Raw genomic sequence first — 57,671 nt, forward strand, 5'->3', positions numbered from 1 at the left:
TTAACACATAGAGCCTATATGATAGACATGGTTGGACCATCGTATCGAATATTAGATACAAAAGAATGGCTAGAAAATAGTTCAGTTTAAGTGGCTCAGTTTTTAATTAATAAATGGCTCAAATTTTACTTGCGAAATACACTGGGACACTTTTACTGTCCCCAACGTCCCACCCACACGTACAACTGGGACACTTTTACTGTCCCCAATGTCCCTACCCAATCTCCCTACCGCGAAAAGACATTTAAAATCTATAATGAGAGAATATAGGAAACTTTTGTCTCATAGAATACTAAGAAAATTGGAATATGAATTTCATGAGTTTGTAGGGAGGAAGTTGTTGGACAAAAGTGACAGGGTAGTTACATTTGGACGAGGGATAAGTACCTAATCATGACGCCTACTTCCAGAGAAATATTGAAATAGGAGAATCCAAACCATGAGTGACATTTTAGTGAGCATCAATTGTATAACGTACAATCATGAAAAGTATATTGCAGAGGCGATTGAAAGTTTTCTTATGCAGAACACGGATTTTAAGTTCGAGATTCTTATTCATGATGATGCTTCAACAGATCGGTCAGCTGAGATAATACGAGAATATGAGCAAAAATATCCAGATCTCATTAAGCCAATCTATCAAACTGAAAATCAGTATTCGAAAAAAGTTCAAGTGGACAGGTTAAATACTGAAAGAGCACAAGGGAAATATATTGCGGTTTGTGAAGGCGATGATTTTTGGACAGATCCATATAAGCTGCAGAAACAAGTGGATTATATGGAAGCACATCCAGAAGTGAGTTTATGTGTCCATGCAGGGGATGTCGTATTAGCGAAGGATCGAAAGGTTCTTCGAAAAAATCGACCAAGTAAATTTAGCAGGTTCTTAACTGTGGAAGAGATTATCAAATTAGGTGGAGATTTTTGTGTCACGAGTGCGATGTTTTACAGAACTGAACTTGACCGCACAAGACCTGATTTTTTCAATGTGATGCCGGATATTTCCGACTATCATTTAGGAATCAATTTAGCTTTACAAGGTGCCGTATATTATATGGATGAATGTATGTCGGCATACAGAGTAGGGGTAGTGGGCTCTTGGACAGTTAGTAATTATAGCAATCTAAAGAAAAAGAAAGAGCATAATCAAAGACTCTATCAGATGCTCGATGAGATTAATGAATACACCAACTATCAATATAATGAGACGATTCAACATACAAAAAATGAATTAGAGTTATTGCTTCTCTTGGAAGAGAGAAAGTTCAAAGAAGCAAAATCTGATGTTTATAAAGAGATTTATGCAAGCTTTGGTGTTAAAAGAAAAGTAATCATTACCCTAGATAAATATGCACCAGCACTTTCTAATTACTTAAGAGCAGTTAAAAGGGGATATTAAATGGGTTATGGATATGAAATAACAAAAGTGAAAGTTATTTCATCACTCCTTTGGAAGATTGCTGAAAGAATGGGTACTCAGAGCATTCAGTTGCTCGTCATTATATTACTAGCTAGACTACTACTTCCAGAGGATTTTGGATTGATTGTCATTGTGACAATTTTCATAACGATTGGTGGATATATCGTTGATAGTGGATTTACTGAGGCACTTATTCAGAAAAAAGACGTGGATGAGCTAGATTTCTCTTCCGTTTTCTATTTAAACCTTATCACCGCAAGTCTACTCTATATTATATTTTTCTTCATCGCACCTGTCTTAGCTCATTTTTTCTCAGCAGACGAATTAACAATAATTATAAGAATTCTATCAATTTGTCTATTTTTTAATGCGATTAATTCCGTACAAAATGCGATCATTTCACGACAAATGCAACATAAAAAACTATTCACTAGTGGATTCTCGGCCATTCTCATATCTGGAATCGTTGGCATTACAATGGCATTGATGAATTTTGGTATTTTGGCATTGGTTGCTCAGCAGTTAACTCATCGCACTTTATTGACATTTATACTTTGGTTCACAGTCAAATGGCGACCTCTGCTCTACTTTTCCTTTTCGAAAATACGGACTCTCTTTTCTTATGGATGGAAACTTCTCTTATCTACTCTTCTCTATTCATCCTATCTTCAACTACATAATTTTATCATTGGGAAAGTTTTTAGTCCAGCAGTATTAGGGTTTTACAGTAGGGGGATGCAATTCCCAAGCATCATTGTGGACAATATTAACGGCTCGATCCAAACCGTCCTATTTCCAGCTATGGCATCACAACAAGAAAATATAGAGAAAATGAAAGCCATGCTTCATAGATTAATTGTTTTAAGTTCATTTATCACTTTTCCGATGATGGTAGGGTTAGCAGCGATTACCGAGCCATTAGTCTTAGTTTTATTAACTGATAAGTGGTTGCCGACTGTACCTTTACTTCAAATTTTTTGTGCTTACTATGCTTTATGGGCCATTGATATTTCCAATTTACAAGTTATTAAGGCGTTAGGAAGAAGCGACTTATATTTAATACTTGAAATCGTAAAGTTAGTGAATGGCTTGATTATTCTTGTAATTGGAATTCAGTTTGGTATTTCCGCTCTGGCAATTGGAGTGTTTGTGAATGGACTTATAGGGACGATTGTAGGGGGCGTAATTGTTTCACGATTGCTTAATGATCATGTGTGGAATCAATGGAAGGGAGTTATCCCGACATTACTAATTTCGTTATCGATGGGGGCTATCGTTTATAGTATTAAATTTATCGGACTTTCTAGCTTCCTAACGCTAATGATTCAAGTCGTCACAGGAGTCATTATTTATGTTGGTTTAGCAATAGTTTTCAAGAATAAAAGTTTCACAGATTTGCTGTCGTTATTTAAAACTCGTAAAGAGAAACATCTTAAGTTAGAAGGCGTTTCAAATCATTAACATATGAGAACCTTTTTACTTCTTAAGACACGCCAAGTGAAATTGAAAATAAGGAGAATCCAAATTAAATTGAAAGGCATTATTTTAGCAGGAGGATCAGGAACTAGGCTCTATCCATTGACGAAGTCAGTATCGAAGCAGATGTTGCCAGTTTATGATAAACCAATGATTTACTATCCACTGTCTGTATTAATGTTAGCGGGTATTCGGGAAATTCTTATTATTTCTACTCCGAGAGATTTTCCAAGTTTTCAACAATTATTGGGGGATGGAAAAGACATAGGAATAGTAATCGAATACCGAGTGCAAAATGAGCCGAATGGTCTAGCTGAGGCATTTATTATCGGTGAAGACTTTATAGGGGATTCTCCAGTGGTGTTAATATTAGGGGACAATATTTTTTATGGATCGAACTTTGGAAATCTTTTAGTCTCTGTTTCGAATATGAAAAATGGTTGTCTAGTATTCGGTTGTTATGTGAAAGATCCACGAGCCTATGGGGTTATTGAAGTGGATGATGATTTAAATCCCGTTTCTATTGAAGAAAAACCTGAACATCCAAAATCATCTTTTGCTATTCCTGGACTTTATTTTTTTGACAATAAAGTCGTGGACATTGCGAAAACTGTGAAGCCATCCAAACGTGGAGAATTGGAGATTACCTCTATTCTTAATGCTTATTTAAAAATGGGTGAATTAAAGGTAGAACTTCTAGGAAGAGGACTCGCATGGTTTGATACAGGAACCCATGAATCCTTGCTTGAAGCATCACAATTTGTAGAAACGATTCAAAAAAGGCAAGGCTTGTATATTGCTTGTATCGAGGAGATTGCCTTCATTAGAGGATATATTACGAAAGCTAAATTAAGAGAAGTGGCGAAGCCTTTGATGAAAACAGAATATGGAAATTATTTGTTAGAAGTATCACGGAGTAAAAACGAAAAATTAGTGATGAAGGAGTTTTCGTAGATGATTCCATTTAACTCTCCAAATGTGACGGGGAAAGAGCTCGAATATATTCAAGATGTCATTAAATGTAGAAAGCTAGCAGGGGATGGTAAATATACAAAGTTATGTAATAAATGGATTGAAGAAACAACAACAACAAAGAAAGCTTTACTAACTCCGAGCTGTACTCATGCACTGGAGATGGCTGCGCTACTTATTGATATTAAACCAGGTGATGAAGTTATCATGCCTTCCTATACATTTACTTCAACGGCAAACGCCTTTGTACTACGAGGTGCAACGATCGTCTTTGTAGACATTCGACCAGATACGATGAATATAGATGAAACAAAAATCGAAGAAGCAATAACTGATCGAACAAAAGCCATTGCACCAGTGCATTACGCAGGTGTTGCATGTGAAATGGACACCATTATGGATATTGCTAAGAGGTATGAGTTGTATGTTGTAGAGGATGCTGCCCAGGCGTTAATGGGGACTTATAAAGGGCGTATGTTAGGGACTATCGGACATTTTGGAACGCTTAGTTTCCATGAAACGAAAAACTTTATTTCCGGTGAAGGTGGAGCTCTACTTATTAATGATGAACGGTTTATCGAGCGAGCTGAAATAATTCGCGAAAAAGGTACGAATAGAACGCAGTTTATTAATGGAAAAGTAGATAAATATAATTGGCAAGATGTAGGGTCATCTTACTTGCCAAGTGAGCTGATTGCAGCATATTTATATGCCCAGTTCGAACATCTTAAGGAAACTTTGAACGATCGAATCAGCTTGTGGAATGATTACTATGAAAATCTTCAACAATTGGTAGAAAAAGGATTGATCGAATTACCGATTGTGCCTGAAGAATGCGTGCATAATGGCCATCTGTTTTACATTAAAGCGAAAAATGTAGAAGAACGTACAGCTTTGATGAAGTATTTAAAAGAGCAAGAAATCCAATTAACAGCCCATTATGTTCCATTACATTCATCGCCGGCTGGTATGAAATTTGGTAGATTTCACGGAGAAGATCAGTATACGACGATTGAAAGTGATCGATTAGTTCGATTGCCTTTATTTTCTGATTTAACTTCCGTTGAGCCTATTTACCAGGCGGTCAATCAGTTTTATCTCACCATGAAGTTGAAAGTGTAAGGTTGGTGAAGAACGATGGGAATGTCTTCTTTAAAGAACCGATCTAATGATGAGAACGATATTCCATTCCAACCTATCAAAGAAAAAAACAGAAAGATGTACGAACTAAATAAAAGATTGACAGATTTAATTTTAACAATTGTTGGGTTATTGCTTTTATCCCCAGTATTAGCTATTGTAGCGGTTTCAATAAAGATAGAAGATAAAGATGCACCTGTATTATTTAGACAAGTCAGAGTCGGTCGTGATGGAAAAGAATTTACAATGTATAAATTTCGGTCAATGGTTTTCAATGCTGAAGAATTAAAGAGTGGGTTAATTGATCGAAATGAAGTCGAAGGACCGATTTTTAAAATTAAAGATGACCCGCGGATTACAAAAGTTGGGAAAATTATACGGCGAACGAGTATTGATGAGTTGCCTCAATTATTTAACGTTTTAAAAGGGGAGATGAGCTTGGTAGGCCCAAGACCCCCCCTGCTACAAGAGGTTTTAAGTTATTCAAATTATGAACTTCAAAGGCTTAGCATCACACCTGGGTTAACTTGTTATTGGCAAGTGCGCGGTCGAAGTTCCCTTGGGTTTAAAGAAATGGTCGAGCTTGACTTGAAATATATTCAAGAAAGAAATGTTTTCGTCGATATGAAATTAATTTTTCGAACATTTTTTGTTCTATTTGGCTCTAAAAATGCATTCTAGTAAATAGTATAGAAATGTAAAAAAAGTATGGTGATCTCCTATGTATGAAAACTATAAATGGGAATATACAATGTTCTATTTGCTTTGGCCAATCATCATTTTTCCAAAACAACTTCAGATTGTTTTCATAGGGATCATTTTATGCTTTTTACTTCGTCAGGGAAAAATCATTTTTGATGGATTGAGCTATTTTTTTATATTTTATTTGGTCATTTATATAATCTCGATATTTTATAATTTATTTCTTCATTCCTACGAGTTTGATAGGATTCTTGCTACTTTTAATACGCTCAGTATTTGGATCATCGCAATGTTTTACTATTTACTTTATAAAAGTTACCAGCTTGACTTACAAGAGTTGGTGAAAATTGGGTTTGTCAATTATTGCATTTTAATTGGCCATTGGATGATAAGCCATATTTTTCATTACCTATTAGGTGTTAGTGAATTTAGTATATTTGGTCATTATCTATCAAACATCGAATGGTTTAGCGGGGTTCCGGTCTTGCGCTTTGTAGGCTTCATGGATTATGCGAATCTTGTAATAATGTTTTTCATGTTCTTTTACCCGCTATTTTGCATGTACGCTCTTCGGTTAAATCGTAGGTGGTTTGGTTGGTTTCTCATAGTTCTAGGAATCTTCCCGGTGTATAGCACCTATTCCCGGAGTGGGTATTTTATTATCTTACTTGGTATCTCACTTTTTATATTTCATCAATTTATCAAAAACAGTTCGATTGTAACGAGAGGATTTCTTTATTGTATTGTCGCCACGCTTTTGGTGATAAGTATTTTTTATACCAATTTAGTAGATAACCTTGAGTTGATATTTTCCGATGTTTATAACGCACGTGAAGGAAGTAATGATACTCGTTCCTATTTAATGGAAGAAAGTATGAAGGTAACGTTTGAGAAATCGCCAGTCATCGGGATGGGGATTAAAACGGATTCGAAATTAGGTTATCCATTAGGGTCCCATTCAACTTTTCTTGGATTTTTCTATAAGACAGGCATGGTCGGGTTTATCGTATGCACGGTGATGTTTCTCTTTATAAGCTTCAAGTTGCTGTTATTGAAAATGAAGGGTATTAGCAATTTGATGAAGTATTTTATCGCTGTATTGCCGGTAATGTTTCTTTTTGAAGATTTGGATGGCTCAAATTGGTTGATTGTTTTTTATTTTATTTTGTTAGCAGTTTTGTTCGGCAGGGATGCTAATGCACATAGTGATCGGCTTGCAAAGGATGGATGATGAAATGAAAACATTTATCGAAAAGGATTTATTTCTTGGAAGTATGAATGAGATGGTCGATCTTGTCATTTCTAATTCAATGAAGCGGATGAAGGTCGCTTATTACGCCATCAATTCGGATTGCATGTTGAATTATTGGCGAGACGCTGACTATCGGGAAGTCATTCATCAGGAGCATAGTTTTGCGTATGTGGACGGTATGGGGGTTATCTTTGCGCAGAAAATGCTGAAGCTGCCGACTGCGAAAGAGCGAATAGCAACCACGGATTTTTTTCCGGCACTGTGTGGGCAGTTAAATGGGTTGGAAAGTCCAATGCGTATATTTTTGCTCGGTGGAAGTGAAGGAACTGCTGAGAAGGTGAAAGAAAACTTTCAGATGACCTATCCAAATGTGCAAATTGTGGGGACACACCATGGGTATTTTGATAAAGAGAACAGTTCGGAAATAATCACTCACGTAAACTCGTTACAGGTTGATATTTTATTTGTTGGGTTCGGGAATCCGTTGCAGGAAAAGTGGGTTCATCGAAATTTTTCAGAGCTAGATGTAAGTACGATCATGACATGCGGCGGGTTATTTGATTATTATGCGAACAATGTGAAAAGGGCACCGGTATTTATGCAAAAGGTTGGGTTAGAGTGGCTTTTCCGATTGTTACAGGAGCCGAAGCGGTTATATAAACGGTATATTTTTGGCAATATCCAATATATTTGGAAAGTAATGTGTTTGAAGTTTCGTAAACCGTCGCTTTCAAAATAGAAAGGGGTAACAATGAAAATACAAGATGTGCATATCGTCATATTATCGAGTATTAAATGGGATTTTCTATGGCAAAGACACCAAATTATAGCGGAATATTTTTCTCAATTTACGCATGTGACCTATGTCGAAACGACGGGGCTTCGAAATCCTGCCCCATTCAAAGCGGTAGAAAGACTTTACCGTGGAATGAGTTTAAATCGGAAACGGAAAAAAAGAGAATCTGGTTCAAATGTAAATATACTACCTCCAATCGTCGCACCACCTACACTAAAATTGTTTAGAACAATTAATCAACATATTTTTACACCATCACTCGCTTCAAAAATATTAAACTACTCCAACAAACCTATTTTATTTATTACTTATTTACCTACTAGTACTTCGCTTTATTTAATGGACGAATTAAATCCAATTACAACGATTTATGACTGTGTGCTGAATTTTGAAAACTTCCCTGGCATTCCTAAGGATATTGTTCAAACAGAAAATGAATTAATTCATAAAGCGGATGCATTGATAGTAGATTCAAAGCATCTTTTTGAGAAGCATACAGGGAAGAAAGCGGTCATTCGGCGAATTCCTTCAGCGGTTGATTTTGAAAGCTTCTCTCGTGCTGCTGGTTTGGCTCATGGGGAGAGTTCGAAGTCAGGAGGAGGAAAGGTGAAGGCGACTTATTTCGGTGGGATAGACCAGTATCGAATGGACTGGGGAGTTATTGAGGAGTTGCTTAAAGCGGGAATAACGGTTGAATTAATCGGCCCTGCACCAGATGGAATTCCGATTAAACATGGTCAATTAATTCATCAAAAACCATTGCCTCACGAGCAATTGCCTTATGCTTTGCAGGATAGTGATGTTCTCATTTTACCTTATAAATTGACTGAGTTTACAAAGGGGACCTACCCAGCGAAATTATTTGAATGCTTTGCAACAGGAAAACCGATTGTCGCGACTCCATTACCAGACTTAATTCCATATGGGGATTTGATTGAAATCGCGGACAGCCCTTCATTATTTACAGAAAAAGTGCTTGCAGCTGTAAGTCGTGATGATGTTTTAAAAAGGACAAGCAGAATTGATTTGGCACGGGAAAATTCATGGGAAGTACGCTGTCAATCCTATGAGCAAGTGTTAGAAGAAGTATTGTTTGAAGTTTCGTTAAATGAATTAGTGAAGATTGGGAGTAGAGGTCGCGATTGAGCCTGGGTTGCTTGCGGTGGTGGGTGAGGGTATGCGTTCGTGACAGTGATGTGTGTAGAGGGGGATGACGATATGTCAAAAGGACAAGTTGCTATTGTGGGGTTTGGCTATATTGGATCAGTCATCGGGACAGTTCTAGCGGATAGAGGCTTTCAAGTCATCGGTGTTGAGAAAAATCCTCATATTTTGGACTGTATCCGAAATAAAAAAAGTCCTTTTAATGAGCCGAGCTTAGAAGAATTAATTCAGAGAACTGTTACTGCAGAGCGACTTTTTGTTTCGGCTGATCCTGCTAGTATTCGAGATTGTGAGACTGTCATTGTTACGGTTGGCACACCACTATCGGATGATTATCGAGCAGATACGACTCAAATTGAAGAAGCAATTAAAGCCATCCGACCATTTCTACAAAAAAATGTCCTTGTCATGATAAAAAGTACCGTCCCGCCATTTACTACAAGTGAACTTGTCGCTCCACTGTTAAGGGAGATTGAAGGGGTGAAAATCGCCTTTTGCCCCGAACGATTGGCTGAGGGAAATGCGATTCGGGAATTTCAATCTATACCTATTGTTGTAGGTGGAGTAGATGAAAGAAGTGGGAAAGCTGCGGCTCTGTTTTGGAAACAGGCATTGGATACAGACGTCATTGAAGTTTCTAGTGCCACAACAGCTGAGATGGTTAAGCTTTCGGACAATCTTTGGATAGATTTAAATATTGCCCTTGCAGGAGAGTTAGCGAAATTAGCGGATCGTTTGGGGATCGATGTGTTGGAAGTTATCGGAGCGGCGAACACGTTGGTGAAAGGTGCTAAAGGGCAGCATGTGAATATATTAACACCTTCTGTCGGAGTAGGGGGCTATTGCTTAACAAAAGATCCGTGGTTTGTGCAGCAGTTAGGTTCTGAATACGGATTAGAACTGTTGTTGCCGAGGACAGGTCGCATTGTGAATGACGGTATGCCACTTTATTCCGCTTCTTTGATTCATAGTCATTTAAGTGAGCGATTTTCTGACCCGAGTCGAGTGAAGATCGCAGTAATGGGCATTTCATTTAAAAACAATACAAGTGATTGCCGATTCACCCCAACAAAACCAGTTATTGATGAACTTTTGAGTTTGGGATACAATTTGGAAATTTGTGATCCATGGACTTCGGAAGAGGATGAAAAATTAGTAGTTGCGGATTTACCGGTTAATAAGAATATTGAAGAGACGATTCGTGAAGCAGATTGTATAGCCTTTCTCGCTGGTCATCAGGAGTTTTATTCATTATCCATTGAACGAATTGCTGAATTGGGGAATGAGCACGCATTGATTTTTGATGGGAGAATGTTCTTTAAGCGAGAGGATATCGAGAAAATGCGCCGGTTAGGTTTAACTTATAAAGGTGTGGGTCGCTAAAAAAGGAAGGTGGAAATGAAGATGAAAAATTCCATTGTCATGGTGACAGGTGGGGCAGGTTTTGTAGGTAGTCATTTAGTTGAGGCATTACTGGCGAATGGAAATGAAGTCCATGTTTTAGATGTGGTACCACTTGAGCAAGCGAAAAATTTACAAGAAGTGCGGGACCATGAGAAATTGCATTATTTTGTAGGGGATTTGCGTAAACAGGAAGATATCGAGCAGTTTTGGCAAAAGGATGCGTCTGTCATTTTCCATCTTGCATCAGTTGTGGGGATTAAACATTACATAAGAGATCCGCTAAGCCTTGTAGATATTGTGGTCATCGGGACAAGACATATTCTTACAGAGGCCGCAAAATATAATACGAAAGTGGTTTTCTCTAGTACAAGTGAAGTGTATGGGAAAAACCCGGAAGTGCCTTGGTCTGAAGAAAGTGATCGTGTTCTCGGGCCTACCTATGTTGATCGGTGGAGTTACGCAACTAGTAAAGCTGTGTGTGAGCATATGCTTTACGGCATGAAGAAACAAAGTGGCTTGCCATTTGTTATTGTTCGTTTCTTCAATGTCTATGGCCCTCGCCAAAATCCTGACTTTGTCGTTTCACAAAGCATATATAAAGCAATGCGCGGCGAACAACCATTGTTGTACGACGATGGAAATATGACGAGATGTTTTACTTATGTGGAGGATATTGTTCGGGGCTTAATGATGGTGGCAGAAAACCCAGCTGCTAATGGTGAGGCCTTTAACTTAGGAAATTCAGTAGAAGTAAACATGCGCTATGTAATCGAGACTGTTCTTGAGATAACAGAAAGTAATGCGGGTTATCAGGAATACTTAACGGAGAAAGAATACGGAAAACAATATGAAGATATTATTCGCCGAATTCCACAAATCGACAAAGCCGCTGAACTACTAGGTTGGAAAGCTGAAATTCAACTAGAAGAAGGTATCCTCAAAACAGTTGAATGGGCAAAACAAAATCAATGGTGGCTAGGGGAAGGTGGGACATTGGGGACAGTAAAAGTGTCCCAACAGTAATCTGGGACATTGGAAGTGGGACGATGGGGACAGTAAAAGTGTCCCAACAATAATCTGGGACAGAAAGCCTGTCCCCAGTGTCCCAACAATAACCTGGGACAGTAAAAGTGTCCCAACTAAAATGGGGCAGAAAACATGTCCCAATCAAATCTAGTAGGGGGAAATGATTTGAAAATATATGAACTACTGGGGACAGTCTTTCTGTCCCAACAAAAGTGGGACAGAAAGACTGTCCCTGTTGTCCCGCCCCTGATCAAATCTAGTAAGGGAGAATGGCTATGGAAATATATGAACTACTAAATATTATTAAAAAAAGAATAGTTCTTATCATTTGTATTTTTATTTTCATTGTTAGTGGAACAACAGTTGCTAATTTTTTTCTTCTCCCTGAAATATATGAAGCAAAGTCTCAAATTTTAGTAAATCAAGCCCCTAGAGAAATAGACTTCGTCACTACATACGTTGAGACCGATATTCAATTAATCGAAACATACAATGAAATTATCAAAAGTCCAGCAATTTTAGATAAGGTTGTGGAAAAGTTAAAATTGGACGAAGAATCTGAAGAATTAGCTGAGAAAATTACCGTCTCTAATAATGATCGATCAAAGGTTGTGACAATCAAAGTAGAAGACCCTTCCCCTCAACGTGCAGTCAATCTCGTGAATACGATAGCGGAAGTTTTTAAACATGAAACACCTACGCTCATGAAATTAGATAATGTCAATATTTTAGCGAAGGCTAAATTTACGGAATCGATGAAACCTGTGAAGCCGAAAAAAATGCTCAACATTGCGATCTCAATAGTAGTCAGTATTTTCATAGGTGCAGGATTAGCTCTACTAATCGAACATTTTGATTCCAGAGTGAAAAATGAAGATCAGGTTGAAAAAATTGTAAATGCTCCAGTCATTGGTTATGTCAGTCCTTTTTCAACGAGAAACCGAAAGAAATCATATGGAAGGAGGAAACGGGTTGCAAAGAAAAAAGGTGAATGAAAAAGTAAATACAAAACCAAGAAATCTCATTAATTTGACCGAATCAAAATCCTATATTTCAGAACAATTTCGAACAATTCGCGCCAATATTAACTTCATCCTTAAAGACAAAGAACTTAAAACAATCGTCATCACTTCCTCCATTCCCGGTGAAGGAAAATCGACTAATGCAGCCAATATTGCGGTTGCCTTTGCGCAAGAAGGGAAAAAAGTACTTTTAATTGATGCAGATATGCGTAGACCGACAATCCATTACACCTTTTACTTACAAAATGAAACAGGGCTATCGAATGTCTTAACTAGAACAGCCCAACTCCAAGATACCATACAAGAGACACCTATCAATGGTCTAAATATTATTACGAGTGGCCCCATCCCACCTAACCCAGCTGAACTTTTAGCATCCAGTTACCTAGAACAATTGCTTGACGTAGTCCGTTCGGATTATCAAATCATCATATTTGACTCACCACCAATCCTATCAGCTTCCGATGCCCAAATCCTGTCTAATAAATGCGACGGTACCGTTTTAGTCGCAAACATAAATACTCTCAATAAAAACGATTTAAAGAAGACAACTCACAGTCTTCAATCCTCCAAAGCAAATTTACTTGGCGTCATATTAAACAATTATAAAATCGGGAAACCGAGTAATTATTATTATGATTAGGGTGGAGTTAGCGAGAAAAAGACTTGCTCAAACTATGCATTGAATAAAGAATGTATTACTGAAATGAAATCCTTTACCTTTGATGAAAAGGTTTGGGATTTTTTTATTTGTGATGGAAATGGCGTCATGGAATTTAAGTTTTGTTCCGAATGTTTTTTAGTTTTTTATTTCTTTATTTCTTTATTTCTTTATTTCTTGTAACATTTGCCTAGTCCATTGAATAATTATTTTTTAACAGTATTTTCGCGGATTGATTAAATTAAGTGAAACTGGTGAAAAATAGAAGTAAGATATTCCGTGGAAAAGGGTTGGTTGGATTGAATGATGATGGGCTTTTGATGGAGAAGCAAACAAATGCCGCTGCAACCGTGTCATTTTCGAATGCCATTTTGGGTTTATTTCTAAGTTTTATCCCTTTTGTTGGTTGGATATTTGCTCCGATTTGGATGATCGCGATTTTATTTGGCATGGTAGGCCTAATGAAAGGGCATAACCGCCGCCTTGCGGTTTATGGGATTTTGATCGGCTTATTTACTTTTGCTTATAAAATTGTGTTGTTTCAATTCGTATAGGTTCCTTTCACTTAGCTCCGTAAAATTCTGTCGAGTTTTAATGGGAGCTTTTTTTGTGCCCTGATTTCTACCTTCCACAGTGCCTTCAAATATCCGAGTTAGCCTTTTTATTTCCAATGCCCCATTTACCACCTACTCGTATTCCCTAAATAACTTATATTCACATCGATTGGCACCAATACAGTGCTATTTTACTATGATAAATATAATGGGTAAGTAATTTTTTAATGGAAATTTATTTTCTATGTCGATAGTTGGTTGATGTTATTCGTTTAACAGACCATTCAAGCTTCAACAATTCAGAAAGGTGAGTAAATTGAAAGAGAGATTGGTAGTAATTTTTGGCTAAATGACACTCCCGTTGAACATTTTACTGAAATACCAAATTGGTTAAAAAATATGGGAATATAGTACTCACTTCATTGGGTAGGGGAGCCATCACATTATTATTAGAGCAGGTTAACCCAACAAATAAATCTGTTCTTTTGCCTGAATATATTTGTGATTCTGTTATTGCCCCTTTTCGTGAAAATGGATATACATGTCATTTTTATGAAATGAACTTCCAAGTACTACTCGATGGTTTAAGTAATCTAAATTTTCTATCAACACCAGTAAAAGAACTCAAGGATGTCGTGTGGTTCTATGTGACCGAATGAGCGAGAAATCGGATTGAAAGGAAACATAGAGCCGTTCTATGTGACCAAACGCACAAGAAACCGAGGTGAAAGGTAACATAGAAGTGTTCTAAGTGACCGAATGAGCAAGAAATCGGGTTGAAAGGAAACATAGAGCCGTTCTATGTGACCAAACGCACAAGAAGCCGAGGTGAAAGGTAACATAGAAGTGTTCTAAGTGACCGAACGTTCGAGAAATTGGGTTAAAAGGTAACATAGAAACACTCTACGTTACCCATCGCGATTCAAATCACACCACGAACCACACCACAAACCAAACCCCACGCACACTCCCAACTTCTCACTTTTCCCCTCATGTAATCTCGGAGAATGAATCAGGAAGTAGGTATGGAGCTTGAAAGTATCGATTCATCAACCAAACTATTTACCTTGGATCGGCTATTTTAATAAATTAGATCAATCAAATTGTTTTGTTTTTCTAGATAAAGCGGATGTTTTAAAAGGTAGTGTATTAAACAGAAATTATATTTTATACCCCAACGGAAAAACGCTTTTAACCGTCCCGTTAAAAAAAAGGAGAGAAAGCGATTCATCAAGTTCAAATCCATAGAGATTATTCGATCAACAAGGAATCCATTAGTGAAGGATTTGTGATTCCGGCCAGACACTCAAATTCACTGTTGCCAAGCATGAAAATTAATATCTGGCACCAGCCAAATCCCCAAACAACCAAACTAAGTATAAGGATGAAATTGATTCTTCCATTGAAAATATTTTACAGGAGGGAAATGCCGCCAAAAAAGCTGAGTATCCCGACAATTTTTCAAATAATCCCGCCAAAAAAGCTGAGATTCCCGACAATATCAAACAGTTACCAGTTAACTAAAATATATAGCAATAAATTTTTATTTTATAAGAAAATTTTTAACAAAAATGTATCTGTGTGAAAGATTGGAGTAAATAATCCCGCCAATATTAACATATCACTTTCGTCTAAGCGATGGACTTTATTGAAAGTTTTTTTATATTCCACAAAACAAACCATAATCTCACACCAAACAACCCAAAAACCGAACAATTATGTTAAGATTGTACAAGATGTTATTAGAAAGAGTGATTAATTAAATGAAAGTAATTTTTATTGGAGATATTGTTGGATCGATTGGTCGAGATGCGGTTGAGAAATATTTGCCACGATTGAAGAAAAAATATCAACCTGATGTTGTAATTGCAAATGGTGAGAATGCTGCAGCAGGTCGTGGGATTACATATAACATTTATCAACAATTACTACAGGCGGGCGTTGATGTGATTACGATGGGGAATCACACTTGGGATAATAAAGACATTTTTGAATTTATCGATGATGCGGATTATCTAATTCGTCCTGCGAACTTTTCTAAGGAAGCGCCGGGTAAAGGGATGGTTCAAATTGAAAAGAATGGCGTGACATTGTCTGTTATTAATCTTCATGGTCGAGTATTTTTACCGCCACACGACGATCCATTTGCAGTAGTTGATGAACTCGTTGAGAAAGCACGCAAAAAATCTCCATTAGTGTTCGTTGACTTCCACGCAGAAGTAACGAGCGAAAAAATTGCGCTTGGTTGGCACCTTGATGGCCGCGTATCAGCGGTGGTTGGTACACATACGCATGTGCAAACAGCGGATGCACGCATTTATCCAGGAGGAACAGCGTATATCACAGATGTTGGTATGACAGGTCCTTACGATGAAATTTTAGGTATGACTAAAGAAAGCGTCATCTACAAATTCCAAACAAACATGCCATCTCGCTTCGAAGTTCCAAAAAAAGGCCGCGAAGTATTAAGCGGATTCTTTGTTAATATAGATGATAAAACCGGCAAAGCAATTTCATGCGAAAGAATCTATATTAATGCGGATTATCCATTTGAGGGGTAATTTCGGTGGGGATTCATCCTTGTGAATAAGGGGATTAAAGGACGAAATAAGAGAGAAATCTAGGTTAAATGTCCAATAATAGCGTGATAATGGACAAAACCCGAGGGAAATCCAAGGTAATGTCCAATAATAGGGTAATAATGGACAAAACCCGAGGGAAATCCAAGGTAAATGTCCAATAACAGGGGAATAATGGACAAAACACAAGTAAGTTCTAATTAAAATGTCCAATATTAGTCTTTATTGTTCAAAAGAGGTCATTATTTAGAAAACCTACGTAAGAAAAGATATTTCCAATGAAACACAATGAAAAAAAGAGTTATCTAGAATGCGAAAATCTCTAGATAACCCTTTTTATTTCAAACTAAAAACTTCTATTAATGCTAGCTTTAACACAAACTGTCACAACTGATTCTCCATAAAACACATTAAAATCTCCCAAAAAATTTAGAAAAAATAAATTTCCAAAAGCAACAATTTCATTTTGTTTTTATTCTATTTGACTAAGAGGCAGCATAAATTATGATACGGACACAAACTTATAGTCCTTTGAATGAACGAAACCACATATACCGTTTCATTCAACAAACACATTATAAAGCTCTATGGGGAGGAATAGTTGTGGATTCATTAAAAGTATCGTCTCGCTCTAATCCAAATTCTGTTGCAGGTGCGCTAGTTGCTGTCATTCGTGAGCAAGGTTACGCAGAGATGCAAGCAGTTGGTGCAGGTGCATTAAACCAAGCAGTGAAAGCAGTAGCAATTGCTCGCGGCTTCGTTGCACCAAGTGGAACAGATTTAATTTGTGCTCCAGCATTTGCAGATATTACGATTGCTGGCGAAGACCGAACAGCATTGAAACTTGTTGTTGAAAAACGTACAAGATAAATCGTTCAAAGTGACAATAAAAAGGTGGCCCAAAAGTAGAAAGACGGCTTTTGTGGTCGTCTTTTTATTTTGTAAATAGGGTGGTGGCAATTGTATTAAGGGCTATCTGCAAAATTGCCATGATTAATAACAGTTCCTAAGAATGTTTCCAGCAAGTAGAAATATACATATAAAAGGTGATTCAAATAAAATTAATAAGTAATCTAATATTTTTATTACTCGGCAGTCTTTCATTTGTGATCGGTGTTTTAGGAATTGTTCTTCCTCTTCTTCCAGGTGTGCCATTTTTAATTTTGTCTGCATTGTGTTTTGCGAAAAGCTCAAAACGGTTAGATCGAAAGTTTAGAAGAACGCAATTGTATAAAAAGTATGTAAGAGCATTTCTTTACAATAAAGGACTTACGCGAAAAGAAAAAATCCGCATAAATTTAGTAGCGGATTTCTTCATTATTATGACTATTATTTATGTGGACATCCTTTGGGTAAAGCTTGTTTTGATCCTTCTTGCACTGTACAAGCACTATTATTTCATCGTGAGGATCAAAACAATTTAGGTACTTCGGATCAATCCAAAATTTATCTTTCTTTCACTGGGAACCAGCCCGGCACATTTAAGATTCTATGCCACAAGCCATTTGGTACCACTAATTCTTCTTGTTGGTCAGGGTAGATGACTGTGGAGATTTCATTTTCTCTACCTTCTTCTACCTTTTGAACCCAATCAGGATCCACAATAATTTCTCTTCCTAATGCGATCAGTCCAACCCCTGTGTCCAATGCTTTTTTAGCATCTTCAGCAGTAATGATTGATCCGACACCAATTAACGGAACTCGATTATTAATTGTTTCTAATAAATACTCAATACGCGATTTACTTAAATCTTCTACACCGACTCTTGGTGTTGAGTGGAATTCACCTAATGAAACATGGAGATAATCGAGACCTTTATCTGCTAAAACATCAACAAAAGCTAGTGTATCTGCCATTGTAATCCCAGGTGTTTCAGGCTCCTCTGGTGAGAATCTATAGCCTACGATAAATGGAAATTTCGCATAAGTTGCGACAACGCTTTTTACTTTATCAATTACTGCGAGTGGGAAAGTCATACGCTTTTCAAGGCTTCCACCATAACGATCCTCACGTCTATTTGAGTGAGGTGAGAAAAATTGTTGAATTAGATAGCCGTTTGCACCATGAATCTCAACGCCATCAAAACCTGCTTCAATTGCACGTCTTGTCGTTTCACCAAATGCCTCAATAATTTCCTCAATTTCTGATTCTGTTAGAGCTTTCGGTGTTTTCATACCCGGTCTTTCAGCAGGTACTGCGCTTGCACTGTAAATTTCACCATTTGGAACTATGTCAGGAGGAGATAATCGACCACCATGATAAATTTGCAGAACTGCTTTTGCACCTTGTTCTTTAATGGAAGTAGCTACCCGACTTAAACTCGGAATTAATTCATCTCGGTCAGCTGCGAATTGCCCCGGAAACCCTTTCCCATTAGCTATCACATATGTACACGCTGTAATAAACATGCTTACACCATGTGAACGTCGTGCATAATATTTCAATTCATCCTCTGACACGGTACCATCTGGATTTGAGGAATAGTGTGTCATAGGTGCTACTACTATGCGATTCTTAAGCTCAACCTTATTTGGTAGTGTAATAGTGGAAAATAAATCTTTATATCGTTCGTTCATCGTATTCGCTCCAAACTTTTTTATTCTTCCTTTAATAAAATACCGTTATGTGAATGGGTTTTCAAATAGGTTGCTTGGTGGGGGATTAAAGTGGCTTGATATGTATGTGATCGTACAAATAAATTTCATGTTGAAAGGTAACATAGAGCCAGTCTAAGTGACCAAACACAAAGAAATTTAGGATGAAAGGTAACATAGAACCAGTCTAAGTGACCAAACACAAAGAAATTTAGGATGAAAGGTAACATAGAGCCGATCTAAGTGACCAAACACAAAGAAATTTAGGATGAAAGGTAACATAGAACGACTTTAACTGCCCACACTCGAAGTATTTCGTAACTAAATGTAACATAGCGTTTTAATCCTATACTTAAATCCCATCACCCCAACAAAAAAAGGCTAGCTCATCCTAAGCTAGCCCCAATTTCATTATCTAATTCTTCTTACATCTCCGTAGTTGAGATCAATTTATTCACTTTCCATGAGCCGTTTTCATTAATTACTTCTGAGACAGTTTCGAATGTCTTAAAGGACTCGGAATCTGGATAGTAAATAATAACTTCATCTATCGTTTTGACGTTATATGTTCCATTGCCGTTATCTACAACGTCCACCACTTGAGTTGAAATAAATTCTTCAGTTATGCCTTCATTTACTAAGTATGCAATATAATCTTTTGCTTCTTTGTAGCGAGGCCCGCTTGCAGATAAATACGGACTCATGTAAGAAATGTCACCATAATTGATGGCATCGATACTTGCATAAGAATAAATTTCCATGAACTCTTGTAATTCTGCACGTAATGCATTCGTTGCCATAGCTGTAACTGCATCTGCACTTGGTTCGTAAACTTTGCCTGAACCTTCTAATGTTGCAGTAGATTCTACAGCTTCATGGTTGGACATTTCAATGTAACTTACTTTCCATTCTTTTGCAGTCTCGTCGAATGCTAGTCCGACATAAGAATGTAACTCGTAATCTTCTAATGCAGGTAAATCTTCACCTGCTTCAAAGAATGCGTAAGAATAATCAAACATTGTATGGATCATGAGAAGCCCATCGTAGAACCACGTAGCTTCCTCGTTAATGTCAACTTTATTAAGCTTACCAGTGTAGAATAAATTTTCTTGAACTAATGGATCAATTTCATAGTAAAGGAAATCTTCCTTTAAAACATCAGTTGCACTTGTAAACACATCCGTTGATAATTGTGCTTTCGCATTTTGCATTTCTTCACCGAATGTTAAAAGAGTATCTTTAATCTCTTCAATTGCCGCCTCAGTAACAAATGCTGCATCTACTTCAATGTAACTAGATTCAAGCGGATATTCCTCAGATTCTACTTCTCCCCAAGGATAGTTGACTACTACTTTCACTTTTTGTGATCCATCTAAGAAAATAGGACCGAAATAGTCTGAGTCGCCATATTCATCAATCTCAACTTTGTGATCATTCACAAGTAAATAACTATCTTCCATTACATAGCTATCATAATTCATAACGTAGACACTTGCTTCACCAATCGGTAACTCGTCCATCCAAACTTCTCCGGAATAAAGGTTTGATAATTCAAGTTCAATATCCGTAGTAGATTTACCAAAATTATTGTCCAAGCTGACATTCACTGTATAAATACCAGGAAGTAGGGGACCGTATTTAATGCCTTCACTGTCTTTTTTATCTTTCACTTCAGTTTTATTAAATTTCATAGCAAGTCCATCAGTTGGGCCATAATAATAAGCATACTGGTCGACTGCTTCCACTTTGTGCATTTGGAAAATGCCGATGAATTTACCTTCTTTTTCAACTGAAATAAAATCTTCTAATTCATTTTTCTTTAAAGTTTTAGCTAGTTTTAAAAATGCTTCAACTTCACTTTTTGTTGCGGCAGAGCCGTTTTCATGCATTAATAGTTTTTCTAATTGCCCAGCGTCTTCGTTTTCAATGGCTTTGTAGAAACGGTTTTCCGTAGAATCTTTTGAAAAATACATATTTGCCCAAATCGAAAAGCCAATCAGTAGGACAGCCAATGCCCCAACAGCACCAATAATGAGTTTTTGCTGCTTTGACATTGGCTTTTTAGCTTTATGAGGCTTCGCTGGTGCGTTTGTTCGCGTTTGTGATTGAGATGTAGTCGCCTGCGTTTGTTCAGGTTGTTGTATTTCGATAAGCTTTGTACCACAATTAGTACACATTTTATCGCTCATTTTTGCTTCATGACCACACTCTTGACAGAATCTTTTCATCTTGAAACCTCTTTATTTGTTAATTTGATAATTGATTAATTGATTACTATAAACCGAAGTTCATATATTGCCCAATCGTATTCGATAGGAAAATATTGTTGAGAATATAATAAAACACTGAGAATAAAACAATATAAAGTATATATGCATAGAATGGGTCAATTGTTTTAGAACGAGTTCCTAATAATCGTGTGATCATGTATAAAGGAACTGCTATAAGTGCTATAAACAATGAGATCATAAAGAAAATCATTGCAAAATTATAAACATTAATCACTAAGAAAATAGCTGCTAGAGCTAATAAAAGTAGTGATGGAATAATCAGTGCTCCATAGTTGCTAATAAGTTCTTTAAATGATACATCTGGTCCAAACAATTTATTAATAATTAGTAGTGCAACAATTACAAGTGCAACTAAAATAATAATCGCAATGAATCCAGAAAAGAAAATCTGGAAGAACTGAGAACCTGCATTGTATGCACCCATAGAAAATGCGCTAACAAATTGGTTTGCTACAAAGAATAGAGATAAACCAAAAATAATTGCGTAAAGTACGATAGATATAATTCCGTTTACAAATTGGCTTTCTCCTCGTCCAAAAATAGTCGATGGACTTTTTAGGTACTCTCCAAAATAGCTAAAGAACATTTTTGATTGATCTTTTACACGCTCAACATGAACATTCGGTTGTGCTGGAGCTTGCTGATATGGTTGTTGATACTGTCCGTTTTGTTGATATGGTTGTTGTTGGAAATTTTGGCCTTGTTGTTGGAACGGTGGTTGTTGAAATGGCGGTTGACCTGGTTGTTGAAAGTTTGGTGTAGGTTGACCTTGGTTACCTGGATGTGCTGGCTGAGCTGGTTGTACAGGTTTTACAGGCTGTCCCGGATGACCTTGGTGACCCGTATTCTGATTTGGTGTTGGTGTGCCTACATTATTTGTAGCAGCAACATCAGTCAATGTCCCACCACATTTTGCGCAGAAGTTTCCAGTTTCCTGGACATTTCCACATGCGAAACAATTCTTCATAATGGTTTTCCTCTCTCGCTTTCATTTTAATTTATACAATATATGTAACTAAAGATAGAGATATATGACTTAAAGTTCAAAATTACTTTTTTCCTAGAACTTTTACAAAATCTCCTTTCTATATCATATATTGCAATTCCATAACAAACAATGTTTTTTCTTTAAAATTTCAATATATTATTTCAATATAATTATCGAAATTTATGAAAATGAATTATTATGGCTTCAATGGGAATTGCTCATACTATTTACAATTTGGTGAACACCATTTTCAGTCAAAGGTCTGATTTTGTTTTTCTATAGTAGATTTTAGATACCTTAACAAAGTTTCACATGTTATATTAATGAAGGAAATAAATAAAGATGGATTTTAAGGAGTTGTTATCATGTTACATCAGCTTTCATGGAAAGTCGGTGGGCAACAAGGGGAAGGTATTGAGAGTACAGGTGAAATTTTCTCAATGGCTATGAATCGTTTAGGATATCACCTATACGGTTACCGTCATTTCTCTTCTCGTATCAAAGGTGGCCATACGAACAATAAAATTACAGTACGTCCTACACCAGTCCGTGCAATCGCGGATGATTTAGATATATTAGTTGCTTTCGACCAAGAAACAATCGACGTGAACTATAAAGAATTAACAGAAAACAGCATTATTTTAGGAGACTCAAAATTTGATCCTGTAAAACCAGAAGATTCAAAAGCTCCTTTATTTAGCGTACCTTTCACTGAAATCGCTTCAGAACTAGGTACTTCATTGATGAAAAACATGGTTGCCATTGGTGCAACTAGTGCATTAATGAATTTGGACAATAAAGTATTCCAAAGCGTAGTTGACGAAATCTTCGGCCGTAAAGGGGAAGAAGTAGTTAAGAAAAACATGGAAGCGATCGAACGCGGTCATGCAGCAATGAGTGAATTGCTTGGTGAGCGTGTAGGTGAGTGGGAGTTAGAACCTGCAGATGGTAAACGCCGTATGTTCATTATTGGAAACGATGCAGTAGCATTAGGTGCCCTTGCTGCGGGAAGTCGCTTCATGGCTGCTTACCCAATCACACCTGCTTCTGAAATTATGGAATATATGATTAAAAAACTTCCTCAATTTGGTGGAGCAGTTATTCAAACTGAAGATGAAATTGCAGCTGCGACAATGGCGATCGGTGCAAATTACGGTGGCGTTCGAGCATTCACTGCGTCAGCGGGACCTGGTTTATCATTAATGATGGAATCAATCGGTCTTTCTGGTATGACAGAACAACCGTTAGTTATTTTTGACACACAACGTGGAGGTCCATCAACAGGTCTTCCAACGAAACAAGAACAATCTGACCTGATGGCGATGTTCTACGGTACTCACGGAGAAATTCCGAAAGTCGTCATTGCACCATCAACGATTGAAGAAGCGTTCTTTGATACAATTCAAGCATTCAATATTGCAGAAGAATTACAATTACCAGTAATCGTGTTAACGGATTTACAATTAGCGCTTGGTAAACAAACGTCTGATCCATTTGATTATTCAAAAATCGAAATCCGCCGCGGTAAAATTGTGGATAGTGAACTTCCAGAGCCAGAAAATAAAGATTACTTCAAACGCTATGAAAACACGGATGACGGCATTTCGCCACGTGTATTACCTGGAACACCAAACGGAATTCACCATGTAACAGGTGTTGAGCACGACGAAACAGGTAAACCAAACGAAGCACCAGGAAACCGTAATGTTCAAATGGACAAGCGCTTCCGTAAATTAGATTACTTAAACTTTGATACACCAGTTTACGTAAACGCACCTCATGAAGAAGCGGACATTTTAGTAGTTGGATTTAACTCAACTCGCGGTGCAATCGAAGAAGTGCAAGAACGTTTGAGTGCTGACGGTGTGAAAGTAAACCACGCACATATTCGTCTGTTATTCCCATTCCCTGCGGCTGAAGTAGCTCCTTTAGTAGCTGGAGCGAAAAAAGTTGTTGTTGTAGAAAACAATAAAACTGGCCAACTTGCAAACATTTTGAAAATGAATGTTGGCGGTCACGATAAAGTTAAGAGCATTACGAAGTATGACGGTACTCCGTTCTTACCACGTGAGCTTGAAAATAAAGTAAAGGAGCTGCTTGACTAATGGCTACATTTAAAGATTTTCGTAACTCAGTGAAACCTAACTGGTGTCCAGGCTGTGGCGACTTCTCAGTGCAAGCAGCCATCCAACGCGCTGCAGCAAATGTCGGCATCGAACCTCACGAATTAGCAGTTGTTGCTGGTATCGGTTGTTCAGGTCGTATCGCTGGTTACATTAACTCATACGGATTCCACGGAATTCACGGTCGCGCACTTCCTTTAGCTCAAGGTTTAAAAATGGCAAACCGCGATTTACACGTAATCGCTTCTGGTGGTGACGGTGACGGTTTCGCAATCGGTATGGGTCACACTGTACACGCAATCCGTCGTAACATCGATATCACTTATGTTGTAATGGATAACCAAATCTATGGTTTAACAAAAGGTCAAACTTCACCTCGTTCTGCACAAGGTTTCATTACTAAGTCGACGCCAGGTGGAGCAATCGAGCCTTCATTAAAACCTTTAGAAGTTGCTTTATCTTCAGGAGCAACATTCGTAGCACAAGGTTTCTCAACAGACATTAAAGAATTAACAGCGTTAATCGAAGAAGGAATCAAACACAAAGGCTTCTCCTTCATCAACGTATTCAGCCCATGTGTCACTTACAATAAAGTAAACACATATGACTGGTTCAAAGAACACTTAACAAAATTAAGTGACGTTGAAGGCTACGACTCTTCTGACCGCGATCTAGCAATGCGCACAGTCATGGAAAAAGAAGGTCTAGTAACAGGTATCATCTACCAAGACAAAGAAACACCATCTTACCAAGAAAAACTTGACCGCTATTCTGAAACACCTCTGTCTGACGCAGACCTTGCGTTAAGTGAAACTGATTTTGATAAGTTGGTTAAGGAGTTTATGTAATTTAGTGGCTTTGGGTCGCTCACTGAGTTACGGTGAGCGAGTTTTGCGGCTTGAAGGTGGCGCCCCCTCGGGTTGAGGGGGCTTTTATGTTTGATTTCTTTTTCTGCCGCGGGTGGAGTTTGGGATGATATTTGTCTGTTTACGCGCTGATGAAGTAACTGCTTGTCTTTTATAATTTGTTTTGTGGTTCTCAGTGACCAAATCGAGGGGGAAATTGGATGAAAGGTAACATTGAAAAGTTCTAAGTGACCAAACACCATGAAAATGAGTATGAAAGGTAACATAGAAAAGTTCTAAGTGACCAAACACCATGAAAATGGGTATGAAAGTTAACATAGAAGAGCTCTAAGTGACCAAACACCATGAAAATGGGTATGAAAGGTAACATAGAAGAGCTCTAAGTGACCAAACAACCTGAAAATGGGTATGAAAGGTAACACAGAAGAGCTCTAAGTGACCAAACACCATGAAAATGGGTATGAAAGGTAACATAGAAGAGCTCTAAGTGACCAAACACCCGAAAATGGGTATGAAAGGTAACATAGAAGAGCTCTAAGTGACCAAACACCCTGAAAATAGGTATGAAAGGTAACATAGAAGAGTTCTAAGTGACCAAACACCATGAAAAAACCAATGAAAGGTATCATAGTGATGGTCGAAGCATTATCTCTTAGAGAAAACAACAACTTCATTATTCATAGTAAGTCCAACGTTGTATTCCATATGCTTTAAAGTTGTTTTCAAGTATATTTCTAATACTCTTCCTAGACTCCACCACCCTACACCAATCATAGATCGCACTTGTTGTAATCCTCCGCTCCGGAAACAACATCCTAAACTCCCTCACACTCCGCAACACCGCTGATGTAACTGATTCACTATGACCGCACCCCAAGCAAACCAATCTCCGCCCCTCAACCGTAACCAAAAAAGATCCGCACCCTGCACAAGTAATCCCCTTTTTCAACTGTTCATAATCGTATTCTGGGATTTGTGAGTATGGTGACTTCGGCAAATGAAGGGTAAGTAAATTTTGAGCTAATAACTTGTCTTTTTTTGTAATCCTACTCTGTGTAGAATCAAATTGTTGTAAGAAGCGGTTTATTTGTGATGAGAAAATTATGGATTTATCCATTGGGGATTGATATAAAGTAAATTCCGGGTTAATAAATACAACGAAAGATTTAATGGGGTATTTAAATCCATTTTTATGGAGCATTTGGCTCAACAATGATTCTGAACGCATTAATTGGGGGATGGGGTTCACAATGTCCACTTCTTTTGATTTCATTGGGAAGATCTTTTTATTCGTCGAATCATAATAAAAATCACCCTCAAAATTTTTAATCTCAAAAACGAAAACAGTATCTGATTTCAGGATCAATGAATCTAGTTGAAATGTTTTCTGATTCACGGTAAACAATAAATCATTAATAATGAGGCAATCGCATTGAAGATTCACCAAGTAACTATCAAACATCAATTCTCCCTCATAACCTTTCTTCAGATTATAGTAATGAAGGCGATCCTTTTCGGCTAAGGTCATTCGCTGATCTAGCACTCTTAATAATTGAAGTTCCTCTGATTCCTTTCGATTTTTTATGATCAAAATCTCCCACATCCTTAACAAAATTAATATTACCTCTTATTTTATTAAAGATTTTATTAGAATCAATGAGTTGTCTAAAACTAATAAATTCAAGCATAATTCTCTACCGAAAATCTAATTTTCACCACAAATGGATTCTAAGGAACACCCTCGCTAATCCAGATTTCATCTAATATAAACCACTAAAACATCCAAAATGAAAATACTCCAAATCTCTGAAATCCACCCATTTCACCTATCAAAAACTCAAATTTCAACCCAGCCGCCTCAATGTGAATAAAATTTACAATAACTTAACCGCATCTTTACAAATACTCAAATATTTTCCTGTATGCTCAATTCATAGCAATATGTGTTTATAGAGAGGACGTTTGACAGTGAAAATATCGCGCTATATAAAAGTTAAAGATCGATTAATTATGTTGATGATTGTGTGTATTATTTCGAATGTAATTTTAGCGATTTTCAGCATTGATTATTTAAGAAAAATGGAAAATAATTCGGTACTCATGTACGAACAACGTTTACTTGCGATGAATGCATTTACAGATTTTGACCTGGCCATTGATCAAGAGGATTTTGATAAAGCTAATGAGATACATAGCACTTTAAACGCTTTTCAATTTGATGCGAAAATGGAGCTGTACATAAAAAATTTAAAGACGGAATTGGAAAATCAGAATATCGATGAAATTTTGGCCATCTCAGAAGAAACGCAGCTTTATATTGTGGATCGTGCAAAAGCACAAATCGAGGCATATAAAAAAGACATTTCCTTTGGTTACTTCCTTTTAATTGCGGTTTCCATCGTCATGATTGCTATCGTTGTTTATTTCAGTGTGGGAGGTTCTCGAGCGGTAACGAAACCTACTAGAGAATTAAAAAAATTATTAAAGCGCGCTGGGCAAGGGGACTTTACGAAAACCGCGAATTATGATTCAAAAGATGAACTTGGTGAAGTAATGAGAAGTTACAATGAAATGGCATCCGAAGTAAATGAGTTATTAAAAACTGTACAAAAAAGTGCGAAGTCAGTTGATGAATCGAATTTACGTTTGCAACAGGCATCGGAACAAACAACAGCGGCAGCCATTCATATTTCAAACGACGCTAACGATTTAACAAAATCAACCGAAAGATCAACTGAACAATTAATACTAAATACAGCTGCTATTCAAGAAATCTTTACTGGAATTGAATATATTGCTACCAAAATACTATTTATTGAATCTATTATGAAAGATACAGAAGTTGAAGCTAATAATGGCGTTGAATTCATCTCTCATAATAAGGAAAAAATGCAAGAAATCGAAGTGGCTGTGAAGAAAACAAATGAAAGAATGCTTATCTTAGCGAGTCACACAAAAGAAATTGGACAAGTAATTCAAATGATTAATTCTATTGCAGAGCAAACGAATTTACTTGCTTTAAATGCTGCAATTGAAGCAGCGCGTGCAGGGGAATATGGAAAAGGCTTCAGCGTTGTAGCCGACGAAGTTCGAAAACTAGCGGAACAATCAGTTCAATCAACAAAAGTAATCGAAAATATCGTTGAACAAATCCAATTTGATTCGAAAGAGTCAATCCAATATATGAAAAATGCGATAGAATCCGTTTTTTCCGGAATTGAAACGACCGACCAAGGTGCTACTAAATTTGTTCAAATAGCTGAAAGTGTAAAAGAATTAAGTCCGTACATTGTTGAAGTATCTGCGACGATTACTCAAATCAAACAAAACACAAAAGAAGTTGCCGATCACTCAACCGAACTAAGCAATTTATTTGATCTAAACACCGAAAGCATTAAACAAGTTTCTGCATTAACAGTCGAACAGCTAAACGCAACCCGCGATATGCATGAAGAAATTCAAAAAATAACACGAAACATCCGCTCACTAACTCATTCAATCAAAAGGTTTACGGTGAATTGAGAATTGGGTTAAATCTGTTTAGTATTATTTTGAGATATTCATAGAAGTTCAAAATATAACAAAATGAAGATTATCTAGGTCTATTTTATATTCAAATTTTAAAATTCACAAGAAAATTTCGACTTGAAAAACACGTGTAAACACATAGCTTTTTATCATAGATTTCCCTCTATTTGGATTAGATAATAGTTAAAATGTTAAAACTATGTTGATATAAATATTAGTCTAATTGTAATAATATGATAATGTCGGGGATTTTTAAATTTTATCGGGATTAATTGTAAAAATGTCGGGATTCTATCCGAAATTGTCGGGAATCTCAGCAAAAATGTCGGGAATAATCTAAACTATTATTCGAGAAAGTATATTCCAGTTTAAAAGAGGTACCCAAATTGAAAAATAATGTCATTGATTTTATTTCAATAAAAAATAAAAGAATAAATGAACAATTACATAAAGTGTTTAGTAAAGCGAATTCTTTGAAGAATGCAGAGGAAATTCATCGATTAGTTCAGGAGAAGACGGTGGCGGTGCAGGATCATAAATTTTTCCTGGCTTTTCTTAACATACTTGAGGATCAGAAAATAGAGCCCGTTGCTATTTTTCGAGACGTTCTAAAACTACCAAAGCACCAATTTGAAGATAAGTATATGATGAATTGGGATTCTGTTGTGCAGCTTTGTTTTACTTTTCTTGCGATAATAAAGGAAAGTGATCCAGCGCAGTATGAGCAATTCATCTCACAAGGTTCGTAAATTCCAATGTAAAATATGTCAAATCCGTATTATTTCAAGCCTTCATATTGTCCTTTCTAGTAGCTATTCGTTATAATAATAAAATGGAATTCGAATGTGCAAAACGCGACGTTAAAAATTAATTCACAAAACGCGATGTGCATATGAAAATATATAATTTTTTCGAACCCAACTGAAAGGAGTACTCCGTTCGATGAATGAAGAACAACGTGTAGCGAGTCAGCAAGTAAATCAACCAAAACCAACTAACTCCAAAACTGAAAAAGATTATAGTCAATACTTCGAACGCGTGATTACAGCGCCATCTTTAAAAGAAGCGAAAAAGCGTGGGAAAGAAGAAGTAAAATATCATAAAGATTTCCAAATTCCTGAAGAATTCAAAGGTATGGGCGAAGGACGTAAATTCTTCATTCGTACATATGGTTGCCAGATGAATGAGCACGACTCTGAAGTTATGGCGGGGATTTTCATGGAGCTTGGTTATGAACCAACTGATAACATTGAAGAAACAGATGTCGTACTATTAAATACTTGTGCGATTCGTGAAAATGCGGAAAACAAAGTATTTGGTGAGCTGGGCTATTTATTGAAATACAAACGTGAAAATCCTGAAATGTTAATCGGGGTTTGTGGATGTATGTCCCAAGAAGAATCTGTTGTCAATAAAATCTTAACTCAATACCAACATGTTGATATGGTATTTGGTACGCATAATATTCACCGTTTACCAAACATTTTAAAAGAAGCTTATCTGTCAAAAGAGATGGTTGTTGAAGTATGGTCTAAAGAAGGAGACGTTCTTGAAAACCTTCCAAAACAACGTAATGGTTCAATTAAAGCTTGGGTAAACATTATGTACGGTTGCGACAAATTCTGTACATACTGTATCGTACCTTATACTCGTGGAAAAGAACGTAGCCGCCGTCCAGATGAAATTATTCAAGAAGTACGTGAACTAGCTGCACATGGCTATCAAGAAATTATGTTACTTGGTCAAAACGTAAATGCATACGGAAAAGATTTTACAGACATGAATTATCGCCTAGGTGATTTAATGGATGAATTACGTAAAATCGATATTCCGCGTATTCGTTTCACAACGAGTCACCCACGCGACTTTGATGATCATTTAATCGAAGTGTTAGCTAAAGGTGGTAACTTAGTAGAGCACATTCATTTACCAGTTCAATCTGGATCAAATGAAGTACTAAAAATTATGGCGCGTAAATATACACGCGAACATTTCCTAGATTTAGTTCGCAAAATTAAAGCAGCCATTCCAAATGTTGCTTTAACAACGGATATTATTGTTGGATATCCAAACGAAACGGAAGAGCAATTCCAAGAAACAATCGATTTATATCGTGAAGTTGGATTTGAATCTGCATTCACTTATATTTATTCACCACGTGAAGGTACACCGGCTGCGAAAATGGTAGACAATGTGCCACTAGAAGTGAAAAAAGAGCGTCTTCAACGATTAAATGCAGTGGTAGAAGAATTCTCAACAGCTGCACTTAAAAACTATGAAGGTCTTGAAGTTGAAGTATTAGTCGAAGGAACAAGTAAAAAACGTGATGACATGCTAGCTGGTTATACACGACGCAATAAATTAGTAAACTTTGCAGGACCAAAAGAATTAGTTGGTCACATTGTAAAGGTAAAAATTACTGAAGCAAAAGCGTATTCTTTACGCGGGGAATTTGTTGAAGTAGTAAAACGACATGAGGTGGAAGTATAATGACAACTAAGCTATATACGAAAGACGAAATCGTAGAAAAAGCAAAAGAAATCGCACACATGATTGCGAACACAGAACAAGTAGAATTTTTCAAAAAAGCAGAAGCTCAAATTAATGAAAATCAATATATTCGTGAAAAAATCGCTAGTTTAAAAACTTTACAAAAACAAGCGGTAAACTTCCAACATCTTGGAAAAGAAAGAGCGTTAAAATTAATCGAAGAAAAAATTGAAAAAATCGAACAAGAGATTGACGAGGTTCCAATTGTTCAAGAATTCAAGCAATCTCAATATGAAGTGAACAATTTACTTCAATTAGTTTCAAATGCGATCGCAAACAATGTAACAAATGAAATTATCCTTTCAACTGGTGGCGACCTATTAAAAGGTGAAACTGGTTCAAAAGTGCGTAATAGCCAACCAGGAAGCTGTAGTTAATAAATAAAATCAAAATGAAAAGCAAGAATGCTGGGCAATAACCAGTAATTCTTGCTTTTTTTATTGAGTAGGTAGCTATCATCAAGTCAAAATCCTCACCTTCAAAGATACCCCCATCAATTTTCCTAAAACATTTAAATTTATTCCATTTGTGTCCTAGGTCAATTTGGAAATTTAACATACATTATTGATTGTTAAGGGAGGTGAAATTTATGTCATCAAACTTCGTTGGTGGATCTTACGACAACAACAAAGGTAACGGCTTTGCTTTATTAGTAGTATTATTCATTCTTTTAATCATTGTTGGTACTGCATTCTACAAAAATATGTATTAATCAAATAAAAAACCGTCGCTATACAGCTAACAATGAACACCTAACAAGGACTGGGGCAAATCGCTCTGGTCTTTCCTTTTTTTAGAGGCAAATAAAAAATTTATTTGGCGAATTGAAGCATTAAATGAAATGAAGTATAAATCAGTCAAATAATAACAAACTATCCTTAAACGATAAAAGGATAGGAGGTTTTTTGAATGAAACAAAATCCACAAAGAAAAGTTCAAAAAACGAATAAAGATTTCATACCAAAAGAAGAAATGATTAAAAATATTGAAAAAAACATGGAAATTGCTGAGATTAACATGGATTATGCAGGTAAAGAAGAGCTAGAACATCTTCAAGAAAAAAATGAACGTCGTAAACACGAAATTCAAAGATTAAAAAATGAACCACTTACTTAACAAAATTTAAATCCCACCTGTTTTATCTAATAATGAATTATTTTGCACCTTCAATGCTTTCGGGCAGAGAGGGTGTTTTTTTGTGTGTATATAAAGTTTATGGAGCCAATCTTGGTTAAATACAATTATTTTTGTGGGACACTTTTCCTGTCCCCAATGTCCCACTATGGAGCAATACATAGTTGAATACAATTATTTTTGTAAAATATTTTCATAAAGAAAAACCAAATTTCACCTTACTGCATACAATACATCATGTGAAGCGCCCATATGATTGCCTCAACATCAACTATTGAATATCGCCAAATTTGATCCCGAGATATAAGCGAAATTCCAATAGGGGTGGTGCCTAAAATATTTCATTTCATTATTTCACCAATTAGGCACATGTCGCATACTATAGGTCGACTAGTACAAAGGAGGAAGTTAATTTGAAACGTTTGCGTCAAATCGTGACAAAAGCGGTAGTTGCCAAAGGGAAAAAGAGATATGAAACAAGTGAAGTATTACGACCACCACATACACCAACAAGTATTCTAGGTTGCTGGGTGATTAACCACCATTATCATGCGAAAAAACAAGGAAAATATGTAGAAATCACTGGTAAATTCGATGTGAATGTATGGTATGCATATAACAACCATACAAAAACTGCTGTATATACAGAAACAGTGAACTATAAAGACAAAGTGAAATTACATTATCGTGATGAAGACATTATCGATTCAGACAATGTAAAAGTTCGCGTATTACAACAACCAAACTGTATCGAAGCGATCATCACTCAAAGCGGCGACTGCTTCAATGTTGTAATCGAACGTGAATTCCTTGTTGAAGTAATTGGTGAAACAAAAGTGGTTGTATCAGTTCACCCAATCGAATACGAAGAAGAATGGAAATTCAATAACGATAACGATGATGAATCATCTTCAAGCTCATCTTCATCTAGCTCTTCATCATCTAGTTCATCTTCATCAAGTAGCCAAGATTTTCATTCTATAACTAGCGAATCATCGAATTTTCGCAGAAGATAAATTTTGAGAGCGCCAATCTACGTCAATATGTAGATAATAGGCGCTCTTTTTTCTACTTTTGTTATAATAAAATATAGTATTATGGAGAAATCACTCATTTTATTAAATAGAGGCAAATAGAGATCGGCCAATCCGAGAAAATTGATTTCAGCGAAAATCTTTGTAGTAAAATAGATTTAACACATCTACTACTTTACATAGTTTAGAATTTACGAGAAGTTGCCCAAAGAACGCAAGGGCATTTAAGAGAGGGAAATAAAGCATGACAACCTATACACCAATGATGCAACAATTTTTATCGATCAAAGCTGAATATGAAGACGCTTTTTTATTTTACAGACTAGGTGACTTTTACGAGTTATTTTTTGATGATGCGATTAAAGCTTCACAAATATTAGAAATTACATTAACAGGTCGCGATGCTGGTGCAGAAGAGCGTGTGCCAATGTGCGGTGTGCCACATCACTCTGCACAAGGTTATATTGAGACGCTTGTATCAAAAGGATATAAGGTGGCGATTTGTGAGCAAACCGAAGATCCGAAACAGGCAAAAGGTGTTGTGAAGAGAGAAGTTATTCAACTCATCACACCAGGTACCCTGACAGAAGGAAAAACAATTGATGGCAAATCGAATCATTATATTGCGAGTGCTGAACTTTTGTCGGAAAATTCATTTGCCTTTGTGTATTTAGACATATCGACAGGGGAAGCAAATAGCTCCATTATAGAAGGTGGAATAAAAGCACTGCTTCAACAACTTCAAACTTACAACATTCGTGAACTAGTCGTTACGGAGCAGTTGCAAATATTACTTGCAGAGCAAGCGAACCAATTAGGTATTGTTCTTTCCATTGAAAAGGAAGAGATGGATGATATTCAGGCACGACCTTATGTCACAAATTTACCTGATGCTTTGAAAGGTGTGGCGAAGTGCTTACTACAATATGTCGAACGAACACAAATGCGTTCATTATCCCATCTTCAACCATTTACTTATACAGAATCAAAGCAATATTTACGAATTGACTCGAATTCCAAACGCAACTTAGAGTTACTACAGTCTATTCGAGGTGGCGATCAAAAGGGAACCCTTTTATGGTTGTTAGACGAAACGGTCACTGCTATGGGTGGACGTAAACTAAAACAATGGTTGCACCAACCTTTAGCAAGTGAAGATGCGATTAATCAGCGTTTAAATATAGTTACAGATTTACTGGATGAATTCTTTGTCCGCAACGAACTGCGTGATCTGCTGAAAAGTGTGTATGACTTAGAGCGTTTAGCTGGGCGAGTAGCCTTTGGTAATGTTGGTGGACGTGATCTTGCACAACTAAGAGAGTCCTTACGCCAAATTCCTTTTATTCGAGAACAATTGGTTAGTAGTGGGAAAGAGACTTTGGCTGCCCTTGGTCGTGAGTTGGATGATTGCTCGGAAGTGGAGCAATTATTATCTCGTGCAATTACAGATCATCCACCGATTTCGATTAAAGAAGGGGATGTAATTCGAGACGGCTATGATGAAAAGCTTGACGAATTGCGTTATGCTTCGCGAAATGGGAAAGACTGGATTGCATCGCTAGAGCAGAAAGAACGCGAATTGACGGGTATTAAAAATTTAAAAATTGGTTACAACCGAATTTTTGGATATTTTATTGAAATAACAAAATCGCAGCTTGGAAATGTGGATCTATCCCGTTACACAAGAAAGCAAACTTTAGCCAATGCGGAACGTTTTATTACTGAGGAATTAAAGGAAAAAGAAGCAATTATTTTAAATGCAGAAGAGCAAAGTTTAGCTTTAGAATATGATTTATTTGTAGCTTTACGTGAGGAAATTAAAGCTTTCATTCCACGTTTACAAGGGTTAGCTTCGGCTATCAGTGAGTTAGATGTTTACATTAGCTTTGCGGTTGTTTCGGAAAAATATCGCTTTGTTAGACCAACATTCCATGCGGGGCGTGCTTTAAAAATTGTAAATGGCCGCCATCCAGTCGTTGAGAAAATGTTACATAAGCAAACGTATGTGCCAAATGATTGCGTGTTAACTGAAGATAAAAATATGATGTTAATAACAGGACCGAACATGTCCGGGAAAAGTACGTACATGCGACAAGTGGCATTGATTGTAGTTCTTGCGCAGATGGGTTGTTATGTGCCTGCGGATGAAGCGGAACTGCCAATTACGGATCAGATCTTCACACGAATTGGGGCTGCAGATGATCTAGCTGCTGGCCAATCAACATTTATGGTGGAAATGTTAGAGTCTCAACATGCCATTACAAACGCGACTGAGCGTAGTTTACTATTGTTTGATGAAATCGGCCGCGGAACATCGACTTACGATGGGATGGCTTTAGCCCAATCAATGATGGAATATATTCACGACCGCATTGGTGCGAATACGTTATTCTCAACGCATTATCACGAATTAACTTCACTAGAGTCGGAATTGTCACGTTTGCAAAATGTACACGTAAGTGCAACCGAAAAAGATGGTCGTGTTGTATTCTTGCACAAAGTGAAGAGTGGCGCTGCAGATAAAAGTTATGGTGTCCATGTTGCGCAACTTGCGGAGATGCCAGAAGCAATTATCGAGCGAGCTCAAATTTTATTAGAAGAATTTGAATCAACGAGCCGTAATCAAGTTACCCTTGTGGAAGATTCAAGTAATTCGGAACAGCAGCTTTCATTGTTTGAGGAAGAAGTTGTTGCAGAGTCAAAATCAACAGTTGTTGTCGGTGAGGTGGAAGCTAGTGCTGTTGAAAATGAAAGTGAAAGTGAAAGTGAAAGTCCGGCACTATCAGAAGTAGAATTAAATGTTTTACAACAGTTAGAAAAACTAAACATTATGGGGACAAGCCCAATCCAAGCAATGAATATTCTCTATGAATTACAACAGATGTTGTTGAGTAAGAAGTAAGGAGTTATGGGACAATTCTGCGAGCATGGCGCGTTGAAATGTCTCAAAAGCACAGTAAATGGGACATTTGGGCAAGAGAAGTCAGGTGAAATGTCTCAAAAGCGTGGTATATGAGACATTTCGGAAAAGATAGCCCGGAAAAATGTTCCAAAAGTGCGTTAGATGAGACATTTCAGCGATCGGAGCATGGTGAAATGTCTCAAAAGCGCGGTATATGAGACATTTCGACCCCCGAAATTCACCAAAATGTCTCATACTCATTCAACCCAATAAAAAACAAAAAGGAGGGGATTACTCATGGGAAAAATTCAAGTGATGGATGAGTTTCTATCCAATAAAATTGCGGCTGGAGAAGTAGTGGAGCGCCCGTCTTCTGTTGTGAAGGAATTGGTCGAAAACGCGATTGATGCGGGAAGTACATCGATCGAGGTTTTTCTTGAAGAAGCAGGATTAACCTCCATTCAAGTAACAGATAATGGGAGTGGTATGGATGAAGAAGACGCTCTAATCGCGTTTGGGCGACATGCGACATCCAAAATCTCCACTGAACACGATCTATTCCGTATCCGAACACTTGGTTTCCGCGGTGAAGCACTTGCTTCAATTGCCTCAGTTTCAAAAGTAACTTTAAGAACTTCTGATGGTGAAAACAGTGGTATTGAAGTACAACTTGAAGGTGGGCATGTTGTTTCCAAAACACCAACTGCTTTCCGAAGAGGTACGGATATAACTGTGGCGCAGCTTTTCTTTAACACTCCTGCGCGGCTGAAATATTTAAAAACGATTCAGACTGAATTAGGTCATTCCATTGACTTAATGAACCGATTGGCACTTGGTTACCCGAATATTGCTTTCAAACTTGTACATAATGGGGGCGTTCTTCTTCAAACAAATGGACGAGGCAATGTTCAGCAAGTATTAGCGGCGATCTATGGCATGCAGAACGCGAAAAAAATGATCCCATTCAGTACTGAATCGAAGGATTACAAAGTGCATGGGTACGCTTCTTTACCGGAAGTGACACGTGCTTCGAAAAACTATATTTCATTGTTTGTGAATGGCCGTTGGGTAAAGCATTATTTAATCCAAAAATCGATTGTCGATGCTTACCATACTTATGTACCGATTGAACGTTATCCAATTGTTGTGCTTTACATAGAAGGCGATCCTCAGCTGACAGACGTCAATGTTCATCCAGCGAAACTTCAAATTCGACTAAGTAAGGAGCAGGAATTGTTGCCTTTAATTGAGCAGGCAGTTCGAGATTCGATTCGTAGCGCCATTCATGTACCTCTTGCGGAGAAAAAAGAGAAGCCAACACGCGTACCTAGTGAACAATTAAACATTTGGAAAGCAAGCACGCCTTCATTTAACGAAACAAAATTAAATGAAATCGTTCAAAAGTTAAACAATGAAACTTCGGTTGTAAAAGAAGTTCCAGGAAATGAATTCTCGGATTCAAGTCAATCTATCAATCTTTGGGAACATAATAAACCATCAGAAAATGAATCTAATTTCGAGCCATATTCAGAAAATGAACCAAAAGCGGTCGACGAAAATGAATTTTTATCCAACTTAGGTGATAATGAAATTAGTGACCGTGAAATACTTTTGGATCAATCCGAATCAGAATCTGAATCGAAAAAAGAACCTTTTCCTGATTTGGAAATTGTTGGCCAAATTCACGGAACATACATTGTTGCACAGATGGAAAACGGATTTTATTTAATAGACCAACATGCGGCTCAAGAGCGTATTAAATACGAATATTTCCGTGATAAAGTTGGGGAAGTCAATGCAAATGAACGACAGTCACTTTTACTGCCACTGACATTTCATTACTCAGCGGATGAAGCGTTAATATTGAAAGAAAATATTCGCGCATTGGAAGAGGTTGGGGTTTATTTAGATGATTTTGGTCAGTCTTCATTTGTTGTACGTGAACATCCTACCTGGTTCCCAAAAGGGTTTGAACAGGAAATTATCGAAGAACTCATTGAGCAAGTATTACGTCATAAAAAAACAGATGTGAAAAAGCTACGAGAAGAAGCGGCCATCATGATGAGCTGCAAAAAGTCTATTAAAGCTAACTATTATTTAACAAAAGAACAGATGGTGGCTTTACTTGCAGACTTACGCAAGGCGGAAAATCCTTTCACATGTCCACATGGTAGACCTGTTATGATTCATTTTTCAACATATGAAGTAGAGAAAATGTTTAAACGAGTTATGTAACTATCAATCTAATCACATTTGAATAAAAATTTTCCATATATAATAAATTTACTACATCAGATTTTTATCGCTTAATAGTATTTAATTATAATTGTCGGGATTCCTCGCCTAGCAGCTCAGCCAAGCAAAGCTCAGCGAGAATTCCGTCACACCATATCCTAATCCACTACACCATAAAGGAGGCAATATATATGTATTCATTCAAAGATCGCGGGCATATATTGAACACCCTTAATACGTACTCGTTTGACGTGCTTGTTATCGGAGGGGGAATAACAGGAGCGGGAATTGCGCTTGATGCGGCTTCGCGCGGACTTTCTGTTGCACTTGTTGAAATGCAAGATTTTGCAGCAGGAACTTCGAGCCGTTCAACGAAATTAGTACATGGAGGGCTTCGTTATTTAAAACAATTTGAAGTCGGATTAGTTGCCGATGTAGGGCGTGAACGCGAAATTGTTTATGAAAATGCTGTACACGTGTCAAAACCAGAGTGGATGTTACTTCCTATCTATAAAGAAGGGTCACTTGGTTCTGTTACGACATCCGTTGCATTAAAATTGTACGACCGATTGGCGAAAGTGCGAAAAGATGAACGAAGACAAATGCTCTCCAAAAAAGAAACATTAAATAAAGTTCCTTTCCTAAAAGAAGAAGGTTTAAAAGGTGCTGGCTACTATGTAGAATACAAAACCGACGATGCAAGGCTTACGATGGAAGTTATTAAGAAAGCTGTTGAATATCAAGCGGTTTGTATCAATTACACAAGGGTGACAGACTTTATTTACAAAAAGAAAAAGCTCATTGGTGCAACGGTTAAGGATGAGATTTCAGGTGAAACGATTACGATTCATGCGCACCAAATTGTCAACGCTACTGGTGCTTGGATCGATGAGTTGAATTCGCTAGAACAGAAGCAAGCGCAATCGAAAAAGCAGCTTCGCCTTACAAAAGGGATTCATATCGTTATTGATCAAGCTCATCTTCCGCTTGAGCAGGCAATCTATTTTGATACAGAAGATGAGAGAATGGTTTTTGCTATTCCACGTGATGGAAAAACATATGTTGGAACAACAGACACGTTTTATGAAGAAGATCCGATTAATCCGGTTGCTACAAAAGAAGACGTTCGTTACTTAATTGAAGCAATTAATTTCATTTTCCCAAGTCTAAATGTACAGCCACAGCATGTTGAATCGACTTGGGCTGGGGTTCGTCCACTTATTTTAGAAGAAGGAAAGAAACCATCTGAAATTTCAAGAAAAGATGAAATTTGGACGTCTAAAAGTGGGTTAATGACGATTGCTGGTGGGAAATTAACGGGCTACCGCAAAATGGCAGAAGAAGTCGTCGATAGAATTGTGAAAAAACATCATTTTAAACATGCCACACCTTGTATAACAAAGGTTCTAGCTTTATCTGGTGCGAAAGGTCTGAACTCGCAAAACTTTGAGGACTATATAAAAAACAAAGCGAAAGTAGGAGAATTATTAGGCTTTTCCTATGATGAAGCGAAAGTCTTAACGACGAAATATGGTACGAATGTAGATGATGTATACGTTCATTCAAAAAGTTACCATACTGACACGGGGCTTCCATTATCGCTATATGCGGAATTAAAATACGCCATTGAAAATGAAATGGCCTATACACCATCTGATTTCTTCATTCGCAGAACTGGATTACTATATTTTGAAATTGAACAAGTTGAAAAATATAAAGAAGCTGTTCTTAATATTATGAGTGAAATCATTGGTTACTCAGAAACAGAAAAGCTAATCTATCAAGCGCAACTGGATTTATTCATAGACGATGCGAAAAATCCAAAATAAGCGAGTAGTCCATTCATTTTATGTAGTATGTTTGTTAGAAAAATAGATAGCAAAAGGGTATAACAACACAAAGGGTGCAGGTTGAAATGAATAAGGGGGAACTAAATTGAAAAAGCGTTCAATGGAGTTATTGATTAGTGATGGCCACCGAGTTTTTGTACGAATTTATGAACCGGATAGGGAAGTTATTGGACGTTTTCACATTTTACATGGGATGGGGGAGCATGGGGGTCGTTACGATGCCTTTGCAACCATGCTTTGTGAACAAGGATATTTTGTTACGGCTCACGATCATCGCGGACACGGGCAAACTGCAGAAATGAATGGAAAACTTGGTTATTTCGCTGATGAAAATGGGTTTAACCGTGTTGTTGAAGATGTGTATGAAGTAATTCAGCATGTGCGTTACGATTATAAAAAGGTCCCGGTGTATATTTTTGGGCACAGTATGGGGTCTTTCATCGCAAGACGTTTTATCCAACTTTACAGTGACGTAGTGGATGGCTGCATTCTTTGTGGTACTGGCATTACAACACGCCTCCATAAAATTGGGAACGTAGTTGCTAAAACGGTAGCACGTTCTAAAGGTAAAAAAGGAAAAGGCGCACTTATGAATGAAATGTCCTTAGGCACTTTTAATAAGCAGTTCAAAAATACGAAAACGGGTTTTGATTGGCTCACTTCAGATCAAGACGAAGTGCAAAAGTATATCGATGATCCTCTTTGTGGATTTATCGCTACGAATCAGTTTTTTGTAGATTTAACTGAAGGATTACTTCTTATCAATAAAAAAGACGAAATTCAGCGTGTAAGAAAAGATTTACCGATTTTATTGATTAGTGGTAGTGAAGATCCTGTAGGCAACAATGGAAAAGGTGTTTATAAAGTTGCCGAACAATATAAAAAAGCAGGTCTTCAACATGTAGTGGTGTATATGTTCGAAGGTATGCGTCATGAAATATTAAATGAAGTAAATAAAGCGCAAGTATATCAAGTTGTAACACGGTGGTTAAAAGCAAATGACAAAACAACAGCAAATTGAAGTAGTAGCCATTGTTGGCCCTACTGCATCAGGAAAAACAGCATTAAGTATTAAAATGGCCAAAGAATTTAATGGTGAAATTATCAATGGCGATTCCATGCAAATTTATAAAGGGATGGATATCGGGACCGCGAAAATTACAGAAGAAGAGATGGAAGGGGTTCCCCATCATTTATTGGATATTAAGGAGCCTACCGAAAGCTTTTCTGTTGCTGAATATCAGACGTTAGTGCGGGAAAAAATCGTTGAAATTCAGAGTCGTGGCAAACTTCCGATTATTGTAGGAGGAACAGGTTTGTATGTACAAGCCGTTTTGTATGATTTTCAGTTTACAGAAGAAGAAGTAGATGAAGAGACACGAAAAAAATATTATGCGGAACTCGAGAAAATTGGGCCAGAAGCAATGCATGAAAGGCTAATGAAGCTCGATCCTGAAACAGCTAAAGGGATTCATCCAAATAATACTCGACGTGTTATTCGCGCCTTAGAAATGGTGGAGCAAAGCGGTGTGTCTAAGGCTTCTGATGAATTTAACCGCGGTAATATTCCAATGTACAATCATCTTATTATTGGCATAGATATGGACCGTGAAAAGTTATATGAGCGTATTAATTTACGTGTTGATATTATGATGGAAAAAGGTTTACTAGAAGAAGTAAAAGCCTTATATGACCGTGGTATTCGTGGTGTACAGTCGGTTCAAGCTATTGGCTACAAAGAGCTTTATGCGTATTTTGATGGCAAGTTAACTTTGGAAGAAGCAATTGAGCAATTAAAACAAAATTCGCGTAGATACGCCAAAAGACAGCTAACTTATTTTAGAAATAAGATGGATGTACAGTGGATTGGCAATGATTGGAGCGAAATATTAAAATTTTCCAATTTTTTTGTCTATCAAGAAGGAATTTAGGCAATTAATAGAGAATGTATACGAATAGGTTTAAAACTTTACGTAGAATAAAAGGAATAATGAGGTGTTTGTATGAAGTCAATCAATCTACAAGATACATTCTTAAATACTTTACGAAAAAGTGGCACTTATGTAACAGTCTTTCTATTAAATGGATTCCAACTAAAAGGCCAAGTAAAGTCTTATGATAACTTCACAGTACTACTTGAAACAGAAGGCAAACAACAACTAATCTACAAACATGCAATTTCTACATTTGTTCCAGCAAAAAATATTACCTTCACTGATAATGTTGAAGAAAATGCATAAACTCGAAATCGGCAGTGTCATAGACTAGCCGATTTTTTTAAGTGCTTGTATGCGTGGGTGTGTTGGAGCGGGTTCTCGAGGACAAAATTCGTGTATTTATTGGAATTGTGTCCTCGAGCCGGATTCTCAAGACAACCTCTCACTACCCGTCTTAATCTGCTCATGAATTTTTTGTAGTTCCTCCAATGACAGTTCACCGAGTGACTCTCTAATTTCTTCCTCAATCAACTTACGGTTATTCTCTTTATATTCATTCCACCAATCGCGCAGCCCCTCTGTATTATCGAAAATGTATGAGATATCAATTTCCTCATTTTCTTCATCTGACAGATAAGTAAGTATTGAGGCTAGCATTTGAGAGAGGTGATCAATTTTTTCCTGATCATTCTGTATGCTAGGAATTACATCCTCTAAATCGCTTTCTTCATTTGGTTGTGAAGACTTTCGTGGCATTTTTTGACCTCCTAAATTTAATCATTACATTTAGTATGACCCCAAAAATCTTCAATAACCCTATTGAAATTCAGAACTAATGTTCGTATAATAGGTTTATAAAATTGGAAAGTGGGAATAACAATGAACATCATGAATGAAATTAAAGCAAATTCACTTTCCGAATACGATCGCATGCAATTGAAAAAGGAAATAATAATGCTTCTAGAGAAATGCTCTAAAGAAGAAATTGAAGGGGCATTAATAAAATTGAAAAATAAAGACCAATCAAACGAAATTGCCTAATGATCCTCAAGAATTCACCATTAATATCACTATACGAAGCAAACTTTCTAGCCGTATCGCCAATTTTTCTCTATAATGGCTATAGATAAAGGAAAAGGGGTTTATATTCACATGAAAACTATGACAACTGATGAAATCATTGATTTATTAGACGCAAACGAAGATTTGAACATTATCGATGTTCGTGAAGATTTTGAAGTGGAAGAAGGCATGATTCCTGGTGCAATTCATATTCCACTTGGTTCAATTCCTGAGAGAGTAAATGAATTAGACAAGTCAAAGGAATATATTTTAGTTTGTAAAGGTGGAGTACGTAGCGCCAATGCTTGTGCTTACCTAGAAGAACAAGGCTTCCAAGTAGTAAATCTTGAAGGCGGCATGATGAGTTATGATGGAGAGCTTGAATTTAAATAAGCAGTAAGATTATGGCCTCTAAACAACCTGATTACTATCCGGTTGTTTAGATGTGTTGTTAATTTTTTGGTTCTCGTAAAATAGGAAGTGTACAACAACGGAAGGATCCTCCTGATTTGATAATCTCAGTGATATCCACTTCAATTACATCAAAGCCTCTGTCCCGAAGTTGTTTATTAACATGTTTATTGATTGGCAAACTAAATACACGCTTGTTTCCGATATTTAATACATTGGTACCTAATTGAAATTGTTCCTCTTCTGATACCTCTATTAATTCATAACGACTTGCTAAAAACTCGATGTCTTTTTTGCTCTAGTGCTTTAGGATAGATGAGTGCTAATTCAGGAGAAATCACGTTAAATATACAATCTAAATGCAAGTATTTTTCTTTAAATGGAATTGGAATCACTTCATATTGAACCAACAGGCGTTTTAATTGTTCAGCTGCTTTTTCATTTGTTCTGTCACTTAGACCAACGTAAACAGTATTTTGATCGATGAGAACGTCTCCGCCTTCAATGCGTTCCTCAACTAAATTATAGTAAGAGATTTCTTCATCTTCGAGCCACAGTTTTAAAACGTTTTCCTCACCTTTCCGGACATCCGTTGCCATTTTAGCAACTATCGTATGTCCAAGAGTAAATCCAATATCTCGAGTGAAAACTTGTTCAGGATATTTTTTATGATATGGCAATAAAATAACTTCAACACCATGATCCTTCAACGTTTTTACGAATTCATTATGCTGTTCTAATGCAAGTTCAATGTGAATTCCTTCATCTTCAAAATGTTTTTGAGTTTCATTTATTACGGCTCGAATTGTCATATATTGTGGCTGACATAATATCACTCTTTTTAATACATCATACTCACTTTTACTAAATGTCTTAAATTCTGTTATTTTTTAACTATGTTTTCCTAAACAAGCGTTATTATTACAAGCTGATTTAAGTAACATTTCAGTGAAATTGGATGTAAATGAATAAATTAAAGTGTACTATTTGAAAAAATGAAAAGTATTGTTATGATGATATAGGAATTCTTATAGAACGGAGTAATACATATGGCATTTTTATCATCATTAAAACCTGAAACGCTTGAACTAGCGAAAAAAATTGAAGAGAAAGTGCGTCCTTTTCATGAAAAAGTAGATCAAACCGCTTTTTTTAATCAGCAAAAAGTATTAGCAGCATTTAGGGAAAATCAAGTAAGCGATTATCATCTTCATCCATCAAGTGGATATGGGTATGACGATGAAGGTCGTGACACATTAGAACGTGTCTATGCGAAAGCGTTCGGGGCAGAAGCTGCGATTGTTCGTGGACAAATTATTTCCGGAACACACGCCATTACATTGAGTTTGTTTGGTGTTTTGCGACCTGGTGATGAACTTGTATACATAACAGGGAAACCATATGATACACTTCAATCGATTGTTGATGGAGGAGAAAAAGATACTGGTTCCTTAAAGGATTTTGGAATTGGCTATTCTCATGTAGATTTAATCGAAGACCGTGAAATTGATTGGGATGGAGTTCGAGCGGCAATTAACAACCGTACGAAAATGGTAGCGATCCAACGCTCTAAAGGGTACGCTACTCGTCCTTCATTTACGATCGAGGCAATTCGTGAAATGTGCAGCCGAATTCGTGACATCAAGTCGGATGTTGTCATTTTCGTAGATAATTGTTATGGAGAGTTTGTTGAAGTGCTTGAGCCAACTGAGGTTGGAGCTGATTTAATGGCAGGTTCCTTAATAAAAAATCCGGGTGGCGGATTAGCCAAAATTGGTGGCTATATTGCAGGTCGTACCGATTTAGTGGAAAAATGCGCATATCGCATGACGTCTCCAGGAATTGGTGCGGAAGCAGGTGCTTCTTTAAATACGTTGGCGGATTTCTATCAAGGTTTCTTCCTTGCACCTCACGTTGTGGCACAAAGTTTAAAAGGGGCAATTTTCACTTCGGCGATGCTAGAAGAAGTGGGAATGAATACGTCTCCTCACTATACGGATGTGCGAACTGACTTAATTCAATCGGTTTCTTTCCAAACGGCTGAACAAATGATTGCCTTCTGTCAAGAAATCCAAGCAGCTTCGCCGATTAATGCACACTTCGCACCAGTTCCAGCATATATGCCAGGCTATGAGGATGATGTTATTATGGCAGCGGGAACTTTCGTACAAGGATCAAGTATCGAATTAACAGCTGATGGCCCAATCCGCCCTCCGTTTACTGCGTATATTCAAGGTGGTTTAACATACGAGCATGTGAAGTATGCGATTTGTAGCGCGGTGCAGAAGCTGGTATAAGGTCTCGGTTGATGAGGTGTACCCGTTTACTAGACAAAATCTGGTGAAAATCAACTAAAGTGTCTAGTAAAAGTGTTTTACTAGACAGAAATCGCGGAAACTCAGTGAAAGTGTCTAGTAATTGTGGTTTACTAGACAGAATTCGCAGAAACTCAATAAAACTGTCCAGTAAATCACGACGATCACCGAATAATATAGATAATAGGTCCGCCCTGCGCGGACCTTTATCATTTCCTCATCTCCACGCCCCAAACCAATATCCATCCACCGTGTCATACCCGTAACCAAACTGCAATCCAATTCTCATCAAAGTTCGCCATTTTCCACTAATATCGTCGCGCTTTTTGAAATATAGATAATAATAAAGAAAAGATTGGGGTTGAGTATGGTTTACGCAGGGCGCAATAGGAACGTCAATTACATTTTGCAACATTTTGCGGTTATGTGGGGATTGACGCTGTTGGGTATGCTATTTGGGTGGTGGATACCATCATCAATAGTGACCCCATTGTCATTGGTTTGTTTACTATTAATCACTATGACTTGTTTTTTTAAACACTTCCGTCTTCCCGATCTCATTTTATATATCATTCCAATATTAATGGGGATTAAGCTTCTTTGGTTGTATGTTATATTCGTTGAAATACTTGGTGAGGATTTATTGTTTACAGTCTTTATTTCTACAGTAATTATTTTTATGTTGCTTGCAGTAGCTGGATTAAAAATTGCAATGGAGATTAGTGAAATTTTCAGTATGATCTTTACTATCGTCGTGGTCATAATCGTATTTTCAATCGTGTTTGTGTTCTTTCCTGTTGAAAATACATTTTTCCTTTTTTGCGCGGCGGTATTTGTACTCTTAATCGCGGTATATGCGGTTTACGAATTTAACTCGGTTTGTCATCAATATGTTCGGGACGATGATGTGATTTGGGTAGCCATTAATTTATATTTGGCTTTCTTTAATTTAATTGCAACTATTATTGAAATTGCTCGTTCAGGTAGAAGATGAGTTAAATACCGTGCAAAAAAAATTCAACCAGCTCGAAGTGGTCTTCATGAGGTTGATGAAGACCGAAAAGAGCGAAAACCGGACCGAAATGGACTTCATGAGGTTGATGAAGACCGAAACAGGACGAAAACCGGCCAGAAATGGTCTTCATGAAGGTGATGAAGACCGAAACAGCCCGAAAACCGACCAGAAGTGGTCTTCATGAAGGTGATGAAGACCGAACCAGCACGAAAACCAGCTCGAAGTGGTCTTCATGAGGTTGATGAAGACCGAAAAAGAGCGAAAACCGGCTCGAAATGGTCTTCATGAAGGTGATGAAGACCGAAACAGGACGAAAACCGGCTCGAAATGGTCTTCATGAAGCTAATGAAGACCGAAACTGCCCGAAAACCGGACCGAAATGGTCTTCATGAAGGTGATGAAGACCGAAACTGCCCGAAAACCGGACCGAAATGGTCTTCATGAAGGTGATGAAGACCGAACCAGCACGAAAACCGGACCGAAATGGTCTTCATGAAGGTGATGAAGACCGAACCATCACGAAAACCGGCCCTAAGTGGTCTTTATAAACGTAATGAAGACCGAACCATCACGAAAACCGGCTCAAAACGGTCTTCATGAAGCTAATGAAGAGCGACCCAGCCCAAAAACCGGCCCGAAGTGGTCTTCATGAGGATAATGAAGACCGAACCATCACGAAAACCGGCCCAAAATGGTCTTCATAAACGTAATGAAGACCGACCCAGCCCAAAAACCGGCCCAAAATGGTCTTCATAAACGTAATGAAGACCGATCCAGCCCAAAAACCATCCCGAAGCAGTCTTCATAAAGACTGCTGTTTTTGACAAAAATATGAATTGAATGTGAGTTTTTCTAACATGTAATTGACATTGAAGCTAACGGAGCGTATATTAATAGCAGGGGAGGTGGATGTTTTGAGTAGTGAAAAAAAGAGATCCAGTGAAATTCGTCGTTCTATGCCATTGTTACCAATTAGTACTGTGATGCAATTGACGGAGTTAACAGCAAGACAAATTCGCTATTACGAAGAACATGAGCTTATTCAACCGCACCGTACGGAAGGGAATAGACGTATGTTTTCCTTAAATGATGTGGATACTCTACTTGAGATTAAAGATATGCTTGAGCAAGGGGTAAACATGGCTGGGATTAAGAAAGTATTCGATATGAAGAAAAACCCATCGATGTTAAAAGCACAAGCGTCACAAGAAATTTCAAAAAGTGAACTTCGTCAGATCTTACGTGAGGAAATGAAGCTAGCTCAGGGGCAACAAAAACCATCCTTAAGACATGGGGATATGTCGCGTTTTTATCAGTAACTTATGTGAATTTATAGAGATAAGATGAAAATAGCAGGCGAATTTAGGAGAGTGCAATTGTGGGAAAATACACTAAAGAAGACATTAGAAAAATCGTAAAAGACAACAATGTTAGATATATCCGTCTTCAATTTACGGATATTCTTGGAACGATTAAAAACGTTGAAATTCCAGTTAGCCAATTAGACAAAGCATTAGACAACAAAATGATGTTTGATGGATCATCTATCGAAGGGTTCGTACGTATTGAAGAATCTGACATGTTTTTACATCCAGATTTAGATACTTTCGTTATTTTCCCTTGGACTCATGAAAAAGGTAGAGTGGCACGTTTAATCTGTGATATCGCAACTACTGATGGAAAACCTTTCGCAGGTGATCCACGTTCTAACTTAAAACGTATTCTTAAAAAAATGGAAGAGCTTGGATTTACAAGCTTTAACTTAGGGCCAGAGCCAGAATTCTTCTTATTCAAATTAGATGAAAAAGGCGAGCCTACTTTAGAAGTAAATGACCATGGTGGTTATTTCGACTTAGCACCAACGGACTTAGGAGAAAACTGTCGTCGTGATATCGTTTTAGAGCTTGAAGAAATGGGCTTTGAAATTGAAGCATCTCACCACGAAGTAGCACCAGGTCAACATGAAATCGACTTTAAATATGCAGATGCAATCACTGCATGTGACAATATACAAACATTTAAATTAGTAGTAAAAACAATTGCTCGTAAACATGGTTTACACGCTACATTCATGCCAAAACCATTATTTGGTGAGGCAGGATCTGGTATGCACTTTAACGTTTCACTATTCAAAGGAAACGAAAATGCATTCTACGACCAAAATGCTGAATTAGGTTTATCTGAAACGGCAATGCAATTTATGGCTGGAGTACTTCATCACGTACAAGGATTTACTGCGATTACAAATCCAACAGTAAACTCTTACAAACGTTTAGTACCAGGTTATGAAGCACCATGTTACGTAGCTTGGTCTGCTCAAAACCGTTCACCATTAATTCGCGTACCATCCGCTCGTGGTTTATCAACTCGTATCGAAGTACGTTCTGTTGACCCATCTGCAAACCCATACTTAGCTATGGCTGTTATTTTAGAAGCAGGTTTAGAAGGTATTCGTCAAGGTATGGAACCACCAGCACCAGTTAACCGTAACATTTACGTTATGACAGCTGCTGAACGTAAAGCGAACGGTATTGAAAACTTACCACCTTCATTAGACGATGCACTTCGTTTATTAGAAGAAGATGAAGTTATTCAAAATGCACTTGGAAGCCACATTTACGAAAACTTCAAAGAAGCAAAAGAAATTGAATTCGAAATGTTCCGCTCGGTTGTACACCCTTGGGAACGCGAACAATATTTAAAAATGTACTAATCTAACTAAAAGTAGCTATTACCTTTGAATTTGGTAATAGCTACTTTTTTCGTTTTAAAATTACATTATTATTGTTTCCAATTTACCACATTATCCATTTCATAAATGAGTCCGCCGTTTTCTTTAGCGAAAATTTGCACTAAAGCTCTTGAAAGTTTTGGATAAGTATCGTGTGGTTGTAAGTTTAATAAAATATAGTAACCTGTATCATTATTGTTTTTCTTTTCATAAATTGTCGTTTGTTTATCTACTTTATTTTCCTCGTAACCAAGACTTACTACTGCTTCCTTTTGTTGATCCACAGTATAGTCGGCTGCAATCGTCGACAATTGACCAAACTCATCTTGTGCTACTTCCTTTGCAGCTGCAATTTCTTCTTCAGAGAATGTATCTTTAGCAAAGTATTGGAAATAGATCGTAATTGCACCGCCAAATAGTAATAAAACGATAAGGGTGATAGCGATGATTTTTACAGCAGAACCGCCTTTTTCATTTAAAAGCTTGCTAGTATTCATACAAACACCTTCTTAATGTATTAGTGATAAGCATTATCAATTGATACTTATAATGTACACCAAATGCCAGCAGAATACTGTGTCCAAAAAGGGAAATTCATACGTTTTAGAATGAAAAAAGTCTAACTCGTTAACCCAAAAATTACTAAATTTGAACCATGGAAAAGGACATAATTAGAATATATATACATAAGATGTCTAATAGAAAACATTGAAGAATGTTTTGTTTCTAAAAGGTAGACTTTGAAACAAATTTGAAATAGCTTACTTTGAGGTGATGATCTGAAAAAATATATTCAAAATGAAAATGGAATTTCGCTTTTAGAAGTCGTCATTTCACTTCTAATTATTACACTCATCTTCATTTCATTTTTCGGCCTGTTTGTTCAATCGAAAAAAGCAAATAACAACGCGGAATCAATTTCGGATGCAACTTATCTAGCTCAAACCGAAATGGAAATCGTTTATAAACTATCAACAGAAAAATCATTAATTTCATTTACAGCCTCATCGTTATCTATACCAGGTTATACATTAAAAAATAATAAAACGATTAAAACATGTGATGTTACAAATCGATTAGATACAACTGAATTCTCGAGTGAATTTATTTTTGAGAAACCTTTACCAGACAACAAAAAAAGTGTGATTACCATTCGGCCATTGTGTGATTTCCCAGACAGCACTACAATCCTTATTAACATTATCGACCAGAACAATACGATAAAAGCAACGGTTGAGAATGTTTATGTTTGGAAGAAAGATTAGGTGGAATTTATGATTCGTAAAAATGAAAAAGGGGTCACTTTAGTTGAGGTATTAGCGGTTATAGTTCTTTTCTCAATCATCGCTATATTTGTATTCACAATTATCAGCTCTTCAACTAAACAACAAACTGAACAAACGATGGAATCACTAGAACTTCAGGACGGGGCGTATTTATTAAAACAAATTACAAGGGATTTGAGGAAAAGTGTGAAATTGGACAACCAAGTCGGGCGCTACACTTTCCAAGATCAACAAGGAAATACACTTTTCACCTATGAATATAAAGATAAGAAATTATACAGAAATAGTAGTTTAATAGGGAATGGAATTGAACAATTCTCTTTAACAGGTGATGAAACTGTGAACTTACGATTTACGATTAAAAATAAACAATTCGAAACAACGATCACCTTAAGAAAGGGGACAAGCATTCGTTGAAACATTTGAAAAATCAACACGGCTATGGAATGTTTATTGCGGTGATGCTTATTTTACTTGTCACAACTATTGGAATCAGTCTCCTGACATTAACATTAAACACAAACAAAACAGCGGCAAATGAACGAAAAGACCAATCGACTTTCTACTTCGCCGAAGCAGGTATTAATCTTGAAAAGGCTAATTTGCTAAATGTATTTAAGAAAATTGATCAAGAGATTATTAACGAATTTAATGGTTTAGATTATGATAGCCAAGTGAATTTGTTAAATAAATATAGTAATGACTTTAGCATTTATTACACCTCTCAAATGAACCAACGCTTTTGCAGCAACTTTAATTTACTCTACCATTCATCAGACACTCCAAATAAATGTAATACCAATAAATATACTAGTAGCTTCCAGTTGGGAGAACAGTTCGGCAAACAGCCTGTCGTTGATACTTCTGTGCAATTTGCTTGTTTAGTGGATTGTGTAGTGGAAATTTCGTCTAAGGGATATTTTGAAGATTCGCCGGGGCAGTCTCGAACGGTTTCACAAAAGTTATTGATCAACGCAAATCCGAAATTAACTGAGGGAAACCCGGGTAGTGGGGGAGAATCTAGCTCTGGTGGTGGCGATCCAATAGAAGCTCTTGAAAATTATGCTGCAATCATTAGTAATGATATCTATATAAATAGCATTGTGACAGGTAATGTCGCTACATTAAACGGGAAAATATCTATCGACGGGGGACCTTCAATAAATGGGTTGCTTGCTGCTTCCAATTTATCTAAATTAATTTATCCGAACTGGATGAATGGCATAAAAGAAAAGTACACACCATTACCTTCATTTCATACTACGAATTTAGTGGATTTCTTACCTGAATTCCCAGATTTTCAAATCAAAGATGGAATTTCCACACCATTACACCAAAATGTTGTTTCTAATGGTAAAACAATTATTGAAAATGGAATATTAAATTTACCTGACGATACATCATTCACATTACCACTAACAAAAGATACTAGATTCCACAGCATAAAAATATATAATAATCGACTACTCACAATCGAAGTAGGCAATAAAAACATCAACCTCTATGTAGAAAACCTAGACCTTACAAACGGAGATATTAAAATTAATGGAACAGGAACTGTAAACATTTATGTGAAAAATAAATTTACCATCGCCTCACAAAGTTATTTCGATATAGGAAATAATCAAGTGAACATGTATGTGAAAGATTTTGATATTAAGCAGGGGATGATTAATTTTGGTAGTGCAGCAAAGTTCAATGCTTATGTAACGGAGAGTATTAACGTAAAAGGCTATATCAATCAAAATGGTAGCCCAGCAGCTTCAAACATTTACTATAAAGGAACTGATGAAGTAACCTTTGGAAATGAAACGCAAATTTATAGTTCAATCTATAATAAAACGAGTCATTTTAAGTTATTAAATGGCGCGGGTATATATGGTAATTTCTATACAGGTGGAAATAATGTCACCTTAAATGGTGGAGTAAAGAGCAACGGTCATTGGTTTGTTGCACCAAATGCTGATTTAACCGTCACAAGTGGCGGGTACTTAAAAGGAACAGTCGTTGCTAAATCGTTGAAAGTAATCAATGGGGGAAGCTTAATTTACGGTTCACCCATTGTTCCAAACCCAGCTATCCCTACTCCAACACCTCCAACACCATTCGTTGCAATTACGAATAGTAATTTAGTGGTGGAGGAACCATTGGTGGAAGTGGATTAATATTTAGAAAAGGCCATTTCTTAAAAGAAATGGCCTTGAATATTTTTTTGCTAAATTTTTTTCAATATAAATTATTGAACTTCATAGTAAGATTTAGTGGATGTTAATTCATATGCATCGTAGTATTCAGTGTAAGAAATCATTTCTGTATTTGTTTCAGGTTCTGACAGATCTGGGAATGCACATGCATTGTATTTATTGTTATTAATTGTATGGACTAAAGATGGAACCCCTTTAATATTTAGTCTTTTTACAACAATATAAGAAGTCTTTAATGTATAAGTTCCATTTGATTGATAAACAGCGTTAGGGGCACATATGCCATTAATAGTTAGGTTAGGGTGATCTATTTGTATTAATTCACTCAAGGTAAACAGACTACCATTTATTTGATACGTTTTCTTTTGGATATTAATATTACTTGTATTTAATGCGTATATGTTGGCTTTTAATTTAAAATCGTTGTTTAAATTGAAATTATTTTTGATAAAAATGTTAACTTTCACTGAAGGATCGCTTTTTAAATCTAAAAATCTATTAATAGAAAAATCGCCATTGATAAATAGATTTACTTCTCCTGAACCTTTAATAATTAACTCGCTTTTATTTCCGCCATTATAATGTAAGTTTTCTTTAATATACAGGTTAGTAAGAGGTTTTGTAATATTTAAAGTTAATGAAGTTTTATCAGATATCGAAAAAGGATTATCTACATAATAAGCTGATTCAGTTAACTGAATGTTATTTGAATTATTAATTAACAATTTTTTTAATTTAGAATATGTTCCATCTTGAAATCCTTTAAATTTGTCTTTTAACATATCTGCTTGAAAATTAATTTTACTTGGATTATAGGTTGATATACTAAATTCAACGTTTTTATTCATACCATTAGTAGTATTGTTCTCGTTCGGATGTGTATAGAAAAGAATAGGTTTGTCACTATTATTTGGATTTAAAAAATCTAATTCATTTTTTATTTCTTCTTTTACAAGATTAGCTGGATTAGATGAATTGATTGGAACTACTTTAGTTATAGTATCACTTTTAACGTTAAATTCTAGATTTACTAATTGTTTTATTTTTCGTTCACTAGTACCAATTTTACCAATAGATAATAATTCAATTTGTGATGGAATTCCTTCCTCTTCAATCACGTTCATACTTATAGTTGCTTTTGGTTGAAACCCTTGGTTAGTAGTAAAGTTATTATAAGTTAATTTAAATATAGTATATGGATCATTAGTTAGTGCTTTATTTTGTTCTGAAATTAATAAATCTTTTACTTTTAATTTATAAGCTTTTTCAAAATCAATCGTGCTTTTTGTTTTTTCATCTTTTTTATCGTACCATTCTTTTGTTTCATTGAATGCGGTATCTACGAGTTTTTCAATTGATGGGATTGTTTCAACTAAAGCAGCCTCAGCCACATAGTAGGTAGTTTGATCATCTCTTTCACTCTTTGAGGTATTCATTGTGTTTCCGGATATTGCAAAAATACTCATTCCTAATATTGTAAATAAAGATATTGCGAATATAGTTAATAGTAAAGAATATCCTTCTTGATTAAATAATATAGACTTAAATTTGTATTTAATCATTTTATTCACCCCTAACAACGAGTTGTGTTGATACTTCATCGTGTGTCGTCTTTAGTTTGATATCTACTACAATAGTGGTATCTTCAATGGAGATTTGAAATTTAGCAACATTCTCCAAGTAAACAGAGCTATTTTTATATAGAGTATTATTTGAATATACATAATGATCAATTGAGCCAGCAGGATTTGTTGATTTTATTGAATTTGAGTTTACAAATTCTACTTTTGTTGCCATTCTTATATCTTTTGTAAAAACTTTTAAACCATAGGAAATGTCTGATATTTCACGGTTTGCTTGTGATTGGTTAGAATATTGTTCATTCCCTTGAATGATTATATTAAATAAAATGGAACCTACTATAACTGTAATAATTATTACAGCAAGAACTTCCATTAAAGTTAGGCCACGCTGATTCAAAGTCTTATTCATAATGACATTACAGCGAGCTCCATTGGATTGTGTTTTCCATTTGTGCTTTAATGACTTCACCTGAATTACCTACTTCGATAACATAAATTATGACTCTTGTTAAATAATCGACGCCATTTACTGGCGTTTTAACTGTCAATTTGACATAAAAATTTGAGTTGCTTATATATTTTTTAAAATAACCTAGAGGATATCCGGAATCATCTATATTTGTATATCCTAAATCATGAATGGCTTTAACATAATTACTGATTGGATAACAGCGTATCATCACATCTTCTATCTCACAACTCTTTTTTGTTTGTAAGTATAGATTTTCCATTTCTGTCTGTGCTATGTAAGTTGCATCAACTATTTTCTCAGAATTTTTAGTCGTTTTAGCGGATTGAACGAATAGGCCAAATATACCAAGAAGTATGATTGTTAAAATAACTACAGAAGCGATTACTTCTATTAAAGAGAGGCCAGATTCATCTAGTATTTTATTATTTTTAAAACGCCTCATATCTAATCACCTTCTTAAGTAAGTGAAAAGCAAATTTATATTCCAGTATATATTATTATATAATATCTTAACCATACATGCTATAAAAGTCATAGTAATAGGTGAAAAGTATGAAAAAAATTTGAAATTAACAAGATTTGTCTATACAAATTATGTAAAGGTATATAAATTTTATAGTAGTACATATAATTATTATAGAAATACATAATTTAGAAAACATAATTTTCAATTTTTAGATAAAATCTTTTCAAAAAATACCTTTAAAAATTAATATAAAAGCCTCTAGAATAAAGCAAAATCAGTTTAAAAAATTTCTTTAAAACTAGTAAAATAATCATATACAATCCATTATTTTTTGTGTATTCTAAGCTATATATGACATTAGTATTATATGTATCTTTTTCACGCAATTAATTATTATAAATGATAACATTAAATATATAAAATCCTAATAAATGGGGTGATTATTCTGACAATCAGAATGAAAAAGTACACTCTTGTAACTTTGTGCTTGTTTCTACTATATCTAGTATTCCCAACTAGCGATATTATTAGGGTTTTCGCTGATGATGAAGGAAATGGATCAACTATCGCTGGTATCAATGTAGATGGCTTAGAACCTAATGAAATTGAGAATGTATTAAACAATGCATTAACAGAATGGCTTCAAGAAGAAATGACAGTTACTGGTGGAGGAGTTGAGCTTTCAGTAGACCCGACTAAATTACTGTTTGACATTCCTGCAACAATCAGTGAGTTCCAAACACTAGTGAAAAAGCCCTGGTATATGTTTTGGGGATCGGAACGAGTGGTTCATATTCCTTTAAAGGTTAGTGATAATGAGGATATTAAAAATGAAATAGCATCTGTTTCAGCATGGGAAACAGATGAAACTTATCATCAACTACTGTCACAAGCATCGTTCTTAATGGATCATCAAGTTGAAGCAAAGGTGAAAAATCTAGATATTTATGATAGTGAACGACTTGCTCTTACAATAAGAGATATTCCATCCGATGCCTTTGCTCCTGAAGTATTGGTTGCATTATTAGATGGGAAAATGATTAACCCTGGTGATGTTTTTTCATTCATTGAGACTGTGAATGATGGGGCAGATCAGGTAAATAGTCAAACTTTAAACTTTGTTTCTTCCTTATTATATGACGTAGTATTGCAAACGGAATTTGAAATACTGGAACGTCATAACGGTACAGAGATACCTGCATTCATCGAACTAGGGAAAGAAGCTACTATAAATGTGAACCTTAATGAAGACTTCAAATTCGTTAATACGACTGATTATGTAGGTAAACTTAAAGTTTCAATGGAAGAAAACTCAATGAAAGTTGAAATATCTTCTGATACTAAAGGTAAAGAAGTTTCTGTTCGAGTTGAAAAAGAAGTACTATCTCCTCGAATTATCTATCGTTATTCAAATGATTTACCAGTAGGACATGAACAGCTACTTCAAGATGGTAGAGAAGGGTATCGTGTCATTGTTTATCGTACGATTTCTGGAAATGGACTTGCGCAAGAACAAAAAGTAAGTCGTGATTACTACCCTCCTATTAATGAAATAATACTTAAATCATCAAAAATACCACCAGTTGTCGAAGGTACAAATATATCTGAATCAACAGAAAATAATGATCCGAACTTGGAAATTGACTTAGATGGTGACGGATTACCTGACATTGAGGTTCCAGTAAAAACTGATGAAGAACCACCTGTTTATGATAAGGCGGGAAGTGAAGTCACTCCATAGAAAGGGGAGATCACTATGCGTGGAGCAACACGAAAACGACTTGGGGACTTGCTTGTAGAAGCAGGAGTTATTACCAATGAACAGTTAGATTATGCGTTGAAAAATAAAAGCTATGAAGAGAAATTAGGAGATTTTCTCATTCGAGAAAATTTCATTACCGAACAACAACTTATTGAAGTACTTG

The 57,671-nt window shown here is 36.4% G+C and carries 52 protein-coding genes and 1 pseudogene (1 of these 53 running past the window's edge); 43 read left to right on the forward strand and 10 right to left on the reverse strand.

Annotated elements, in window-relative coordinates:
* Positions 1-439: 439 nt before the first annotated feature.
* The 17 genes from ACOQFO_RS13700 (at position 440) to ACOQFO_RS13780 (ending at position 17,592) form a co-directional block, all read left to right on the forward strand.
* Positions 440-1,399 carry a glycosyltransferase family 2 protein gene (locus ACOQFO_RS13700; protein WP_421690226.1) on the forward strand — a complete coding sequence of 320 codons (960 nt, stop codon included), beginning with the start codon at positions 440-442 and terminating at the stop codon, positions 1,397-1,399.
* Complete coding sequence (locus tag ACOQFO_RS13705) at positions 1,400-2,881, forward strand: lipopolysaccharide biosynthesis protein (RefSeq protein ID WP_421690227.1); 1,482 nt, start codon at positions 1,400-1,402, stop codon at positions 2,879-2,881. It abuts the gene before it with no gap.
* 69 nt (positions 2,882-2,950) lie between these two features.
* A complete protein-coding gene (gene rfbA / locus ACOQFO_RS13710) occupies positions 2,951-3,850 on the forward strand; it encodes a glucose-1-phosphate thymidylyltransferase RfbA (RefSeq protein ID WP_421690228.1) in 900 nt (299 codons plus the stop codon).
* A complete protein-coding gene (gene rffA / locus ACOQFO_RS13715; protein ID WP_421690229.1) occupies positions 3,851-4,990 on the forward strand; it encodes a dTDP-4-amino-4,6-dideoxygalactose transaminase in 1,140 nt (379 codons plus the stop codon).
* A gap of 21 nt (positions 4,991-5,011) precedes the next feature.
* The gene (locus tag ACOQFO_RS13720) at positions 5,012-5,689 is read left to right on the forward strand and encodes a sugar transferase (protein ID WP_421690436.1); all 678 of its coding nucleotides are present in this window, start codon (positions 5,012-5,014) and stop codon (positions 5,687-5,689) included.
* Between the two features lie 40 nt (positions 5,690-5,729).
* The gene (locus ACOQFO_RS13725) at positions 5,730-6,941 is read left to right on the forward strand and encodes an O-antigen ligase family protein (protein WP_421690230.1); all 1,212 of its coding nucleotides are present in this window, start codon (positions 5,730-5,732) and stop codon (positions 6,939-6,941) included.
* A 4-nt stretch (positions 6,942-6,945) separates the two neighbouring features.
* On the forward strand, positions 6,946-7,701 hold the full coding sequence (locus ACOQFO_RS13730; RefSeq protein WP_421690231.1) for a WecB/TagA/CpsF family glycosyltransferase: 756 nt from the start codon (positions 6,946-6,948) through the stop codon (positions 7,699-7,701).
* Positions 7,702-7,713: 12 nt separating this feature from the next.
* Entirely contained in the window at positions 7,714-8,904 is a 1,191-nt protein-coding gene (locus tag ACOQFO_RS13735; RefSeq protein WP_421690232.1) for a hypothetical protein, read from the forward strand.
* A 72-nt stretch (positions 8,905-8,976) separates the two neighbouring features.
* Positions 8,977-10,305: a nucleotide sugar dehydrogenase gene (locus ACOQFO_RS13740; RefSeq protein WP_421690233.1), complete on the forward strand. Its 1,329-nt coding sequence runs from the start codon at positions 8,977-8,979 to the stop codon at positions 10,303-10,305.
* 21 nt (positions 10,306-10,326) lie between these two features.
* Positions 10,327-11,349: an NAD-dependent epimerase/dehydratase family protein gene (locus ACOQFO_RS13745; RefSeq protein WP_421690234.1), complete on the forward strand. Its 1,023-nt coding sequence runs from the start codon at positions 10,327-10,329 to the stop codon at positions 11,347-11,349.
* Between the two features lie 278 nt (positions 11,350-11,627).
* A complete protein-coding gene (locus tag ACOQFO_RS13750; protein ID WP_421690235.1) occupies positions 11,628-12,347 on the forward strand; it encodes a YveK family protein in 720 nt (239 codons plus the stop codon).
* Complete coding sequence (locus ACOQFO_RS13755; RefSeq protein WP_421690236.1) at positions 12,325-13,017, forward strand: CpsD/CapB family tyrosine-protein kinase; 693 nt, start codon at positions 12,325-12,327, stop codon at positions 13,015-13,017. Before ACOQFO_RS13750 ends, ACOQFO_RS13755 begins: the two co-directional genes overlap by 23 nt.
* 317 nt (positions 13,018-13,334) lie before the next feature.
* Positions 13,335-13,589 (forward strand): hypothetical protein, encoded by a 255-nt coding sequence (locus ACOQFO_RS13760; protein WP_421690237.1) that lies wholly within the window; start codon positions 13,335-13,337, stop codon positions 13,587-13,589.
* Between the two features lie 1,032 nt (positions 13,590-14,621).
* Positions 14,622-14,837 carry a WbqC family protein gene (locus tag ACOQFO_RS13765; protein WP_421690238.1) on the forward strand — a complete coding sequence of 72 codons (216 nt, stop codon included), beginning with the start codon at positions 14,622-14,624 and terminating at the stop codon, positions 14,835-14,837.
* Between the two features lie 515 nt (positions 14,838-15,352).
* The gene (locus ACOQFO_RS13770) at positions 15,353-16,150 is read left to right on the forward strand and encodes a TIGR00282 family metallophosphoesterase (RefSeq protein WP_421690239.1); all 798 of its coding nucleotides are present in this window, start codon (positions 15,353-15,355) and stop codon (positions 16,148-16,150) included.
* A 621-nt stretch (positions 16,151-16,771) separates the two neighbouring features.
* Positions 16,772-17,038: a stage V sporulation protein S gene (locus ACOQFO_RS13775; RefSeq protein WP_036174445.1), complete on the forward strand. Its 267-nt coding sequence runs from the start codon at positions 16,772-16,774 to the stop codon at positions 17,036-17,038.
* A gap of 176 nt (positions 17,039-17,214) precedes the next feature.
* A complete protein-coding gene (locus ACOQFO_RS13780; RefSeq protein WP_421690240.1) occupies positions 17,215-17,592 on the forward strand; it encodes a YbaN family protein in 378 nt (125 codons plus the stop codon).
* 22 nt (positions 17,593-17,614) lie between these two features.
* Here the strand turns inward: ACOQFO_RS13780 and ACOQFO_RS13785 are convergent, their stop codons facing one another.
* The 3 genes from ACOQFO_RS13785 to ACOQFO_RS13795 all read right to left on the reverse strand — a co-directional run bounded on the left by ACOQFO_RS13785 (position 17,615) and on the right by ACOQFO_RS13795 (position 22,021).
* Positions 17,615-18,745: an NADH-dependent flavin oxidoreductase gene (locus ACOQFO_RS13785; protein WP_421690241.1), complete on the reverse strand. Its 1,131-nt coding sequence runs from the start codon at positions 18,743-18,745 to the stop codon at positions 17,615-17,617.
* Positions 18,746-19,188: 443 nt separating this feature from the next.
* Positions 19,189-20,991, reverse strand: a complete 1,803-nt coding sequence (locus ACOQFO_RS13790; protein WP_421690242.1) for a TcaA NTF2-like domain-containing protein — start codon at positions 20,989-20,991, stop codon at positions 19,189-19,191.
* Positions 20,992-21,037: 46 nt separating this feature from the next.
* Positions 21,038-22,021, reverse strand: coding sequence for a Yip1 family protein (locus ACOQFO_RS13795; protein WP_421690243.1), 984 nt, complete (start codon positions 22,019-22,021; stop codon positions 21,038-21,040).
* 386 nt (positions 22,022-22,407) lie between these two features.
* Here ACOQFO_RS13795 and ACOQFO_RS13800 point away from each other — a divergent pair, with 386 nt between their 5' ends.
* Positions 22,408-24,147 (forward strand): 2-oxoacid:acceptor oxidoreductase subunit alpha, encoded by a 1,740-nt coding sequence (locus ACOQFO_RS13800; protein WP_421690244.1) that lies wholly within the window; start codon positions 22,408-22,410, stop codon positions 24,145-24,147.
* Positions 24,147-25,013 carry a 2-oxoacid:ferredoxin oxidoreductase subunit beta gene (locus ACOQFO_RS13805; protein ID WP_421690245.1) on the forward strand — a complete coding sequence of 289 codons (867 nt, stop codon included), beginning with the start codon at positions 24,147-24,149 and terminating at the stop codon, positions 25,011-25,013. The genes ACOQFO_RS13800 and ACOQFO_RS13805 overlap by 1 nt, the downstream gene beginning before the upstream one ends.
* A 691-nt stretch (positions 25,014-25,704) precedes the next feature.
* Here the strand turns inward: ACOQFO_RS13805 and ACOQFO_RS13810 are convergent.
* Positions 25,705-26,622 carry a nuclease-related domain-containing protein gene (locus tag ACOQFO_RS13810; RefSeq protein WP_421690246.1) on the reverse strand — a complete coding sequence of 306 codons (918 nt, stop codon included), beginning with the start codon at positions 26,620-26,622 and terminating at the stop codon, positions 25,705-25,707.
* Between the two features lie 377 nt (positions 26,623-26,999).
* On the opposite strand from ACOQFO_RS13810, the gene ACOQFO_RS13815 reads away from it, so the two are divergent.
* The 13 genes from ACOQFO_RS13815 (at position 27,000) to hfq (ending at position 42,504) form a co-directional block, all read left to right on the forward strand.
* Positions 27,000-28,553: a methyl-accepting chemotaxis protein gene (locus ACOQFO_RS13815; protein WP_421690247.1), complete on the forward strand. Its 1,554-nt coding sequence runs from the start codon at positions 27,000-27,002 to the stop codon at positions 28,551-28,553.
* Between the two features lie 392 nt (positions 28,554-28,945).
* Entirely contained in the window at positions 28,946-29,308 is a 363-nt protein-coding gene (locus ACOQFO_RS13820; RefSeq protein ID WP_421690248.1) for a hypothetical protein, read from the forward strand.
* Positions 29,309-29,501: 193 nt separating this feature from the next.
* Positions 29,502-31,049 carry a tRNA (N6-isopentenyl adenosine(37)-C2)-methylthiotransferase MiaB gene (gene miaB, locus ACOQFO_RS13825; protein ID WP_421690249.1) on the forward strand — a complete coding sequence of 516 codons (1,548 nt, stop codon included), beginning with the start codon at positions 29,502-29,504 and terminating at the stop codon, positions 31,047-31,049.
* A complete protein-coding gene (locus ACOQFO_RS13830) occupies positions 31,049-31,486 on the forward strand; it encodes a RicAFT regulatory complex protein RicA family protein (RefSeq protein ID WP_421690250.1) in 438 nt (145 codons plus the stop codon). Before miaB ends, ACOQFO_RS13830 begins: the two co-directional genes overlap by 1 nt.
* Before the next feature lie 212 nt (positions 31,487-31,698).
* Positions 31,699-31,821, forward strand: coding sequence for a YjcZ family sporulation protein (locus ACOQFO_RS13835; RefSeq protein ID WP_421690251.1), 123 nt, complete (start codon positions 31,699-31,701; stop codon positions 31,819-31,821).
* Between the two features lie 197 nt (positions 31,822-32,018).
* On the forward strand, positions 32,019-32,225 hold the full coding sequence (locus ACOQFO_RS13840) for a hypothetical protein (RefSeq protein WP_421690252.1): 207 nt from the start codon (positions 32,019-32,021) through the stop codon (positions 32,223-32,225).
* A 431-nt stretch (positions 32,226-32,656) separates the two neighbouring features.
* Complete coding sequence (cotE, locus tag ACOQFO_RS13845; protein ID WP_421690253.1) at positions 32,657-33,259, forward strand: outer spore coat protein CotE; 603 nt, start codon at positions 32,657-32,659, stop codon at positions 33,257-33,259.
* 262 nt (positions 33,260-33,521) lie between these two features.
* Positions 33,522-36,179 (forward strand): DNA mismatch repair protein MutS, encoded by a 2,658-nt coding sequence (gene mutS, locus ACOQFO_RS13850; protein WP_421690254.1) that lies wholly within the window; start codon positions 33,522-33,524, stop codon positions 36,177-36,179.
* 297 nt (positions 36,180-36,476) lie between these two features.
* A complete protein-coding gene (mutL, locus tag ACOQFO_RS13855) occupies positions 36,477-38,414 on the forward strand; it encodes a DNA mismatch repair endonuclease MutL (RefSeq protein WP_421690255.1) in 1,938 nt (645 codons plus the stop codon).
* 191 nt (positions 38,415-38,605) lie between these two features.
* On the forward strand, positions 38,606-40,243 hold the full coding sequence (locus ACOQFO_RS13860; RefSeq protein WP_421690256.1) for a glycerol-3-phosphate dehydrogenase/oxidase: 1,638 nt from the start codon (positions 38,606-38,608) through the stop codon (positions 40,241-40,243).
* Between the two features lie 106 nt (positions 40,244-40,349).
* Positions 40,350-41,285 carry an alpha/beta hydrolase gene (locus ACOQFO_RS13865; protein ID WP_421690257.1) on the forward strand — a complete coding sequence of 312 codons (936 nt, stop codon included), beginning with the start codon at positions 40,350-40,352 and terminating at the stop codon, positions 41,283-41,285.
* On the forward strand, positions 41,263-42,195 hold the full coding sequence (gene miaA / locus ACOQFO_RS13870) for a tRNA (adenosine(37)-N6)-dimethylallyltransferase MiaA (RefSeq protein ID WP_421690258.1): 933 nt from the start codon (positions 41,263-41,265) through the stop codon (positions 42,193-42,195). The genes ACOQFO_RS13865 and miaA overlap by 23 nt, the downstream gene beginning before the upstream one ends.
* A gap of 72 nt (positions 42,196-42,267) precedes the next feature.
* Complete coding sequence (gene hfq / locus ACOQFO_RS13875; protein WP_421690259.1) at positions 42,268-42,504, forward strand: RNA chaperone Hfq; 237 nt, start codon at positions 42,268-42,270, stop codon at positions 42,502-42,504.
* 126 nt (positions 42,505-42,630) lie between these two features.
* Here hfq and ACOQFO_RS13880 read toward each other — a convergent pair whose 3' ends face one another.
* On the reverse strand, positions 42,631-42,957 hold the full coding sequence (locus ACOQFO_RS13880; protein WP_421690260.1) for a hypothetical protein: 327 nt from the start codon (positions 42,955-42,957) through the stop codon (positions 42,631-42,633).
* A 123-nt stretch (positions 42,958-43,080) separates the two neighbouring features.
* On the opposite strand from ACOQFO_RS13880, the gene ACOQFO_RS13885 reads away from it, so the two are divergent.
* Positions 43,081-43,242, forward strand: a complete 162-nt coding sequence (locus tag ACOQFO_RS13885; RefSeq protein WP_421690261.1) for a hypothetical protein — start codon at positions 43,081-43,083, stop codon at positions 43,240-43,242.
* Positions 43,243-43,353: 111 nt separating this feature from the next.
* Positions 43,354-43,656, forward strand: a complete 303-nt coding sequence (locus ACOQFO_RS13890) for a rhodanese-like domain-containing protein (RefSeq protein WP_421690262.1) — start codon at positions 43,354-43,356, stop codon at positions 43,654-43,656.
* A gap of 58 nt (positions 43,657-43,714) precedes the next feature.
* Here ACOQFO_RS13890 and ACOQFO_RS13895 read toward each other — a convergent pair.
* A pseudogene (locus ACOQFO_RS13895) lies at positions 43,715-44,561 on the reverse strand (dimethylarginine dimethylaminohydrolase family protein).
* 162 nt (positions 44,562-44,723) lie between these two features.
* On the opposite strand from ACOQFO_RS13895, the gene ACOQFO_RS13900 reads away from it, so the two are divergent.
* From ACOQFO_RS13900 to glnA, 4 genes are all read left to right on the forward strand, one after another.
* Positions 44,724-45,971: an aminotransferase class I/II-fold pyridoxal phosphate-dependent enzyme gene (locus ACOQFO_RS13900; RefSeq protein ID WP_421690263.1), complete on the forward strand. Its 1,248-nt coding sequence runs from the start codon at positions 44,724-44,726 to the stop codon at positions 45,969-45,971.
* Between the two features lie 442 nt (positions 45,972-46,413).
* Positions 46,414-46,983 (forward strand): Bax inhibitor-1 family protein, encoded by a 570-nt coding sequence (locus tag ACOQFO_RS13905; RefSeq protein ID WP_421690437.1) that lies wholly within the window; start codon positions 46,414-46,416, stop codon positions 46,981-46,983.
* A 977-nt stretch (positions 46,984-47,960) separates the two neighbouring features.
* Complete coding sequence (locus ACOQFO_RS13910; protein WP_421690438.1) at positions 47,961-48,323, forward strand: MerR family transcriptional regulator; 363 nt, start codon at positions 47,961-47,963, stop codon at positions 48,321-48,323.
* A gap of 59 nt (positions 48,324-48,382) precedes the next feature.
* A complete protein-coding gene (glnA, locus tag ACOQFO_RS13915; RefSeq protein ID WP_421690264.1) occupies positions 48,383-49,717 on the forward strand; it encodes a type I glutamate--ammonia ligase in 1,335 nt (444 codons plus the stop codon).
* Between the two features lie 68 nt (positions 49,718-49,785).
* Here the strand turns inward: glnA and ACOQFO_RS13920 are convergent, their stop codons facing one another.
* Positions 49,786-50,232: a hypothetical protein gene (locus tag ACOQFO_RS13920; RefSeq protein ID WP_421690265.1), complete on the reverse strand. Its 447-nt coding sequence runs from the start codon at positions 50,230-50,232 to the stop codon at positions 49,786-49,788.
* A gap of 453 nt (positions 50,233-50,685) precedes the next feature.
* On the opposite strand from ACOQFO_RS13920, the gene ACOQFO_RS13925 reads away from it, so the two are divergent.
* Genes ACOQFO_RS13925 through ACOQFO_RS13935 form a run of 3 tightly spaced genes read left to right on the forward strand, consistent with a single transcriptional unit; the run spans position 50,686 to position 53,186 of the window.
* Positions 50,686-51,000 carry a hypothetical protein gene (locus ACOQFO_RS13925; protein ID WP_421690266.1) on the forward strand — a complete coding sequence of 105 codons (315 nt, stop codon included), beginning with the start codon at positions 50,686-50,688 and terminating at the stop codon, positions 50,998-51,000.
* Between the two features lie 9 nt (positions 51,001-51,009).
* Positions 51,010-51,438: a type II secretion system protein gene (locus ACOQFO_RS13930; RefSeq protein WP_421690267.1), complete on the forward strand. Its 429-nt coding sequence runs from the start codon at positions 51,010-51,012 to the stop codon at positions 51,436-51,438.
* On the forward strand, positions 51,435-53,186 hold the full coding sequence (locus ACOQFO_RS13935) for a pilus assembly PilX N-terminal domain-containing protein (RefSeq protein WP_421690268.1): 1,752 nt from the start codon (positions 51,435-51,437) through the stop codon (positions 53,184-53,186). Before ACOQFO_RS13930 ends, ACOQFO_RS13935 begins: the two co-directional genes overlap by 4 nt.
* A 71-nt stretch (positions 53,187-53,257) precedes the next feature.
* On the opposite strand, the gene ACOQFO_RS13940 is transcribed toward ACOQFO_RS13935, so the two are convergent.
* The 3 genes from ACOQFO_RS13940 to ACOQFO_RS13950 are packed head-to-tail and all read right to left on the reverse strand — an operon-like array spanning position 53,258 to position 55,722.
* Positions 53,258-54,787, reverse strand: a complete 1,530-nt coding sequence (locus ACOQFO_RS13940) for a DUF7305 domain-containing protein (RefSeq protein ID WP_421690269.1) — start codon at positions 54,785-54,787, stop codon at positions 53,258-53,260.
* Position 54,788: 1 nt separating this feature from the next.
* On the reverse strand, positions 54,789-55,277 hold the full coding sequence (locus ACOQFO_RS13945) for a PilW family protein (RefSeq protein WP_421690270.1): 489 nt from the start codon (positions 55,275-55,277) through the stop codon (positions 54,789-54,791).
* Positions 55,225-55,722, reverse strand: coding sequence for a type IV pilus modification PilV family protein (locus tag ACOQFO_RS13950; RefSeq protein ID WP_421690271.1), 498 nt, complete (start codon positions 55,720-55,722; stop codon positions 55,225-55,227). The genes ACOQFO_RS13945 and ACOQFO_RS13950 overlap by 53 nt, the downstream gene beginning before the upstream one ends.
* Before the next feature lie 481 nt (positions 55,723-56,203).
* On the opposite strand from ACOQFO_RS13950, the gene ACOQFO_RS13955 reads away from it, so the two are divergent.
* Positions 56,204-57,487, forward strand: coding sequence for a VanW family protein (locus ACOQFO_RS13955; RefSeq protein ID WP_421690272.1), 1,284 nt, complete (start codon positions 56,204-56,206; stop codon positions 57,485-57,487).
* 15 nt (positions 57,488-57,502) lie between these two features.
* A protein-coding gene (locus tag ACOQFO_RS13960) for a GspE/PulE family protein (RefSeq protein WP_421690273.1) crosses the window boundary here: on the forward strand, positions 57,503-57,671 show its beginning. 1,496 nt of this gene lie beyond the right edge of the window; 169 of the gene's 1,665 nt are visible here — the first part of the coding sequence; the start codon lies at positions 57,503-57,505; the stop codon falls past the right edge of the window.

Origin of the sequence: Ureibacillus sp. MALMAid1270 (assembly GCF_049202975.1) — a bacterium.
Lineage (GTDB): Bacteria > Bacillota > Bacilli > Bacillales_A > Planococcaceae > Ureibacillus.

What these genes read in the sequence shown, in the direction of transcription:
- ACOQFO_RS13860 (WP_421690256.1), top strand. Translation starts at nt 38,606, where the DNA reads ATGTATTCATTCAAAGATCGCGGGCATATATTGAACACCCTTAATACG.
- ACOQFO_RS13910 (WP_421690438.1), top strand. Translation starts at nt 47,961, where the DNA reads ATGCCATTGTTACCAATTAGTACTGTGATGCAATTGACGGAGTTAACA.
- miaA (WP_421690258.1), top strand. Translation starts at nt 41,263, where the DNA reads ATGACAAAACAACAGCAAATTGAAGTAGTAGCCATTGTTGGCCCTACT.
- ACOQFO_RS13840 (WP_421690252.1), top strand. Translation starts at nt 32,019, where the DNA reads ATGAAACAAAATCCACAAAGAAAAGTTCAAAAAACGAATAAAGATTTC.
- ACOQFO_RS13790 (WP_421690242.1), bottom strand. Translation starts at nt 20,991, where the DNA reads ATGAAAAGATTCTGTCAAGAGTGTGGTCATGAAGCAAAAATGAGCGAT.
- ACOQFO_RS13890 (WP_421690262.1), top strand. Translation starts at nt 43,354, where the DNA reads ATGAAAACTATGACAACTGATGAAATCATTGATTTATTAGACGCAAAC.
- mutS (WP_421690254.1), top strand. Translation starts at nt 33,522, where the DNA reads ATGACAACCTATACACCAATGATGCAACAATTTTTATCGATCAAAGCT.
- ACOQFO_RS13700 (WP_421690226.1), top strand. Translation starts at nt 440, where the DNA reads ATGAGTGACATTTTAGTGAGCATCAATTGTATAACGTACAATCATGAA.
- ACOQFO_RS13940 (WP_421690269.1), bottom strand. Translation starts at nt 54,787, where the DNA reads ATGATTAAATACAAATTTAAGTCTATATTATTTAATCAAGAAGGATAT.
- ACOQFO_RS13770 (WP_421690239.1), top strand. Translation starts at nt 15,353, where the DNA reads ATGAAAGTAATTTTTATTGGAGATATTGTTGGATCGATTGGTCGAGAT.
- ACOQFO_RS13785 (WP_421690241.1), bottom strand. Translation starts at nt 18,745, where the DNA reads ATGAACGAACGATATAAAGATTTATTTTCCACTATTACACTACCAAAT.
- rffA (WP_421690229.1), top strand. Translation starts at nt 3,851, where the DNA reads ATGATTCCATTTAACTCTCCAAATGTGACGGGGAAAGAGCTCGAATAT.
- ACOQFO_RS13930 (WP_421690267.1), top strand. Translation starts at nt 51,010, where the DNA reads ATGATTCGTAAAAATGAAAAAGGGGTCACTTTAGTTGAGGTATTAGCG.
- ACOQFO_RS13750 (WP_421690235.1), top strand. Translation starts at nt 11,628, where the DNA reads ATGGAAATATATGAACTACTAAATATTATTAAAAAAAGAATAGTTCTT.
- ACOQFO_RS13720 (WP_421690436.1), top strand. Translation starts at nt 5,012, where the DNA reads ATGTCTTCTTTAAAGAACCGATCTAATGATGAGAACGATATTCCATTC.
- ACOQFO_RS13880 (WP_421690260.1), bottom strand. Translation starts at nt 42,957, where the DNA reads ATGCCACGAAAGTCTTCACAACCAAATGAAGAAAGCGATTTAGAGGAT.
- ACOQFO_RS13835 (WP_421690251.1), top strand. Translation starts at nt 31,699, where the DNA reads ATGTCATCAAACTTCGTTGGTGGATCTTACGACAACAACAAAGGTAAC.
- ACOQFO_RS13725 (WP_421690230.1), top strand. Translation starts at nt 5,730, where the DNA reads ATGTATGAAAACTATAAATGGGAATATACAATGTTCTATTTGCTTTGG.
- ACOQFO_RS13795 (WP_421690243.1), bottom strand. Translation starts at nt 22,021, where the DNA reads ATGAAGAATTGTTTCGCATGTGGAAATGTCCAGGAAACTGGAAACTTC.
- ACOQFO_RS13950 (WP_421690271.1), bottom strand. Translation starts at nt 55,722, where the DNA reads ATGAGGCGTTTTAAAAATAATAAAATACTAGATGAATCTGGCCTCTCT.
- ACOQFO_RS13885 (WP_421690261.1), top strand. Translation starts at nt 43,081, where the DNA reads ATGAACATCATGAATGAAATTAAAGCAAATTCACTTTCCGAATACGAT.
- ACOQFO_RS13925 (WP_421690266.1), top strand. Translation starts at nt 50,686, where the DNA reads ATGGAAATCGTTTATAAACTATCAACAGAAAAATCATTAATTTCATTT.
- ACOQFO_RS13705 (WP_421690227.1), top strand. Translation starts at nt 1,400, where the DNA reads ATGGGTTATGGATATGAAATAACAAAAGTGAAAGTTATTTCATCACTC.
- ACOQFO_RS13805 (WP_421690245.1), top strand. Translation starts at nt 24,147, where the DNA reads ATGGCTACATTTAAAGATTTTCGTAACTCAGTGAAACCTAACTGGTGT.
- ACOQFO_RS13955 (WP_421690272.1), top strand. Translation starts at nt 56,204, where the DNA reads ATGAAAAAGTACACTCTTGTAACTTTGTGCTTGTTTCTACTATATCTA.
- ACOQFO_RS13745 (WP_421690234.1), top strand. Translation starts at nt 10,327, where the DNA reads ATGAAAAATTCCATTGTCATGGTGACAGGTGGGGCAGGTTTTGTAGGT.
- ACOQFO_RS13800 (WP_421690244.1), top strand. Translation starts at nt 22,408, where the DNA reads ATGTTACATCAGCTTTCATGGAAAGTCGGTGGGCAACAAGGGGAAGGT.
- ACOQFO_RS13735 (WP_421690232.1), top strand. Translation starts at nt 7,714, where the DNA reads ATGAAAATACAAGATGTGCATATCGTCATATTATCGAGTATTAAATGG.
- hfq (WP_421690259.1), top strand. Translation starts at nt 42,268, where the DNA reads ATGAAGTCAATCAATCTACAAGATACATTCTTAAATACTTTACGAAAA.
- ACOQFO_RS13920 (WP_421690265.1), bottom strand. Translation starts at nt 50,232, where the DNA reads ATGAATACTAGCAAGCTTTTAAATGAAAAAGGCGGTTCTGCTGTAAAA.
- ACOQFO_RS13830 (WP_421690250.1), top strand. Translation starts at nt 31,049, where the DNA reads ATGACAACTAAGCTATATACGAAAGACGAAATCGTAGAAAAAGCAAAA.
- ACOQFO_RS13900 (WP_421690263.1), top strand. Translation starts at nt 44,724, where the DNA reads ATGGCATTTTTATCATCATTAAAACCTGAAACGCTTGAACTAGCGAAA.
- ACOQFO_RS13905 (WP_421690437.1), top strand. Translation starts at nt 46,414, where the DNA reads ATGTGGGGATTGACGCTGTTGGGTATGCTATTTGGGTGGTGGATACCA.
- ACOQFO_RS13740 (WP_421690233.1), top strand. Translation starts at nt 8,977, where the DNA reads ATGTCAAAAGGACAAGTTGCTATTGTGGGGTTTGGCTATATTGGATCA.
- miaB (WP_421690249.1), top strand. Translation starts at nt 29,502, where the DNA reads ATGAATGAAGAACAACGTGTAGCGAGTCAGCAAGTAAATCAACCAAAA.
- mutL (WP_421690255.1), top strand. Translation starts at nt 36,477, where the DNA reads ATGGGAAAAATTCAAGTGATGGATGAGTTTCTATCCAATAAAATTGCG.
- ACOQFO_RS13730 (WP_421690231.1), top strand. Translation starts at nt 6,946, where the DNA reads ATGAAAACATTTATCGAAAAGGATTTATTTCTTGGAAGTATGAATGAG.